36 protein-coding genes, 1 tRNA gene, 1 pseudogene and 1 other annotated feature (2 of these 39 cut by a window edge) are annotated in these 44,487 nt (G+C 42.6%); of the genes and pseudogenes, 30 read left to right on the top strand and 8 right to left on the bottom strand.

Annotated features, from left to right (window positions below; genetic code table 11):
- From ispG to DW152_RS06600, 18 genes are all read left to right on the top strand, one after another.
- A protein-coding gene (ispG, locus tag DW152_RS06515; protein WP_021860795.1) for a flavodoxin-dependent (E)-4-hydroxy-3-methylbut-2-enyl-diphosphate synthase crosses the window boundary here: on the top strand, window positions 1-467 show its final stretch. 589 nt of this gene lie to the left of the window's left edge; only the last 467 of its 1,056 coding nucleotides appear in the window; its start codon lies beyond the left edge, outside the window; its stop codon occupies window positions 465-467.
- Window positions 460-5,007 (top strand): PolC-type DNA polymerase III, encoded by a 4,548-nt coding sequence (locus DW152_RS06520; protein ID WP_117536742.1) that lies wholly within the window; start codon window positions 460-462, stop codon window positions 5,005-5,007. The genes ispG and DW152_RS06520 overlap by 8 nt, the downstream gene beginning before the upstream one ends.
- Before the next feature lie 72 nt (window positions 5,008-5,079).
- Window positions 5,080-5,946, top strand: a complete 867-nt coding sequence (locus DW152_RS06525) for a DMT family transporter (protein WP_117536741.1) — start codon at window positions 5,080-5,082, stop codon at window positions 5,944-5,946.
- A gap of 5 nt (window positions 5,947-5,951) precedes the next feature.
- The gene (locus tag DW152_RS06530) at window positions 5,952-6,515 is read left to right on the top strand and encodes a tRNA (mnm(5)s(2)U34)-methyltransferase (protein ID WP_021860792.1); all 564 of its coding nucleotides are present in this window, start codon (window positions 5,952-5,954) and stop codon (window positions 6,513-6,515) included.
- Window positions 6,516-6,597: 82 nt separating this feature from the next.
- Entirely contained in the window at window positions 6,598-7,074 is a 477-nt protein-coding gene (locus tag DW152_RS06535) for a pyridoxamine 5'-phosphate oxidase family protein (RefSeq protein ID WP_117536740.1), read from the top strand.
- 151 nt (window positions 7,075-7,225) lie between these two features.
- Window positions 7,226-8,536, top strand: a complete 1,311-nt coding sequence (locus DW152_RS06540) for a phenylacetate--CoA ligase family protein (RefSeq protein WP_021860790.1) — start codon at window positions 7,226-7,228, stop codon at window positions 8,534-8,536.
- Between the two features lies 1 nt (window position 8,537).
- Window positions 8,538-10,292 carry an indolepyruvate ferredoxin oxidoreductase subunit alpha gene (gene iorA, locus DW152_RS06545; RefSeq protein WP_118288225.1) on the top strand — a complete coding sequence of 585 codons (1,755 nt, stop codon included), beginning with the start codon at window positions 8,538-8,540 and terminating at the stop codon, window positions 10,290-10,292.
- A complete protein-coding gene (locus DW152_RS06550) occupies window positions 10,292-10,861 on the top strand; it encodes an indolepyruvate oxidoreductase subunit beta (RefSeq protein ID WP_021860788.1) in 570 nt (189 codons plus the stop codon). The genes iorA (DW152_RS06545) and DW152_RS06550 overlap by 1 nt, the downstream gene beginning before the upstream one ends.
- A 10-nt stretch (window positions 10,862-10,871) precedes the next feature.
- Complete coding sequence (locus DW152_RS06555) at window positions 10,872-11,291, top strand: ACT domain-containing protein (RefSeq protein ID WP_021860787.1); 420 nt, start codon at window positions 10,872-10,874, stop codon at window positions 11,289-11,291.
- Window positions 11,292-11,335: 44 nt separating this feature from the next.
- On the top strand, window positions 11,336-12,667 hold the full coding sequence (locus tag DW152_RS06560; protein WP_021860786.1) for a phenylacetate--CoA ligase family protein: 1,332 nt from the start codon (window positions 11,336-11,338) through the stop codon (window positions 12,665-12,667).
- 14 nt (window positions 12,668-12,681) lie between these two features.
- Entirely contained in the window at window positions 12,682-13,128 is a 447-nt protein-coding gene (locus DW152_RS06565) for a hypothetical protein (RefSeq protein WP_021860785.1), read from the top strand.
- 13 nt (window positions 13,129-13,141) lie between these two features.
- On the top strand, window positions 13,142-13,378 hold the full coding sequence (locus tag DW152_RS06570) for a putative signal transducing protein (protein ID WP_021860784.1): 237 nt from the start codon (window positions 13,142-13,144) through the stop codon (window positions 13,376-13,378).
- A 71-nt stretch (window positions 13,379-13,449) separates the two neighbouring features.
- A complete protein-coding gene (gene cobT, locus DW152_RS06575; RefSeq protein ID WP_199537809.1) occupies window positions 13,450-14,613 on the top strand; it encodes a nicotinate-nucleotide--dimethylbenzimidazole phosphoribosyltransferase in 1,164 nt (387 codons plus the stop codon).
- Window positions 14,601-15,161: a bifunctional adenosylcobinamide kinase/adenosylcobinamide-phosphate guanylyltransferase gene (locus DW152_RS06580; protein ID WP_118288226.1), complete on the top strand. Its 561-nt coding sequence runs from the start codon at window positions 14,601-14,603 to the stop codon at window positions 15,159-15,161. Before cobT ends, DW152_RS06580 begins: the two co-directional genes overlap by 13 nt.
- Window positions 15,162-15,938 (top strand): adenosylcobinamide-GDP ribazoletransferase, encoded by a 777-nt coding sequence (locus tag DW152_RS06585; protein ID WP_117536736.1) that lies wholly within the window; start codon window positions 15,162-15,164, stop codon window positions 15,936-15,938.
- 88 nt (window positions 15,939-16,026) lie between these two features.
- Entirely contained in the window at window positions 16,027-16,413 is a 387-nt protein-coding gene (locus tag DW152_RS06590) for a bifunctional adenosylcobinamide kinase/adenosylcobinamide-phosphate guanylyltransferase (RefSeq protein WP_118288227.1), read from the top strand.
- Window positions 16,410-17,006: a histidine phosphatase family protein gene (locus DW152_RS06595; RefSeq protein ID WP_118288228.1), complete on the top strand. Its 597-nt coding sequence runs from the start codon at window positions 16,410-16,412 to the stop codon at window positions 17,004-17,006. The genes DW152_RS06590 and DW152_RS06595 overlap by 4 nt, the downstream gene beginning before the upstream one ends.
- A 122-nt stretch (window positions 17,007-17,128) precedes the next feature.
- A tRNA-Gly gene (locus tag DW152_RS06600) sits at window positions 17,129-17,199 on the top strand.
- 134 nt (window positions 17,200-17,333) lie between these two features.
- On the opposite strand, the gene DW152_RS06605 is transcribed toward DW152_RS06600, so the two are convergent.
- The 5 genes from DW152_RS06605 to DW152_RS06625 all read right to left on the bottom strand — a co-directional run bounded on the left by DW152_RS06605 (window position 17,334) and on the right by DW152_RS06625 (window position 23,783).
- Window positions 17,334-18,569 carry a phenylacetate--CoA ligase family protein gene (locus tag DW152_RS06605; protein WP_118288229.1) on the bottom strand — a complete coding sequence of 412 codons (1,236 nt, stop codon included), beginning with the start codon at window positions 18,567-18,569 and terminating at the stop codon, window positions 17,334-17,336.
- 44 nt (window positions 18,570-18,613) lie between these two features.
- Window positions 18,614-19,186, bottom strand: a complete 573-nt coding sequence (locus DW152_RS06610) for an indolepyruvate oxidoreductase subunit beta (RefSeq protein ID WP_118288230.1) — start codon at window positions 19,184-19,186, stop codon at window positions 18,614-18,616.
- Complete coding sequence (gene iorA, locus DW152_RS06615) at window positions 19,179-21,002, bottom strand: indolepyruvate ferredoxin oxidoreductase subunit alpha (protein ID WP_118288231.1); 1,824 nt, start codon at window positions 21,000-21,002, stop codon at window positions 19,179-19,181. The genes DW152_RS06610 and iorA (DW152_RS06615) overlap by 8 nt, the downstream gene beginning before the upstream one ends.
- A 347-nt stretch (window positions 21,003-21,349) precedes the next feature.
- On the bottom strand, window positions 21,350-22,696 hold the full coding sequence (gene aroA, locus DW152_RS06620; RefSeq protein WP_118288232.1) for a 3-phosphoshikimate 1-carboxyvinyltransferase: 1,347 nt from the start codon (window positions 22,694-22,696) through the stop codon (window positions 21,350-21,352).
- A complete protein-coding gene (locus tag DW152_RS06625; protein ID WP_118288243.1) occupies window positions 22,686-23,783 on the bottom strand; it encodes a prephenate dehydrogenase in 1,098 nt (365 codons plus the stop codon). The genes aroA and DW152_RS06625 overlap by 11 nt, the downstream gene beginning before the upstream one ends.
- A gap of 227 nt (window positions 23,784-24,010) precedes the next feature.
- Between DW152_RS06625 and DW152_RS06630 the strand changes: the two genes are divergently transcribed.
- The 6 genes from DW152_RS06630 to DW152_RS06655 all read left to right on the top strand — a co-directional run bounded on the left by DW152_RS06630 (window position 24,011) and on the right by DW152_RS06655 (window position 33,898).
- Entirely contained in the window at window positions 24,011-26,086 is a 2,076-nt protein-coding gene (locus DW152_RS06630; RefSeq protein ID WP_021859538.1) for an elongation factor G, read from the top strand.
- Between the two features lie 143 nt (window positions 26,087-26,229).
- Window positions 26,230-27,588 (top strand): Trk system potassium transporter TrkA, encoded by a 1,359-nt coding sequence (gene trkA, locus DW152_RS06635; protein ID WP_021859539.1) that lies wholly within the window; start codon window positions 26,230-26,232, stop codon window positions 27,586-27,588.
- Window positions 27,589-27,602: 14 nt separating this feature from the next.
- Entirely contained in the window at window positions 27,603-29,048 is a 1,446-nt protein-coding gene (locus tag DW152_RS06640; protein ID WP_021859540.1) for a TrkH family potassium uptake protein, read from the top strand.
- Window positions 29,049-29,062: 14 nt separating this feature from the next.
- Entirely contained in the window at window positions 29,063-30,715 is a 1,653-nt protein-coding gene (locus tag DW152_RS06645; protein ID WP_118288233.1) for a CvpA family protein, read from the top strand.
- 18 nt (window positions 30,716-30,733) lie between these two features.
- Complete coding sequence (locus DW152_RS06650; RefSeq protein WP_117536728.1) at window positions 30,734-31,666, top strand: AEC family transporter; 933 nt, start codon at window positions 30,734-30,736, stop codon at window positions 31,664-31,666.
- A 312-nt stretch (window positions 31,667-31,978) separates the two neighbouring features.
- Window positions 31,979-33,898, top strand: coding sequence for an Ig-like domain-containing protein (locus DW152_RS06655; protein WP_118288234.1), 1,920 nt, complete (start codon window positions 31,979-31,981; stop codon window positions 33,896-33,898).
- Window positions 33,899-34,051: 153 nt separating this feature from the next.
- Here the strand turns inward: DW152_RS06655 and DW152_RS06660 are convergent, their stop codons facing one another.
- Both DW152_RS06660 and DW152_RS06665 read right to left on the bottom strand, forming a co-directional pair.
- Window positions 34,052-35,431, bottom strand: a complete 1,380-nt coding sequence (locus DW152_RS06660; RefSeq protein ID WP_118288235.1) for a CapA family protein — start codon at window positions 35,429-35,431, stop codon at window positions 34,052-34,054.
- A 152-nt stretch (window positions 35,432-35,583) separates the two neighbouring features.
- On the bottom strand, window positions 35,584-36,006 hold the full coding sequence (locus tag DW152_RS06665; RefSeq protein WP_117536725.1) for a hypothetical protein: 423 nt from the start codon (window positions 36,004-36,006) through the stop codon (window positions 35,584-35,586).
- A gap of 359 nt (window positions 36,007-36,365) precedes the next feature.
- Between DW152_RS06665 and DW152_RS13580 the strand changes: the two are divergent.
- The 4 genes and pseudogenes from DW152_RS13580 to iadA all read left to right on the top strand — a co-directional run.
- A pseudogene (locus DW152_RS13580) lies at window positions 36,366-36,983 on the top strand (P-II family nitrogen regulator); the annotation flags it as partial.
- Between the two features lie 81 nt (window positions 36,984-37,064).
- Window positions 37,065-37,284 (top strand) — a binding site (T-box leader).
- 126 nt (window positions 37,285-37,410) lie between these two features.
- Window positions 37,411-39,840, top strand: a complete 2,430-nt coding sequence (gene leuS, locus DW152_RS06680; protein ID WP_118288236.1) for a leucine--tRNA ligase — start codon at window positions 37,411-37,413, stop codon at window positions 39,838-39,840.
- 203 nt (window positions 39,841-40,043) lie between these two features.
- Window positions 40,044-41,228 (top strand): NAD(P)-dependent malic enzyme, encoded by a 1,185-nt coding sequence (locus DW152_RS06685; RefSeq protein ID WP_118288237.1) that lies wholly within the window; start codon window positions 40,044-40,046, stop codon window positions 41,226-41,228.
- 20 nt (window positions 41,229-41,248) lie between these two features.
- Complete coding sequence (iadA, locus tag DW152_RS06690; protein WP_118288238.1) at window positions 41,249-42,388, top strand: beta-aspartyl-peptidase; 1,140 nt, start codon at window positions 41,249-41,251, stop codon at window positions 42,386-42,388.
- A 66-nt stretch (window positions 42,389-42,454) separates the two neighbouring features.
- Here the strand turns inward: iadA and DW152_RS06695 are convergent, their stop codons facing one another.
- Window positions 42,455-43,297: a MurR/RpiR family transcriptional regulator gene (locus tag DW152_RS06695; RefSeq protein ID WP_117536722.1), complete on the bottom strand. Its 843-nt coding sequence runs from the start codon at window positions 43,295-43,297 to the stop codon at window positions 42,455-42,457.
- Window positions 43,298-43,715: 418 nt separating this feature from the next.
- Between DW152_RS06695 and DW152_RS13455 the strand changes: the two genes are divergently transcribed.
- Together DW152_RS13455 and DW152_RS06705 are read left to right on the top strand one after the other, a co-directional pair.
- Entirely contained in the window at window positions 43,716-43,892 is a 177-nt protein-coding gene (locus DW152_RS13455) for a hypothetical protein (protein WP_242992872.1), read from the top strand.
- A gap of 41 nt (window positions 43,893-43,933) precedes the next feature.
- Window positions 43,934-44,487, top strand: partial view of a sodium:solute symporter family protein gene (locus DW152_RS06705; RefSeq protein ID WP_243059831.1) — the 5' portion only. It continues 247 nt past the right edge of the window; 554 of the gene's 801 nt are visible here — the first part of the coding sequence; the start codon lies at window positions 43,934-43,936; its stop codon lies beyond the right edge, outside the window.

The raw sequence follows: 44,487 nt of genomic DNA on the forward strand, positions 1-44,487 counted from the left end.
TACATGTAGGTATTACAGAGTCCGGTACTTTACTTGCCGGAAATATTAAGTCATCCATTGGGCTCGGTCTGATTCTGCATCAGGGAATCGGAGATACGATCCGTGTATCACTGACCGGAGATCCGACAGAAGAGATCAAGTCTGCAAAATTAATTTTAAAGACACTCGGACTTCGTAAAGGTGGAATCGAAGTTGTGTCCTGTCCGACCTGCGGAAGAACGAAGATCGATCTCATAGGTCTTGCAAATCAGGTAGAGCAGATGGTAGCTGATATTCCGCTTGATATCAAAGTTGCGGTGATGGGCTGTGTCGTAAACGGACCGGGAGAAGCAAAAGAAGCAGATATAGGAATCGCCGGAGGAATCGGAGAAGGACTTCTGATCAAGAAGGGCGAGATTGTGAAGAAAGTAAAAGAAGATGAGTTGTTAGAAACATTAAGATGGGAGCTTTTACACTGGAATGAATAAAAAATTTTTTGAAGTATTTCCAACATTAAAGGTGAAAGATGATATGCGTCTGTTATTACAGGACGTAGAAGTTAGCAAAGTCACGACGAATTCTAATCGTGACTTTGTCCGTATTCATATAGAAAGTGCACATTTGCTTCAGAAGAAGATGATCTACCGTGTGGAATCTATGGTAAAGGAGCAGTTATTCGGAAAAAACAGACTCCAGATAGAGGTAAAAGAGCAGTATCATTTATCGGCACAGTATACGCCGGAGAATCTGCTTAACGAGTATCTGGACAGTATTCTGGAAGAACTGGGGACGGAGAGTGTCGTAGAGCGCAGCATGATGCAGAGCGCTACGTGGTCTTTTGATACGGAAAATGTACTGAGACTCCAGCTTACAGATACAATTGTTGCAAAGGGCAAGAAAGAGCATCTCGTACATTATCTGGAGCGGATATTTGCAGAGCGTTTTTGCTGTCCGATTGAAGTACACGTTACATATAAGAAAGCAAAAGACAGCAAATTAAAATATAATGACCAGAAGATTCAGCAGGAAGTAGAAGCAATTCTGGAACACACAGCGGCAGTGAGAGAAGAAAATGCCACTCAGGAAGCGGAAGCTTCAGACGAAGATAAGAAAAAAGAAACGAAAAAAGAGGAAAAGAAAGCAGCAGCGGTGCAAAAGTCTGCATCAAAACCAATGACTGGTGGAAAGGGTAAGAAATTTTCCGGAAACTTTGGTAAAAAAGAGCGGTTTTCTCCATTTAAGCGGAATCCGGACGATCCGAATCTGCTCTATGGACGTGATTTTGATGATGATCCGATCGAGTTATCCACAGTTGTAGGTGAGATGGGTGAGATTACCTTCCGTGGCAAAGTCATTGAATTTGATACCCGTGAGATCCGTAATGAGAAGACAATTGTCATGTTCGCAGTGACAGATTTTACCGATACGATCATGGTTAAGATGTTTGTAAGAAATGAGCAGCTCCCAGATGTATTAGGTGATATCAAGAAAGGCGCTTTTCTGAAAATCAAGGGTGTAACAACGATCGATAAATTTGACGGAGAACTGACAATCGGTTCGGTAACCGGAATCCGCAAGATCAGTGATTTCACAGAATCCAGAATGGATACTGCGCCGGAGAAACGTGTGGAGCTTCACTGCCATACAAAGATGAGCGATATGGACGGTGTCTCTGAGGTAGTTGATATTCTGAAGCGTGCCCATGAATGGGGACACAAGGCGATCGCAATCACAGACCACGGCGTGGTACAGGCATTCCCAATTGCCAATCATTTTATTGAAGGATTGGATAAAGACGATCCATTTAAGGTGATTTACGGAGTGGAAGGTTATCTGGTTGATGATCTGCAGGATGTTGCAGTGAATGAAAAAGGGCAGAGCCTGAATGACACATATGTAGTATTCGACCTTGAGACGACCGGATTCAGCTCAATCAAGGACAAGATTATCGAGATTGGTGCTGTAAAGGTGGAAAATGGAGTGATTACTGACAAATTCAGTACATTTGTCAATCCGAAAGTGCCGATTCCGTTTGAAATTACGAACCTGACGGGCATTACCGATGACATGGTTATGGAAGCGCCGGATATCGAGACGATCCTGCCTCAGTTTCTCGAATTTGTCGGAGATGCGGTACTGGTGGCACACAATGCAAGCTTTGATGTAAGCTTTATTGAACAGAATTGCAGATATCAGGACATCACACCGGATTTTACATCGGTAGACACGGTAGCGATGGCGAGAATCTTACTGCCGACTTTATCGAAGTTTAAGTTGAATGTTGTGGCGAATGCACTGCACATTTCTCTGGAAAATCATCACCGCGCTGTTGATGATGCGGGAGCGACGGCAGAGATTTTCGTAAAATTTGTGGAAATGCTGCGCGCCAGAAATATTAAGACGTTGACGAAATTAAACCAGTTTGGAGCGCAGAATAAGGATGCGATCAGGAAATTACCGTCCTATCATGTAATTATTCTTGCAAAGAACCAGACCGGTCGTGTGAATCTTTACAAACTGGTGTCGGAGTCACATCTGGACTTTTATGCGAGACGCCCGCGTATTCCGAAGAGTGAGTTGTCAAAATACAGAGAAGGCTTGATTGTAGGAAGCGCCTGCGAAGCGGGAGAGCTGTATCAGGCAATCTTAAATGATAAGTCTGAACAGCGGATTTCCAGAATTGTCAACTTCTATGATTATCTGGAAGTACAGCCGCTTGGAAACAACGAATTCATGATCGACAGCCCGAAGATTACGAAGGTAAACAGTGAGGAAGATTTGCGTGAGATCAACCGGAAGATTATTGCGTTAGGTGAAAAGTTCAATAAGCCGGTTGTGGCAACCTGTGATGTGCATTTTCTGAATCCGGAAGATGAAGTGTACCGCCGGATCATTATGGCGGGTAAGGGATTCCCGGATGCGGATAACCAGCCGCCGCTGTATCTGCACACAACGGATGAGATGTTAGAAGAATTTGAATACCTCGGTTCTGCGAAAGCAAGAGAAATCGTAATAGAGAATCCGAACCGGATTGCCGATATGATCGAACGGATTTCCCCGGTGCGTCCGGATAAGTGTCCGCCGGTTATCCCGGATTCGGATAAGACGTTGCGTGAGATCTGTTATAATAAAGCGCACTCCATGTATGGAGAGGAACTTCCACCGGTTGTTACGGAACGTCTGGAGAGAGAGCTGAACTCTATTATTTCCAACGGATTCGCTGTTATGTATATTATCGCACAGAAGCTGGTATGGAAATCAAATGAGGACGGCTATCTGGTAGGTTCCCGTGGATCCGTAGGATCTTCTTTCGTTGCTACGATGGCGGGAATCACGGAAGTTAATCCGCTAAGCCCCCATTATTACTGCCCGAATTGTCATTACAGTGATTTTGATTCGGATGAAGTGCGTGCGTATGCCGGAGGCTGTGGATGGGATATGCCGGATAAGAACTGCCCGGAATGTGGCACACCGTTGATCAAAGATGGTTTTGACATTCCATTTGAGACTTTCCTTGGATTCAAAGGAAATAAAGAGCCGGATATTGACCTGAACTTCTCCGGTGACTATCAGAGTAATGCGCATAAATATACAGAAGTTATTTTCGGAGCAGGTCAGACTTACCGTGCCGGAACGATCGGTACGCTGGCAGATAAGACAGCGTTCGGTTATGTGAAGAATTATTATGAAGAGCGCGGACAGGGAAAGAGAACCTGTGAGATCAATCGTATTGTAGGTGGATGTACCGGTATCCGCAGAAGTACCGGACAGCATCCGGGTGGTATTATCGTACTTCCACTGGGTGAGGATATTAACTCGTTCACTCCAGTGCAGCATCCGGCAAATGATATGACAACAGATATTATCACAACACATTTTGATTACCATTCCATCGATCACAACTTATTGAAGCTGGACATTCTCGGACATGATGATCCGACAATGATCAAGACGCTGGAGGAATATATCAGCTCACCGGCGATGGACAATGAATACAATGAAACAGATCACAAATTTGTAGCGACGGATATTCCGCTGGATGATCCGGACGTAATGTCACTCTTCCACGATACATCGGCGCTTGGAATCGCACCGGATGATATCGGAGGCTGTCCGGTTGGCTGCCTTGGTATTCCGGAGTTTGGAACGGATTTCGTTATCCAGATGGTTGTCGATACGAAACCAAAGACGTTATCGGATCTGATCCGTATCTCCGGTCTGTCTCACGGAACGGATGTATGGCTGAATAATGCGCAGGATCTTATCAAGAGTGGCAAGGCAACGATTTCCACAGCAATCTGTACGCGAGATGATATTATGACGTATCTGATCAATAAAGGACTGGACAGTGAGGAATCCTTTACGATTATGGAACGTGTGCGAAAGGGAACAGTAGCAAAGGGAAAATGTAAGGAGTGGCCAGACTTTAAGAAAGATATGATCGACCATGATGTACCGGACTGGTATATCGGTTCCTGCGAGAAGATCAAATATATGTTTCCGAAAGCCCATGCGGCTGCATATGTCATGATGGCATACAGAATTGCTTATTGTAAAGTTAATTATCCGCTGGCATATTATGGCGCTTATTTTGGAATCCGTGCTAATGCATTTTCTTATGAAAAAATGTGTCAGGGTAAGGAAAAGCTGCAATATTATATCAATGACTATACAAGAAGATCTTCCTCGCTTACGAATAAAGAGCAGGATGAGATGAAGGATATGCACATCGTGCAGGAAATGTATGCGAGAGGATTTGAATTTATGCCAATCGATATTTATAAAGCGAAAGCGACAAAGTTCCAGATCATTGACGGAAAACTGATGCCGCCGTTCTCTACGATTGATGGAATGGGAGATAAGGCTGCAGAGGCAGTAGAAGTTGCCGCAAAAGATGGTCCATATCTGTCCAGGGATGATTTCAGACAGCGTACAAAAGCAAGTAAGACGGTTATTGATACGATGAATGATCTTGGATTGTTTGGAGAACTGCCGGAATCCAACCAGTTATCATTGTTTGATTTTTAAACGGATATTTTAAATCATCATTACAGAAATATAATGAAAAGAAAGTAAAAAAGATAAAGGAGTCAGTAAGACATGGAAAGTAAGAAACGGTACAAAGGAATTATATGTATTATCATGTCAGCTTTTTGTTTTGCATTGATGAGTTTCTTTGTACGAATGGCAGGAGATCTACCACCGATACAAAAAAGTTTCTTTAGAAATTTTGTGGCGGCCATTTTTGCCGGCATTATATTAATGAAGAATGGAGTACCATTTCACTGTAAAAAAGAAAATTTAGGCTATATGCTTGGAAGATCCATCTGTGGAACGATTGGAATCCTCTGTAATTTCTATGCAGTAGATCATCTAGTGCTGGCAGATGCATCGATGTTAAATAAGATGTCTCCATTTTTTGCAGTAATCTTCAGCTACTTTCTGTTAAAAGAAAAGATTACGGTGCCACAGGGATTATTTGTAATCGGTGCGTTTGTGGGAAGTTTATTTGTGATCAAACCGACATTCAGCAATATGGATCTGCTCCCTTCCCTGATCGGACTGTGTGGAGGAATCGGTGCAGGAGCGGCATATACGATGGTAAGAAAACTTGGAGAGCGGGGAGAAAAAGGACCGTTTATTGTATTTTTCTTCTCTACCTTTTCCTGTGTAGTGACGTTGCCATGGCTGCTTTTTGACTATCATCCGATGAGTCTTGCACAGATCGGGATTCTGCTGTTTGCAGGATTGTCGGCGGCAGGAGGCCAGTTCTCTATTACAGCAGCATATTGCTATGCTCCGGCGAGAGAGATCTCTGTTTATGATTATTCACAGATTATCTTCTCGGCAGGACTTGGATTTTTCTTCTTCGAACAGATTCCGGATCTGTTAAGCTGGATCGGCTATGCAGTCATCTGTCTGATGGCAGTAGCAATGTTTTTATATAACAATCGCAGAACGGAGTAAAAGATATGAGACAGTCACAGATTACACAGTGGTGTCAGGCGATCATAGAATCGCAGGCAGTAAAAGAAGGCCTGTATATCGATGCAACAATGGGAAAAGGTGGAGATACCGCCTTCTTATGCAGACTTGCAGGTGAAAATGGACATGTTCTTGCATTTGATGTGCAGGAAGAAGCGCTCCATCTTACAAAAGAGCGTCTTACAAAAGAAGAACTTGCAGACCGGGCAGAGCTTTGTCTGTGCGGACATGAGCATATGGCAGAATATGCAGGAGAAGAGACTGTGGATGTGATCTGCTTTAATTTTGGATATCTGCCGGGGGGAGATCATAAGGTTGCAACCCATGCTGAAACCAGTATGCAGGCAATCCTGCAAGGATTGAAACTTTTGAAGCATGGAGGGATGATGAGTCTCTGCATATACAGTGGCGGCGATACCGGTTTTGAAGAAAAAGATGCAATTCTGAATCTGCTGCGTACACTGCCGTCAAGAGAATATACAGTGATCGCAAATGAGTATTATAATAGAAAAAATAATCCGCCGATGCCAGTGTTTATTTTTAAATCATGATATACGAGTAGAATTGTGGAAGTGTGAAGTATGGAGCAATTCGTATGGCATAATAATATACAGGAAGAAGGGAGTTCACAAGATGAGAAGAACAGACAGAGAAGTCACAGACAGAGAAAAACAGATGGAAATCCTGCATGTATGTAAAGTAGCAAGAATTGGAATCCAGGATGGAAAGGGCGTATATGTAGTGCCTGTAAACTTTGGGCTTGTAATAGAAACAGATAAATTGACAATGTATGTGCATGGAGCAAAAGAAGGCAAGAAACTGGACTTAATAAAAGAAAATCCATATGTTGGATTTGAGATGGACTGCAAGGATGAACTCGTTGAAGGAAAAGTTGCATGCCAGTACAGCTACTATTATGCAAGTATTATCGGCAGTGGCAAGGCATCTGTCGTAGAAGATCAGGAAGAAAAATGCAAGGCTCTGGCAGCGATCATGAAACATCAGACCGGTAAAGAGTTCAAAGACTTCAGTGAGAATCCGAAGCTTGCAGATGCAGTTGGAGTTTTCAAAATCGAAGTTGATGAATATACATGCAAGCAGCATGCATAAAAAGGTGTCTGTAAAGTGCCTTTTGTTCAATTAATGCTTTAAACTACGAAAGTAATGTGCTATACTATAACAAGTGGCAGGCGTAAAGGTTTTGCGCCTGTTTTCGTAATATTGGGGAGAAGAATCCCGGTAGCATGAAGGAGGATGTAACATGATTTGGGCAAAGGAAGAAACCCTGCCAAGAGCTGAGATTGAGAAGATCCAGCTGGAGCGGTTAAAAGAGACCGTACATTATATTTATGAAAAAGTAGAACCATACCGTGAGAAGATGGATGCAGCAGGTGTGAAACCGGAAGATATTCAGACGCTGGATGATCTGAAGAAGCTGCCATTTACATATAAAGCAGATTTCAGAGATCATTATCCAACAGGACTGTTTGCAGTAGATAAGAAAGAACTGGTACGTTTCCATGCAAGTTCCGGAACAACCGGTAAACCGACCGTTGTAGGATATACAAGAAAGGATCTGGATACATGGCTAAATAACGTGGCACGAATCGCCTGTATGGGCGGTGCGACACCAGACGATATCGCACAGAATGCATTTGGATATGGAACATTTACCGGAGCGCTCGGACTGCAGGGCGGATTGGAGAAGATCGGAGCAGCAGTCATCCCGATGTCATCCGGTAATACAAAGAAGCAGATTATGTTTATGCAGGATGTTGGAACAACACTTCTGATCGCAACACCATCTTATGCATTGCATCTTGGAGAAGAGATTCGTGCAAGAGGACTGGATCCGGAGAAGGATCTGCATGTCCATATCGGTCTGTTCGGCGGTGAGGGTATGACAGAACCTATGCGTGATGAGATGCACAAAGTATGGGGGGAGAATTTCCTCTGCACACAGAATTATGGTATGAGTGAATTATGTGGACCAGGTGTTGCAGGTGAGTGTGAACAGCTCTGCGGTATGCATATTAATGAAGACTGGTTTATCCCTGAGATCATTGATCCGAAGACAGAAGAAGTACTCCCACCGGGAGAAAAAGGAGAACTGGTTGTAACTTGTCTCGGAAAAGAAGCGCTTCCGCTTGTCCGTTACAGAACCGGTGACCTGACCAGATTATTTTACGAACCATGTAAATGTGGAAGAACTACAGTGCGCATGGAGAATTTATCCGGTCGCGCAGATGATATGCTTGTTATCCGTGGTGTCAATGTATTCCCGACACAGATTGAAGAAGTGATGTTACAGATTCCGGAGATCGGACCACATTATGAGATCGTAGTAGAGAGAAAGAACCGTCTGGATGTTATGACGATTACTGTAGAATTAGTAGATGACAGACTGCTTGACAGCTACAGCAAGTTAAGCGAACTGGAGCAGAGAATCAAAAAGGGATTAAAAGCACAGCTTGGACTTGCGACACAGATCAAACTGGTTGCGCCACATTCTCTGAAACGATTCGAAGGAAAAGCAAAACGAGTAACAGATTTACGAAAGGATGGACTGTAAAATGGCAGAAAATAAAAAAGTAATTATGCTCGGCAATGAAGCGATTGCCAGGGGAGCATATGAAGCGGGAGTGAAAGTTTCCGCAGCATATCCGGGAACACCGAGTACAGAGATCAGTGAGAATCTGGTAAAATATAAGGATTCTCTGTACTGTGAGTGGTCACCGAATGAGAAAGTTGCAACGGAGGTTGCAATCGGAGCTTCCGTTGCAGGTGTCCGTGCAATGTCCTGTATGAAGCACGTTGGATTTAACGTGGCGGCAGATCCGGCTTATACTGTTTCCTATATGGGAGTTAACGGCGGACTGGTTATTGTTGTCGCAGACGATCCGGGACTTTACAGTTCCCAGAATGAGCAGGATACAAGAATGGTAGCGCGTGCAGCACAGCTTCCGGTACTGGAGCCTTCTGACAGTTCAGAAGCAAAAGAATTTATGAAAATGGCTTTTGATTTAAGTGAGAAATATGACAGACCATTTGTATTCCGTACAACAACAAGACTCGCACATTCACAGGGACTGGTAGAGTTATGTGATCCGGTAGAAGTGCCGGACAAACCGTATGTAAAAGACATCCGCAAGACGGTTATGATGCCGGGCAATGCGAAGCTTCGCCATGTCGAGATTGAAAAACGCAATCTGGAACTCGCTGAAGTTGCAAATACACTTCCAATCAACCAGGTAGAGATGAACGATACGAAGATCGGTGTGATCACAAGTGGTATCCCGTATCAGTATGTAAGAGAAGCAATGCCGGATGCATCTGTTCTGAAACTGGGAATGGTGAATCCGCTTCCGAGAAAACTGATTGAAGATTTCGCTTCCAAAGTAGAGAAGTTATATATCGTAGAAGAGCTTGATCCGGTGATCGAAGAACAGGTAAAATCCTGGGGAATCAAAGCAACAGGTAAAGAGATCTTCACTGTTCAGGGCGAATACAGTGCCAATATGATCCGTGAAGCAATTCTCGGAGAGAAGCTGGATCTGAAACAGCCGGCGCAGGCACCGGGAAGACCGCCAATCTTATGTCCGGGATGTCCACACAGAAGTGTGTACTATGTACTGAATAAATTAAAAATGCATGCGGCAGGAGATATCGGATGTTATACATTAGGAGCCGTTGCACCGTTAAGTGTAGTAGATACAACAATCTGTATGGGTGCAAGTATTTCCAGCTTACATGGTATGGAGAAAGCAAAAGGTAAAGAATATATCAAAAATTGGGTAGCTGTTATTGGTGATTCTACATTCCTTCATACAGGAGTCAATTCCCTGATGAATATGATGTACAATAAAGCAACAGGAACGGTTATGATTCTTGATAACTCTACAACCGGTATGACCGGACATCAAGATCACGCTGCAACCGGCAAGACACTGCAGGGAGATCCGACTTATGCAATCGATATTCCGGCATTTTGTCGTGCAATCGGTGTGAAGAATGTAATTGAAGTCAATGCATTTGACATTGAAAAATTGGAACAGGTTGTCAAAGAAGAAGTTGCGAAAGATGAAGTTTCCGTTATCATTACAAAGACACCTTGCGTACTGCTCAGCAAGAAGAAAAAACCATTATACGTGGCACATGCAGACAAATGTAAGAAGTGTGGAATGTGTATGAAACCGGGATGTCCTGCAATGACAAAGAATGAGGACGGAACGGTTCATATTGATGATACAATGTGTACCGGATGCGGACTGTGTGATAGCTTATGTAAATTCGGAGCAATAGAATTAGTAAAGGAAGGTGAGAAATAATGGCAGTAAAGAATATTATGATCGTCGGAGTCGGCGGACAGGGAACCCTTCTCACCAGCAGAATCCTTGGCGGACTGGCAATTGCAGGAGGTTATGATGTTAAATTATCCGAGGTACACGGAATGGCACAGCGTGGAGGAAGCGTTGTAACATTTGTCCGTTACGGAGATAAAGTAGCAGAGCCGATCGTGGAAGAAGGACAGGCAGATGTGATCATCGCATTTGAGCGTCTGGAAGCACTGCGCTATGCACATTTCCTCAAAAAAGATGGTGCACTGATCGTCAATGATTGGCGAATCGATCCGATGCCGGTTGTGATCGGAGCAGCTGAATATCCGGAGAATATTCTGGAGAATCTGGAAAAAGATTACCGTGTCTATGCAGTGGATGCTACAGAGGAATCTAAGAAACTTGGCAATCCAAGAGTATTTAACTTAATTGTACTCGGAATTGCAGCACAGCACATGGATTTTTCCAAAGAGCTCTGGTATGATGTGATAGAGAAGACGGTACCGCCGAAAACAATTGAGATTAACAAAAAAGCCTTTGACGTAGGCTATCAGTTATAGGAGGTGTCTTATGATCAGACAGGTATCAGTATTTGTAGAGAATAAACCGGGAAGTCTTATGGATGTAACTTCCAGACTGACAGAAGCAGGAGTGAATATCCGTGCAGTGGCAACATTTGACACACCGGAATTTGGAATTTTGCGAATGGTTGTAGATAAGCCGGATGAAGCAAAAGAATATCTGACAAAACTTGGGTATGTTGTGCGTATCCATGAAGTCATGGGAGTCGCACTGGAAGACAAGAAAGGCAACTTAAATCAGATGCTTGCAATTCTTGCAAAAGGTGAGCTGAACATCAATTATATTTATTCGTTTATTATCCGGGATGGCAAAGAACCGGTTATGGTGTTTAATACAGATGATTTTGCGAAAGCAGAGAAAGTATTAAAAGAAGCAGAGGTTAAGATTGTAGAAGAAGCCGATTTATAATACAAAGGTATTTTACAAGTACGAAGGAGGAGAGTTAACACGACATGGCAGCAGTATCATTAGAAAACTGGAAAGAACAGATCAGAGATCCGAAAATCGAGTGCATGAGCAGAGATGAGATGACAGCACTTCAGAGTGAAAGACTGATAAAACAGGTTGCAAACGTATATGAGCATGTTTCATTTTATCGTAAGAAGATGGATGAGATGGGAGTTTTGCCGGGAGATATCAAAGGAATCGAGGACATTAATAAGCTTCCATTTACAACAAAAGAAGATCTGAGAAATAATTATCCGTTCGGTCTGCTTGCAGTTCCGCAGGATAAGATCGTCAGAGTGCAGGGAACGTCCGGAACAACCGGAAAGCTTACACTTGCATCTTATACACAGAAAGACGTAGACGTCTGGGGTGAATGTGTGGCAAGAGGTCTTACGATGGCTGGACTTACCGCAGAAGACAGACTTCATATCTGTTATGGATACGGACTTTTTACCGGAGGTATGGGACTGGATTTCGGAGCAAGAAAATTAGGCGCTATGGCGATCCCGATGTCAGCAGGTAATACAAAGAGACAGCTCATGTGTATGGAGGATTTCGGAGCAACTGCATTTGCATGTACACCGTCTTATGCATTATATCTTGCAGAAGCAGCAAGAGAAGCAGGAGTTGTGGATCGTTTACAATTAAAGGTCGGAATCAACGGAGCTGAGCCTTGGACAGAAGAGATGCGTCACAAGATCGAAGAACTGCTGAATGTCAACTGTTTTGATATTTATGGATTATGTGAAATCACAGGACCAGGTGTTGCGTTAGAATGTATCCATCATAATGGTATGCATGTTTATGAAGATTACTTCTATCCGGAAGTACTGAATCCGGCAGATAATTCTGCATGTGCAGACGGAGAGACAGGAGAACTTGTATTTACAACACTTGCAAAAGAAGGTATGCCATTACTCCGTTACCGTACAAAAGACCTTACAAGCATTGATCACAGCACTTGTGCATGTGGAAGAACACTTCCTAGAATCCAGAAGTTCAAAGGACGTACCGATGACATGAAAGTTATCCGTGGTGTTAACGTATTCCCGACACAGGTTGAGACCGCGCTTCTGTCCATTGGTGGCGGTGTAGCTCCACACTATATTCTGATCGTAGACCGCGAGAATAATCTGGACGTTCTTACAGTTATGGTAGAAGTAGATGAGAAATACTTCTCTGATGAGATTCGTAAATTGGACGAACTAAAAGCAAAAGTCGGTGCAGTCTTAAAACAGGCACTGGGCGTTGCAGTCAGAGTTAAACTGGTTGAGCCAAAGACCATCCAGAGAAGTGAAGGAAAAGCAAAACGTGTCATTGACAACAGAGAGATGTAAAAGGAGGGGACAATATGGGAATCAGTAATACAATCCAGCAGTTATCAGTATTTCTGGAAAACCGCGAAGGACGTATGGACGAAGTGCTACGTGTCCTTGCAGAAAATGATGTCAATATCGTTGCACTGAGTCTTGCAGATACATCCGATTATGGTATGCTTCGTATGATCACATCGGATCCGCACAAAGGACGTGCAGCTTTAAAAGAAGCAGGAATCACAGCAATGCTTACAGATGTTGTGGCGCTTCGTGTACCGCACGAGACAGGATCACTTGCAAAAGCGATGCACCAGATCGTGGAAGGAGAAGTCAACATCGAATATATGTATGCGTTCGCAAATGGTGTGGATGCGGCAGCAGTATTAAAGAGTGACGATCCGGGACGCGTGATCGATATTCTGAAAGGCAGTGGATTCGACGTATACAGCGCAGATGAAGCTTACCACGCAACTGACAGTTAAGGAGTCGTTGATTATGGAAAATGATTTAGTAAAGATCTATACAGCGTATGATCATATCCAGGCAGAGATGGCAGTTGGTGCGCTGGAGAATCAGCAGATTCCGGCACTCAGAAAAGAACTTGGAAATGCCGGTCTTCTGAATATTTACGGAACCAACTCCATGAGCGGGGAAGAGATCTATGTACCGAAAGAGAGCAAAGAGAAAGCAAGAGAAGTTCTGATCGCGATAGGATTTTTAGAAGAGGAATAAAAGAAAATGGAGGGATGTCTTACGGCAGGACCTCCATTTTCGCGTGTGACAGAGACATTGGAGAAAGAAAAATGAAAGCAGAAAAGGGAAATAATCTTGAGAAAGAATTGCAGAAAATGCTCACAGCAATCCATCCGGCGGATCCATGTGTGGCAGAAACCGCACTGAAACGCTGGAATTCAATTGCAAAGCCGTTGCATAGCCTTGGAAAACTGGAAAAAGACATCATCCAGATTGCAGGGATGACCGGTGATCCGAATGTACATCTGGACAAAAAAGCATTACTTGTGATGTGTGCGGATAATGGTGTAGTTGAAGAAGGTGTCACACAGACGGGACAGGAAGTGACCGCCATTGTTGCTGAAAATTTTCTGACCGGCAATACAAGCGCTGCGATCATGTGCAGACAGGCTGGTGTGGATCTCTTTCCGGTTGACATTGGCATGGTTACAGATACAAAAGTCCCAGATGTTAAGATCCGCTATGGAACAGCAAATTTCGTAAAAGAACCGGCAATGACGAGAGGAGAAGCAGTGCGTGCCATCCTGACCGGAATACAGATTGCCCGGGATAAGAAAAAGGAAGGCTATCAGATCCTCTGTATCGGTGAGATGGGGATTGGCAATACAACGACAAGCAGTGCTGTGGCATCTGTGCTTCTTGGAAAAGAACCGGAAGAACTGACAGGTCGTGGCGCCGGGCTTGACGACAGCGGTCTGCAAAAGAAGATACAGGCAATCTGTACGGGAATTGAAAAACATCATCCGCGGGCAGATGACCCGGTGGATGTACTTGCAAAAGTGGGAGGGCTGGACATTGCAGGAATGGCAGGCATCTGCCTTGGTGGTGCAATTGAGCATATTCCTGTCATGCTGGATGGATTTATTTCGGATGTGGCGGCGCTTCTTGCTGTGCACCTGTGTCCGGCTGTAAAAGACTATCTGTTGATTTCACACGTATCAAAAGAACCGGGGGCCGGGATGGTATTGCGAGAGCTGACAGCGGAAAAAGCCAGTGATGTCCACGGCATGAATCTCGGTATGTGTTTAGGAGAAGGAACCGGAGCAGTCGCATATTTACCGGTTCTGGAACTTGGATTATCCGTGTATCAGGAAATGAGCACATTTGCAGAGAATCAGATTGAGGACTACAAGGATTATACGAAAGAAAATCCGGCAAAGGATTCTCCGGAAAAAACAGAAGCAAATATAGGAGGAACGCCATGTTGCATGTAATTACCGGAGGAAGCGGAAGTGGAAAATCAGCCTATGCAGAAAACTGGCTGCTTGAACAACGCGAGAAAAATCTGTATGATGAAAATAGCGAAAATACGAATCCGTCTGCGCCACTCTATATTGCGACGATGATTCCATATGGAAAAGAAGGGGAAACAAAAGTTATAAAACACAGGAGACTGCGCGCGGGAAAAGGATTCCGGACATTTGAATGTTACCGGGATCTTGCGAAAGCAGACATTCCGGTAAATACGGGGATTCTGTTAGAGTGCATGTCGAATCTGACGGCAAATGAGCTGTATGACGAAGCAGGAAACATGAATAAACCTGAAAAAGTAAAAAGACAGATACTGGAAGGAATCCGGCATGTGATAGAAAAGACGGATTTACTTGTCATCGTTACAAATGAAGTTCAGGGAGATCAGATGGAATACAGCGGAGAGACGAAGATTTACCAGCGAGTACTGGGGGAAGTAAACCAGAGCCTTGCCGGACTTGCAGAGAAAGTAACGGAAGTCGTATATGGGATTCCGGTGGAGATAAAATAGATGAAGAAATTATGGAACAGTTTTAAAATTGCATTTGCAATGTACAGTAAAATACCAATGCCACAAAGCGAGTGGACGGAAGAAAATATGTCCTATGCTATGTGTTTTTTCCCTTGGGTGGGAGCTGTGACAGGCGGCATGTCCTATCTGGTCGTGTTGTTTGCAGATCTGTTAAAAGAAAGAGAAATCTCATTTGGCAGCCTGTTCTTTCCGGCAGTACTGACGGTGTTACCGGTTTTGATCAGTGGTGGCATCCACATGGATGGATTTCTGGATACGCAGGATGCATTAAGCTCCTGGCAATCGGAAGAGAAGCGTCTGGAAATCCTTAAAGATCCCCATGCAGGAGCATTTGCAATCCTGTCCGGCTGCGTTTATTTCATCTTGAGTCTTGGCATATATTCCGGCGTGACAGAGGAGAGCATGCGGCTGATCGGGATGGGATTCATACTATCCCGGACACTAAGCGGCATATCCGTACTTCGGTTTCCTCAGGCAAGGAAAAACGGTCTGGTTGCAGTATTTGCCGAGCGTGCAGATAAGAGAAGAACCTTTCGTGTATTGATCATCTATCTGGTGCTGGAAATTGTAGCATTATTATGGGCAGGAAGAGGAGCAGGGCTTTGCTGCGTGATTGTTGCAGGACTTCTTTTTTTGTATTATCATCATATGGCATGTGCAAAATTTGGCGGAGTTACCGGAGATCTGGCAGGGTATTTTCTGCAGATCTGTGAACTTGGAATTGCAATGGCAGCGGTAATTGTGACGAGTGTGTAGATGATGCCAGCGGCAAAAGCACGCGAAGTCCTATGGGTTGCAATAGTGTTTGGAGCAGATTTTGGTGGGAGAATAACAGGAGAGAAAAATGATATTAATAACAGGCGGAGCCTATCATGGAAAACGAAATTATGCAAAACAGATGTACCCTGGTATAGATTTTGTAGAAGGAATATCATGCGCAGAAGAGACAATCTTTGCATGTCAGGGAATGGATCATTTCCACAGTTATATTGAAAACCGGATGCGTGAGGGGAAAAAGCTTCCGGAACTTTTAAAAATAGTGGAAAAGTTAAAGTATGAAAATTCAGAGATAGTGTTGATCACAGATGAAATTGGATATGGAATCGTTCCGACAGATGCATTTTACAGAGAATATAGAGAGACGCATGGTAGGGTATGCACACAGATTGCGGCAGAAGCAAAAGAAGTGCACAGGGTAATCTGTGGGATAGGAACGGTGATCAAAGGATGAAAATCTATCTGATACGACATGGAAAGACAAAAGGAAATCTGGAAGAGCGCTATATCGGAAGGACAGATGAGCCTTTGTGCGAGGCTGGAAGAGAAAACTTGAAGAAATACCAGTACCCGCAGGTGGAGATGGTGTTTACCAGTCCCATGAAACGCTGTATGCAGACCGCAGAAACGATTTATCCGGGGCAGCAGTATCAATGCATAGAAGAATTAAGAGAGAGCGATTTCGGTGCATTTGAAGGCCACACATATAAAGAATTGTCCGGTGATGTCAGATATCAGGCATGGATTGACAGTGGCGGTACATTGCCATTTCCGGGCGGAGAGAGCAGGAAAGAAGTGCGCGACCGCTGCATCCGTGGAATCGAGACCGCATTGAAAATCGCGGAAAAGGAGCATGCTTCACAGATTGCATTTGTCGTACATGGTGGAACGATCATGAACGTGATGGAGAAATATGCAAGACCGCAGGGGCAGTACTATGATTTCCAGGTGAAAAACGGGGAAGGCTATGTGCTGAATCTGAAAAGCAAGACGGAAAATAACCAGTGTAATTACAGGAAGTGTAGCTTTGATAAAAAAACGGAGTGAAAAAATCTGGCTAAAACTGAAAACTCAATTGAAAAAATAATTTGAAAAATTGAAAAAATAGTTGCAATTTATAAGAATCTATGATATCATAATTTTCGTTGCAGAGAGCAACAAAAATAAATGCGGGTGTAGTTCAATGGTAGAACACCAGCCTTCCAAGCTGGATACGTGGGTTCGATTCCCATCACCCGCTTTTTTATATATGATGAACCAAGCAAAAGAGCAGAATCATTACTTATGTGAATCCTCACTTTGTAATAATTCTGCTCTTCTTTTGAGCTTTCATAGCCTGTTAAAGAGCAGGCTTTTCGTGCTATAAAATATTATTTATTCATAACGTTCGTCAATTACACGTTTTGTTTTCTTCTCACTTCTCGGAAGAAGACCGATTTCCACAACTTTTACAAGCGGAGTAAATCCGATCTTGCTCTTTACACGTGTAGCAATGCGGTCTGCAAGATCAAGGAAATCAACGGTTCCGTTTGTCTCGACGTAGATACGCATCGTGTCTTTGCCGTCCAGATGAGAGATGCGGATCTGATATTCGCTGGATACTTCCTTGAATTCTTTCAGAATCTCTTCAATCTGGCTTGGAAATACATTTACACCTTTGATCTTCATCATGTCGTCAGTACGCCCCATGATCGTATCCAGACGCGGAAATTTGCTTCCACAAGGGCATTCACCCGGAATAATGCGGGAAAGATCATGTGTACGATAACGGATCAGCGGTGCGCCCTCTTTTACAAGAGTAGTGATTACAATCTCACCGAGTTCGCCGTCCGGAAGAACTTCACCTGTTACAGGATCAATGATTTCAATGTAAATATAATCATCCCAGTAATGCATACCGCAGTCATGTGAGCAGCTGATACCGATTCCAGGACCGTAGATTTCTGTCAGTCCGTAAATATCATACAGCTCGATGCCGAGCTCTTCGGAGATACGTTTCCGCATCTTTTCGCCCCATCTTTCAGAACCGATGATACCTTTCTTCAGATGAATCTTATCTTTGATACCGCGACGTTTAATCTCTTCTGCGAGAAGCAATGCATAAGAAGAAGTAGAACCAAGGACTGTCGTTTTCATGTCCATCATCATCTGTAATTGTTTGTCGGTATTACCAGGTCCCATAGGAATGACCATAGAACCTAATTTCTCAGCGCCTGCCTGAAAACCGATTCCGGCAGTCCACAGTCCGTATCCCGGGGTAATCTGGATGCGATCCATATTTGTCATGTCAGTCATTTCGTAGCAACGTTTGAACATAATCGCCCAGTCGTCTACGTCTTTGGCTGTATACGGGATGATGACCGGAAGTCCGGTTGTTCCGGAAGAAGAGTGGATGCGGACGATCTTCTCCTCCGGTGCAGTCATAAGTCCGAGTGGATAGGCATTTCTTAAGTCACTTTTCTCGGAAAATGGAAGCTTCTGGAAATCTTCCGCACTGGAAATGTTTGAAACACCGGCTTCGTCCAGTTTCTTTCCATAGAAACTCTCGGCTTTGATAAGAGCCTGAATCTGTCCGTTTACCTGTGCAATTTGTGTTTCTGTAATTTTCATAGGTCTGTCCTTTCTGTTATGTAAATGAAATGTTTCATATCCGGTTATTTTGTATAATTTAATGCCTGAAGGTTCATGGCGTGGAATTTTTCCGGAAGTGTCCGGAGCATTACATGTTCGATGTCTTCTAAGTTGAAGTCAAGTACACCGGTACGAAGTGCAGTTCCAAGGAGAAGCATGTTCAGGACTTTGGATGAACCGATTTCCGCACAGGCTTTGTCAGCATCGATCAGTGTAAGATTCGGAACGTTTTGTTTTAAATATTCAAGCATTGGTTCGGAATCATAATTGCTTTCTGAAAGTGTTGCAGTTACCGGCTTGATCGCGCGAGTGCTTACAACAACATGACCGCCTTCTTTTAAGTATGGAAGCATACGGACCGTTTCGCCCGGTTCAAATCCAATGATCAGATCGGCAGTTCCGGCGGCGATCATCGGGGAATAGAGCCCTTCACCGATACGCACATGGCTGAATACACTTCCGCCACGCTGCGCCATACCGATCGTTTCGGCACTCATAACCGGAATATTCTGTTTCATAGCTGCGGCAGCAAGAAGTTTGGATGCAAGGACGGTACCCTGTCCGCCAACACCGCAGAGTACAATATTTTTAATCATGCTGTTTACCTCCTTTGATCGCATGAACCGGACAGATCTGACTGCAAAGTCCACAGCCGGTGCACATAGATGAATCAATGGAAACATTTCCGTCTTCTGTAATGATTGCAGGACATCCCAATTCCCGGATGCATTTCTTGCAATGGATGCAGGAGGAAATATCTACATGCATCGAGGTGCCCGGTTTTGTGACAGCAATGCATGGCGATTTGAAAATGATCGCTTTTACACCCGGCTTATCTGCGAGCTCTTTTACGCAGGAGACAGCCGCCTCGTGATCCAGTGGATTTACTGTTTCTACATCCTGCACGCCGATACCGCGAAGAACCTGTTCGATATTGATTTTCTGGACGATTTCGCCCATAACAGTGCGGCCGGTACCGGGATGCGGCTGGTGTCCAGTCATGGCAGTGGTTGAATTATCCAGAACAACGAGTGTCATATTCGCCTGATTATAGACCGCATTGACAACTCCGGTGATCGCAGAAGCGAAAAACGTAGAATCTCCGACAAATGCAAAGCAGGCAGTATCCGGTTCAATTTTTTCCACACCCTGTGCGATATTCAGACCTGCACCCATGCAGAGGCAGGTATCTACCATATCAAGTGGCCTGGCATTGCCGAGTGTATAACAGCCAATATCACCACAGAAAATAGTCTTGCGACCCTGCATTGCTTTTTTTACTGCGTAGAAAGAAGCACGGTGCGGACATCCTGCACACAGAACCGGCGGACGTACCGGAAGTGGAGGGACATCTGTAAGTTTTGGCTGTTCCTTTACCGGAAGATCAAGAAATGTGCGGATATAGGTATCTACGCTGTCTCTTGTATTTTCTCCGGCGTTGGCAGTATTGTGTGTCAGTTTTCCGAGAATTTTTACCGGAAGGTGATATTTTCCACAAATATAAGTAAGCTCCCGCTCAATGACAGGATCTAATTCTTCCAGACAGAGTACTTCGTCGAGTCCGTCTAAGAACTGGGCTGCCAGCTTTTCTGGGAAAGGATGCGGAGTCGAAATCTTCAAATGGCGGACCATACCGGTTTCAATCAGTGTTTCCATCGCATAAGTAAAACTGATACCGCCGGATACGATTCCTTTCCTGCTGTCTGCAAAAGTGTCACAGGCAGGATAGATTTTATTTTTCTCATAGGAAGAAAATATATCCGCTAATTCAACATTTCTGGCTTCTATCTTCTGATGGTTCTGGTAAGAAAGCCGTGGGAAAATAACCCAACGCTTTGAGTCTTTGACAAAGCCTTCCGGCGTATGTACAGTATATTCTTCCGGATCTTTGACAGATACAGAAGCATAGCCGTGACAGACACGGGTAGTCGGGCGCAAAAATACAGGAGTGTTATATTTTTCAGAGTATTCATACGCTTCCTGAATCATCTCATATGCTTCCTGCGCAGAAGACGGATCAAAACAAGGTAGCTTGGAAAATGCTGCGAAATGTCTGGTATCCTGCTCTGTCTGCGAGGAAATCGGTCCTGGATCGTCGGCGACAAGAATTACTATACCGCCCTTAACTCCGATGTATTCCAGACTCATCAGAGGATCGGAAGCAACGTTTAAACCAACCTGTTTCATTGTGACGAGTGTTCTTGCGCCACTGTATGAGGCGCCTGCGGCTAGCTCCATTGCTGCTTTTTCATTAACCGACCATTCGACATAGACATCATCCGGACGGTGTTTGGCAATTGTTTCAAGAACTTCCGTGGATGGAGTTCCGGGATATCCGGCAACAACATTGACACCGGAAGCAACAGCACCAAGTGCAATCGCTGCATTTCCCATTAAAAATTCTTTATGCATGATCTCACCTCAAGTTCGTTAAAAATAGTAATAATTAAAAATAAGTATAGTCTGTTTTGAAGTGAAATTCAATGAAATTCATACAAAGGGTTGTATAAATATTCAAATCATAAGCGAGATCGGACGCTTTTGTAACAATGTATGTGCATCAGAAAAAGCACAGTCATGATGGCTGTGCTTATAGTGTTGTTATAGCATTTTGCTGCAAGATATAATGGATAAGAAGCTGCCGGTGGCATATTCTTTTTTATATAATAGGAAATTGTATTTCCTATTATATAAAAAGCCTCCGGCAGGATGCGCACTGCGGCGTACAATGATGATGTCGCAAGCGACCGCCGCAGGCGCTAGAATGTGCCAAGGCACATTCTTTGTTCTTCCATACAGTTTTCCAGCGACTGGAAGAAGTCAGGATAAGACACATCCACGCACTGGCTGTCCAGGATCTGTGTTGTACCGTCTGCGATTAACCCGGCAACTGCAAATGACATGGCAATCCGGTGATCAAGATAACTGTTAATCTTAGCGCCTTTTAATGGCTGTCCACCGCTTTGCGGGCTGGAACCCTGAATGATCATGCCGTCTTCCGTCGGAGTAATAGTGGCGCCCATCGCACGGAGACCTTCTGTAACAGTATCGATGCGGTTCGTTTCTTTTACTTTCAATTCAGCAGCATCTTTGATGATGGTTGGGCCTTCCGCCTGTGATGCCATAACTGCAAGAATCGGAATCTCATCGATCAGCGTCGGAATCAGATTTCCTTCAATAGTAGTGCCTTTTAAATGGCTGGTGCGGACAAGCACATCAGCACGGCCTTCGCCGCCCTCGTAAGTCTGGTTTAACAGTGTGATATCAGCGCCCATGCCTTTGCAGACTTCTAAAAATCCGGCGCGGGTAAGATTCGTGCCGACATTCTTTACAAGCAGTTCACTGTCTGGAACGAGAAGCCCTGCAGCGATAAAATATGCAGCGGAAGAAATGTCACCCGGCACACAGATCTTCTGTCCGTAAAGCTGTTCACATGGTTCTACGTTGGCAGTTGCACTTCCGTCCGGGTGCATAGTAGAAGCGACTTCAGCGCCGAAACTTTGTAACATCAGTTCTGTGTGGTTTCGGGAAAGCGCCGGTTCTGTCACCGAAGTAGTACCGTTACCGTAAAGCCCGGCAAGAAGAACTGCGGATTTTACCTGCGCAGAGGCAACCGGTGATGTATAGGAGATTGCGTGAATCTTCCCCGGTGTGATGCGAAGCGGAGCACAGTTATTTCCGCCTATACTCGTAACATTTGCCCCCATCAGATTTAACGGAGTCATAATTCTTCCCATTGGTCTGGAATTTAAAGAATCATCACCGGACATAACAGAAGCAAAATTTTGTCCGGCAAGAATACCGGACATCAACCGGGTTGTTGTACCGCTGTTTCCGACGTTCAGAATGTCGGCAGGTGCAGACAGACCGTGAAGTCCTTTGCCGTGGACAAGGATACTCTGTGGTGTTTCTTCTATTTCAATGCCCATCTTCCGGAAACAGTTGATTGTTGACAGACAGTCGGCTCCTTTCAGAAAATGTGTGATCTCTGTTGTGCCAAGAGAGATTGCTCCTAACATGATGGAACGATGGGAAATCGATTTGTCGCCCGGAATCGTAACTTCGCCTCTTAAACCTTTTACTGGATAGATTTCTTTAACGCTCATAAACAATATACCTGAATTTCTGCAAGAGTGCGCCGGCTTTTTCCTGTGAAGCCGCATCGTAGAACTCTATACGCAGAACCCCCTCTTCAAATTCTCTGTTGTGTACAATGCCGATATTTTTAATACTGAGATTATTGGAAGCAAGGATAGTTGCAATTGCTGCGATTCCACCTGCTTCATCAATGATGTCACAGTAAACGGCAAAATTTTTCTTGATCGGACCTGCCGATGTTTCACTGATCGAGTTCCGGTAAGTACGGGAAGAATCAAAAAGATTGTAAACACCTTGTTCGTCTCCGGCGTCTACCAGTTCTTTTGCTTTTGTAAGTGTTTCAATATAGGAGCCAAGGATCTGGCTGATATTCTCCTTGTTCTGTGTGCAGATATTCTGCCACATTGTTGGAGAGGAAGAGGCGATTCTTGTGATATCTTTGAATCCTCCGGCGGCAAGATGCTTCATCAGCTCGTCTTTCGTATCGGTATCTTTTACAAAGTTGACAAGACTTGCTGCAATAATGTGCGGCAGATGACTGATCGTACCGGTTACGTAGTCGTGTTTTTTATAGTCCAGAATTACCGGCAGTGCTTTCAGTGCATTGACAAATGATTCATAGCGCGCTACCTTTTCATCGGAAACTTCTACAGATGGTGTCAGCACATAGTAAGCATTTTCAATGAGCATTGCTTTGGAATTGCTGTAACCGCTCTTCTCGGAACCTGCCATAGGATGTCCTCCGATAAAATATTTACCAAGCCCCAGAGTTTCTGCCTCTTCGTGGATGTTTGTTTTCACACTTCCAACATCTGTAAGAATACAGTCCTCATGCATATAGCAGGTAAGCTGCTTCAGATATGCACTGTTAAAAGAAACCGGTGCACATAAAAATATGTAAGAACAGTGATAGAAATTATCATCAATCGTAGTCGCTGCAACGTCGATCACAGATTCCTGTGTAGCGAGTGCCAGCGCTTCTTTATTTTTGTCGAATGCAACGATCTCGTAATCCGGGAAATACTGGCGTATCGCTTTCGCAATAGAACCACCGATCAGACCAAGACCGATGAATCCGATTTTCTGTTTGTCCATAGTAACTCCTTCCATAGATAAAGCCTGTTATTGGATTGAAAAAACAGGCTTTGAAACTTCTGAAATTTATTATATTTTCTTTTTTTGTGTTTGTCAATGCTATGATGCTTTAAAGCGAAAAAGTAAAGAAAGAAAATTGTAAAAAATGTATAAAAGAGTTGTAATTAGTCAGAAAATTTAGTACAATATACCCATGATAATTTACTATAGTAAGGAGGCAGCTTAATATGAAAGTATACAGGACGGATGAGATTAGAAATGTTGTTCTATTAGGACATGGAGGAAGCGGTAAGACAAGTCTTGTGGAAGCCATGGCCTATGTATCAGGGGCAACTACTCGTATGGGAAAAGTTGCAGACGGTAATATGATCAGTGATTTTGATAAAGAGGAACAGAAGAGACAGTTCTCAATCAGCACATCACTGGTACCGATCGAATGGGAGAAAGCGAAGATCAATGTTCTCGATACACCGGGATATTTTGACTTTGTCGGAGAAGTAGAAGAAGCAGTCAGTGCAGCAGATGCAGCAGTTATCGTTGTTTCTGGAAAAGCAGGTGTTGAGGTTGGAACAGAGAAAGCATGGGAATTATGTGACAAATATAATCTGCCTCGTATGGTATATGTTACAGAGATGGACGTGGATGATGCAAGTTTCCGTCAGGTAGTACAGGATCTGACAGATAAGTATGGTAAAGTGATTGCACCGCATTTCCAGCCAATCCGTGAGAATGAGAAGTTAGTTGGTTACGTTAATATTATTAAGAACGCAGGAAGACGTTATACTGGTATCGGAGAGAGAGAAGAGTGCGAGATCCCGGATTACTGTAAACCAAACTTGGAGATCTACCGTGAGAAACTGTTAGAAGCAGTTGCGGAGACAAGTGATGAGTTTATGGAGCGTTATTTTGCAGGAGAAGAGTTTTCTGTAGAGGAGATTCGTTCTGCAATGAGAACAGAAGTTATGGACGGAGATATCGTTCCGGTTGCTATGGGATCGAATATCCAGGCACAGGGAGTTGCAAACCTCCTTTCAGATATTGTAAGATTCTTCCCAAGCCCGGATAGCAGAAAATGCGCCGGCATTAACCGTAAGACGAACGAGATCTATGAAGCAGATTATGATTTTGCAAAAGCAAAATCCGCATATGTCTTCAAAACTATGGTAGATCCGTTTATCGGAAAATATTCTTTCGTAAAAGTATGCTCCGGTGTATTAAAGGGGGACGATGTGCTCTACAATGCAGAGTCCGAAGCAGAAGCCAAACTTGGCAAGATTTATACAATGTCAGGCAACAAACCGGTAGAAGTCAGCGAATTATTTGCGGGTGATATCGGTGCGATCGCCAAACTTGCCAATACAAAGACCGGTGATACACTTTCAGCAAAGACAACGCCGCTGATGTTTGGAAAAACAGAATATTCCAAACCATATACATATATGAAATATGTTGTTAAGAACAAAGGCGATGAGGATAAAGTATCCCAGGCGCTGCAGAAGATGATGGCAGAAGATGTGACACTTAAGAGTGTTAACGACAGTGAGAACCGTCAGACACTGATCTATGGTATGGGTGACCAGCATCTGGAAGTGACGGCAAGCAAACTTGCTGCAAGATACAAATGTGAGATCACACTGGAGACACCGAAAGTGGCATTCCGTGAGACAATTAAGAAGAAATCAGACGTAGATACGAAGTATAAGAAACAGTCCGGCGGACATGGACAGTATGGACATGTCAAGATGAGATTCGAACCATCCGGAGATCAGGAGACACCTTATGTATTCGAAGAAGAAGTTGTGGGCGGAGCTGTTCCGAAGAACTACTTCCCGGCAGTTGAAAAAGGTCTTCAGGAATCTGTACTTAAAGGGCCTCTGGCAGGATATCCGGTTGTAGGTGTGAAAGCAGTTCTGTATGATGGATCTTACCATCCGGTAGATTCTTCTGAGATGGCATTCAAGACAGCAACGATCCAGGCATTTAAGAAAGGCTTCATGGAAGCCGGGCCGGTTCTTTTAGAGCCAATCGCTTCTGTGAAAGTTACAGTTCCGGATGATTATACCGGAGATATTATGGGTGATCTGAATAAGAGAAGAGGTCGTGTGCTTGGTATGAATCCATTAAGCGGCGGATATCAGGAGATTATCGCTGATGTTCCGATGACAGGTATGTTTGGATACTGCACAACACTTCGTTCCATGACCGGTGGACGTGGCAATTATTCTTATGAATTTGCACGTTATGAGCAGGCTCCTTCAGACATTCAGGAAGCAGAGATTGCAAAGAGAACAGCAGAAGAATAAATCTTTGATAAAAATTTGATTATGAAATAAGAAAAAAAGCTCTGGGAAGGGCTTTTTTTCTTATATTAAAAGTGCTATAATCGTGGTTGCTATTTATATTAGGAAAGAAATTTTGTCAAAGGAATATATGTGAGGAAAGAAAAATGAAAATAGTAATCATTGGTGATGGAAAGGTTGGCCATAAGCTGGCAGTCCAATTATCGGAAGAAGATTACGATATTGTGCTGATTGACCAGAACGAAGGCAAGTTAAAAGCCGCGTTGAACCAGCTTGATATTTTCTGCATTACCGGTAACGGTGCAGATGCAGAGGTTCAGAAACAGGCGGACGTACCACATGCAGATCTGGTAATTGCATGCGCATCAACGGACGAGATGAATATGCTAAGTTGTCTTCTGGCAAAAAGGCTGGGAGCAAAACATACGATAGCCAGAGTACGCAACCCAATTTACTACAGACAGATGGATCTTCTGAAGGAAGACCTGCATCTGAGTATGGCGGTTAATCCGGAGCTGACTGCGGCGAATGAGATTGCCCGTGTGCTTTTGTTCCCGGAGACGAGTAAAGTTGAGACTTTTATGAAGGGAAAAGTAGAACTTGTTGAATATCCGGTACGTGAGAACAGTCCACTGGTGGATATCGCACTTTCAGAGCTGTACCGGAAATTCCAGATCAAAGTACTGGTATGTGCAGTAAAACGCAAAGGAGAAGTTTACATTCCGGATGGTGATTTTGTCTTAAGAGAAGGAGACAAGTTACATATCGCGGCCGCACATCAGGATCTGAAATCATTTTTCAAATCATTAGGAAGAAAGCGTACTCGTGTGAAGAATGTTCTGATCTGCGGAGGAGGGCATTTATGCTTCTATCTTGCAAATCAGCTTCTGCAGGCAGGAATGCAGGTGAAGATCATTGAGATCAAAGAAAAAAAATGTGAGAATCTCTGTGAATTACTTCCAAAGGCAACGATCATTCATGGTGATGCAACAGATCATGATCTGCTGCTGGAAGAAGGAATTGCCGAAGCAGATGCGATGGTTTCACTGACTGGTCTTGATGAAGAGAATATTATTTTATCTCTATTCGCAAAGACGCAGGGCGTGAATAAGATTATTGCAAAAGTAAATGAAGATTCCAGGGCACAGATGGTGGAAGGACTCGGCATTGACAGTATTATTTCGGCGAAGAGTGCAACGGCGGATGCGATCATGCGATATGTTCGTGCCCGTAAGAATTCTTACAGTAATGCCAATGTAGAGACGATGTATCGTCTTGTGAACGGAAAAGTAGAAGCGCAGGAATTTATCATTCGAAAGGAATGTGAATATACATCCGTTCCACTGAAAGAGCTAAGAACAAAGAAAAATACACTGATTGCATGTATCGGCAGACATCGCCAGGTTATCATCCCGAATGGTGATACAACGATGAAAGTTGGTGACAGCGTTATTGTCGTTACGAAGAATCATGTGATCCGCAATCTGAATGAGATACTTTTATAGGAGCCGGTGGAAATATGAATAGAAGAATGATTTTATATATTCTGGCAAAAATGATGGGAGTAGAAGGTGTGCTTTTGCTCCTTCCTGCTTTTGTCGGACTTTTATATGGAGAAAAAAGCGGAGCCTGCTTTTTATTTCCGGCAACAATATTGGCATTGATTTATATTATATTCGGAATCAGAAAGCCGAATAAAACGAAGATTTATGCAAAAGAAGGTATGATCATCGTTGCCAGTGCATGGATTTTATGGTCGATGTTTGGAGCAATTCCGTTTACGCTGGGAGGATATATCCCGAACTATCTGGATGCGTTTTTTGAGACAGTATCCGGATTTACGACAACAGGTTCTACAATTTTAAATGATATTGAATCGCTGTCACACTGTATGCATTTCTGGAGATGCTTCACACACTGGATCGGTGGTATGGGCGTGCTTGTATTTGTACTGGTTCTGACTTCTCTTGATAAGAAGAATACGATGTATCTGATGCGTGCGGAAGTACCGGGACCAGAGAAAGATAAGCTTGTGCCGAAAGCGATGGCAACAGCGAGAATTTTATATGGAATGTATTTTGCACTGACAGCAGTAGAAATTGTATTGCTGCTTTTTGGTGGTATGTCCCCATTTGACAGTATTATCCATGCATTCAGTACTGCAGGAACCGGAGGATTTTCGAACTATGCTAATAGTATCGGACAGCTTGACAGTGCATATATTGACGGTGTGATCACGGTATTTATGATCCTGTTCGGTATCAATTTTAACCTGTTTTATCTGTTGTTGTTAAGACAGTTCAAACCGGTATGGAAAAATGAAGAACTGCGGACGTATCTGGCGATCATAGCAACAGCGATTGCCTTGATCACATGGAACATTACATCGATATATGGCAATCCGTTAAAGGCATTCCGGTATGCGGCATTTCAGGTCGCATCCATTATTACGACAACCGGATTCTCGACGGCCGATTATATGAAATGGCCGACGATGTCACAGACGATCATCATCATACTAATGATCATTGGTGCGTGTGCTTCATCCACAGGCGGTGGTATCAAAGTTTCAAGATTCTTGATTGTTGTTAAGAGTATTAAGAAAGAACTGAAACAGATGGTCCATCCGAAATCTGTCAACCTGATCCGTATAAATGGCAAGAAGATGAATCCGGACATTGTACAGAATGTATTCGTATATCTGGTTGCATATGCGGGAATTGCCGGGTTATCCGTATTATTGGTTTCTATAGATGATTTTGATTTTGCCACAAACCTCGGATCTGTAATGGGAACTTTGAATAATATCGGCCCGGGACTTGGTGTATCTGGTCCGGCAGGAAACTTTGCACAGTTTTCTCCATTTTCAAAACTGGTATTTTGTATGGATATGTTGATTGGACGTCTGGAAATCTTTCCATTCCTGATGCTCTTTACATCAATATCTTGGAGAAAGAAATTTTAGAATGGGAGGGTGTTATGAAAAAGAGAAGTAAATTTGCGATTGTTGTTATTTTGCTGGCGATTGCGGCGATTTATTATTATGTGTCAATTCCGGCAGTCAATATTCATTCGGCGCAGACATGGTTTTTCGTGATGACACTGTTTGTTGTCCTGATCATTTACTATGCGGTCAGAAAGCGTGTAACACGGGTGGAACTTGGGACGAATAAGATTTTACGTTCCATGATTGGACTGTTGGTTGTGTTTGGAATTGTGTATCTGGTAGGTTCTGTACTGTCATCCCCGATCATCAATGCGAAAAAATATCAGAAATTGATGAAAGTGAAGACTGGAGAGTTCAGTAAAGATGTAAAAGAATTGTCTTATGACAGAATTCCGCTTCTGGATAAAGATACTGCAGCACTTCTCGGAGATCGTAAGATGGGAAGTATGGTAGATATGGTATCTCAGTTTGAGGCAGATGACATTTACAGCCAGATCAATTACAAGAATAATCCGGTCCGTGTAACGCCACTGAAATATGCGAATCTGATCAAGTGGTTTACAAACCGCAGAGAAGGAATTCCGGCATATATCCGGATCAATATGGCTACACAGACAACAGAACTTGTGAAATTAAAAGAAGGAATCAAGTATACGACCAGTGAACATCTGAACCGTAATATTTACCGTCACTTAAGATTTGCACATCCGACTTATATATACGGAGAGTTAAGTTTTGAGATTGATGAATCCGGAGTACCATACTGGATTGCACCGGTGAAGAAATATAACATCGGTCTGTTCGGCGGTGAAACAGTCGGAAAAGTCGTACTCTGTAACGCAGTAACCGGTGAAACGAAGACATATGACATCAAGGATGTACCGTCATGGGTAGACCGTGCGTATTCGGCAGATATTCTTGTACAGCTCTTTGACTATTATGGCACATTGAAACATGGATTTTTGAACAGTGTGCTGAGTCAGAAGGACTGTCTGGAGACAACGGATGGATATAATTATCTTGCACTGGATGATGATGTCTGGATGTATACAGGTGTGACATCTGTCAATGGCGACCAGTCTAATGTCGGCTTTGTATTAGCCAACCAGCGAACGATGGAGACGAAGTACTATACGGTAGAAGGCGCAACCGAAGCGTCAGCGATGTCTTCAGCGGAAGGTCAGGTGCAGAACTTAAAGTACGAGGCAACCTTTCCGCTGCTGCTTAACATTTCCAAGGAACCGACTTACTTTATTGCATTAAAAGATGATGCCGGCTTGGTGAAAAAGTATGCTATGGTAAATGTCCATAAATACCAGATTGTAGCGATTGGTGATAGTGTCAGTCAGTGTGAAGAGAATTACCGGAATCTGCTTGGTGAGAATGGTATCAAAAAAGCAGAAAAAGACACACGGGATGTGAAGAAGATTACCGGTAAGATCACGAAGATTGCACAGGCAGTCATAGATGGAACATCACATTACTATGTTATGTTGGAAGGATCCGATGACATTTTTGATACATCGGTTGTAGATTTTATCGATATCGTAAAATGCGAAGTCGGGCAGACGATTTCACTGGAGTACAAAGAAGGCGATAAGGCGAATACAGTAATGTCTCTTAAAACGGAGACTGACAAAGAAAGCAATACACAGGATAAGGATACAGAGAATATAAACAAATAGATAAAAAGGGAGAACAGAATGGAACTAAGCATCTTACTGGCAGAACAAATTTTATCCATGTTTCTGACAATGATTGTTGGATATATCATTGTCAAGATTGGATTATTCAAGGAGACAGACAGCAAGATCATTTCCAATATGGTAGTTTACATCTGTTCTCCCTGCGTAATTATTGATGCGTTTCAGATTGAGTTAACCGATGATAAATTACAAGGATTATTGATTGCTGTTGTGGCAGCAATTTGTGTTCATATTGTTATGATTGGTGGGACGAAGCTAATGGAAAAACCACTGCATTTTAACCGGATTGAGAAGGCATCTGTCATTTATTCAAATTCAGGTTATCTGCTCATCCCGTTGGTAGGGAATGTTCTTGGAAAAGAGTGGGTATTTTATACAACCGCTTATAATCTGGTACAGACTGTACTACTCTGGACGCATGCAGTCGGAATCATCAGCAAAAAAGACGAAAAGAATTATAAAGAGATATTCCTGAATCCGAATATGATTGCTATGTTTCTTGGAATGCTTATGTTCATATCCAGGATTCGGCTTCCACAAGTGATCGGAACATGTGTAAGCAGTTTCGGAGATATGATCAGTTCGGCAAGTATGCTGGTAATCGGAATGGTGATTGGAAATGTTGATTTAAAGTGGGTGTTCCGTCAGAAGCGGCCGTATCTGATCTGTTTTATCCGGTTAATCTTTTATCCGGTGATCGGTGCGGTCGCATTTGGAGTTCTTGGCAGTATGGAAATACACCCGGATGCAGAATATATTCTTATGATCGTATTTCTCGCAACAGCCGCACCAGTTGCAGCAATGGTAACGCAGCTTGCACAGATTTACGACCAGGATGTCAAATACGCAAGTGTCATCAATGTGATGTCAGTGATATTCTGTATTATCACAATGCCATGTATGGTGATGTTGTACGAGAGTTTCTTTTAAATCTATAACATTTAGTGGAGGCTGTCAGTGGCAGATTTTGCAGTAAAAATAGTTTAATAAAATAACAAAGAAGGAAGAGCCGTTGAAAATGATATGTACCCTCTTTACTGGACGAACCAGTAAGGGGGTATTTTTACAAGACGATTTCGAAGTAAAATCAGAGAATGGATTTGGATTGAAGAATTATATGGAAAAACAATTATAGGAAACACGAATATATAGAGTTGATTATCAATAATACCGATTGGTTAAAAAATCAACAAACCACTATAATGAAAGAATACCACTTGTACGAAAAAAGGAGGAAGGATTATGAGAGGAAGAATCCAGAAAGCACTTGCCGTTATGGCTGCTGTGGCAGTAACGGTAACATCCGCAGGAGTTGCATCTGTGGATGCACAGGCAGCAACTGTGAAACCGAAAAAATTGACCGTAACATCGTCGGTTTCCAGCAAAGTTATTGATGTGAAGGGGACAACAAAGATTTCTGTAAAAAGTGTCAGCCCGAAGAATGCAAGCAGAAGCGTTACATACAAGTCAAGTAATACGAAAATTGCTTCTGTATCCAGCAAAGGTACAGTAAAAGGAAAGAAAACCGGAAGTGTAACGATCACAGCAACATCCAAAGTAAACAAGAAAGTAAAAGCTTCTGTAAAACTGAAAGTAAAAGATCTGAAACCAAGTAAGGTATCCATTCCGGCAGCTCTCAGTCTTACAAATGGAAAGAAAGCAATTGTTAAGGCAACAGTAAGTCCGGCGGGAGTATATGCACCTGTAAAATTCAGTAGCAGCAATACAAAAGTTGCAACTGTATCTTCCACAGGAACGGTAACAGCAAAAAGTGCTGGTAAAACGGTAATTACAGCAAAGCTGACTCAGAAAAACAGCAAGGGTAAATATCTGACAGCAAAAACAACTGTAACAGTAAAGAAAGCAGAGACAAAACCGGAAGAAGTTCCAAGCGCAAAGAAAACAGATGTATTTGTATCACCTGCATACATTAAGAGCGTTATGGATGGAAAACAGGAAGAATCCAAGAATTATGTGATTCTTGATACATCTACAGAGGCTGCGCCATATAATGAAGGACATATTCCAGGAGCTTATCACTGCTCTGTGCGTCAGGTAGAGTCAAGTACTTATGCGGCATATGCAAATAATACAATTGACTATACAGATGAGAATCTTGGAAATCTGCATGAGCCTGCAGAACTGGCTGCATTATTGAAAAAATATAATATTACAAAAGATACCATGGTAATCTTATATGGTGCACATCCGGCAACAGAGCGTGTAGCATTCTGTTTCCTGTATTGTGGAGTTGAAAATGTAAAAGTGTTAAATGGTTCGCTTACAAACTGGAAAAATGCAGGATATGAAGTAGAGACAAAAGTTAATACACCTGTAACAGATGAAAATTATGATTTCGGAACAACAGTTCCGGCACATCCGGAATATATTGTTTCCAAAGAAGAACTGAAAGATAAACTTGCAAATGATAAGAATTTCCGTCTTGTAAGTATCCGAAGCCTGGATGAGTTCAAGGGATTATCGGATGGAAACTATCCGATGCTTCAGGAAAAAGGTGAGATTGCCGGAGCAGTATTCGGACGTGCAGGGAATGATGCGAACACAATGGAAGAATATATGAATGCGGACGGAACTTTGATTTCTTATGAGAGATTCAAAGGTTTTATGGCAGATAGCTATGTATATCCGACAAATGAGGTGTGCTTCTTCTGTGGAACAGGATGGAGAGCAACAATGCCTCTTCTGATGGCATATGAAAAAGGCTGGAAAGTAAGTCTGTATGATGGAGGTTGGTGGCAGTGGACCAGAGATCTGGAGCACAATGCGATCCAGATGCTGACACCGGAACAGGCAAGAACATGCAGCAGCTTTGAGTATACAAATATAGATGTAAAACTTCAGGTAGGAGATACTTATAAGAATAGTGATATTCATATCTTCCCTGCAAGTGGAACACTTCCAACTGTACGTTTTAAATCTAACAATACCAATGTTGCAACTGTAGATGCAGATGGAAATGTAACAGCTGTTGGTGCAGGTACAGTGAATATTAAGATGATTGCAACAGATTTCTCAGGAAGAAATACATCTTACACTGTAACTGTCACAGAGAAGCAGGCAGCACAGAGCACAAAAAAAGCAGAGAAGACTGTGAAAACAGAAGAGCCTTCCCAGACAGATGCTCAGGCAGATGACAAATAAAAGAAGATTAGAACTGACTTAGAGATTAACACAAAAAGTGGTAGAAAAAGAACCGGCGCGTGTGTGCCGGTTCTTTTGTGCCATTACAGTCCAAATGAAGATAGTCTTCAATACTTGGGACATCGGTAAGTGTTCTTATAAAAATTTAGGATTCTACAATCCATCTACAGTATCAGTAGAGGAATCCGTTGTACCTGTCGAGTCTGTTGTGCCGCTGCCGGAAGAATCCGATGCGCTGTCCGGCGAACTATCCGTGGAACTGTCTGAGCCGGCATCTGATGAAGCGTCAGATGTGGTATCTGTCGTTCCGGAAGTAGAATCGGAACTGTCGCTTGCAGGTGTTTTAAATTCTCCGTTTGCAATCGCTTCGTTATAGTTTTTAATCAGATCCAGAAGTGCCTGATTCTGATCTCCTTCTAGTGGTGTCGGGCAATAATCGTTGCGTACTGATGTGGAAGAGATTGAGCAAGGAATGATATTTTCTTTCGCATTTTTCTGAACTTTTCCCTTTTTGAAAGAGAATGTCTGCTGATAGATCATCGTATTCTTATCAGCTGGGTTGGAGTTTCCGCCAAAACAAAAGTTTCCAAGACTGTAGACAATGGATTTGCCTTTGTAGTATTCAATACCCTGCAAAACATGTGGATGATGTCCGATAACGAGGTCAGCACCCTGATCTACTGCCAGGTGTGCAAGTGTCTGCTGGTTCGTGTCCGGACTGGTTTCTTTTTCCGTTCCCCAGTGGAAATTTACAATGATCAGATTTGCGCCGTGCTCTTTTAAAGCCTGGATATTCTGTTTTACCTGTTCTTCGCGATCCAGATGATCATTCAGTTCATAAATACCGGTAAGTCCGACTTTGATCTTGCCGATTTTAATGATATCAACGGTATCGTATCCGAATGGAGCGATACCGGCATCGGTCAGGTTTTTGATTGTATCGGTATAACTCTGTTCGCCATAATCAGAGCTGTGATTGTTCGCTGTATTGGCAGCTTCTACCGAACTGTTTGACAGAATCTGTGCATATTCCGGTGGCGCCTTGAAGGCGTAACTTTTATTTTCTCTCGTTGTCTCTGTAGTCAGTGTTCCTTCAAAATTCACAATAGAAAGATCATCCTTTTCCAGAATGGATTTTACATTTTTGAAGAAATAATCAGCGCCGTATTGATTATAGTAAGTCGGCAGGCTGGTCGAAGAATCAAAATGTTCATCTGTACCAAGTGTACAATCTCCCATGGAACTTATAGTCAGGGAAGTTGTGGAAGGATTACTCTTTCCTTTGATCGTAAATTCATTCACGGTTACACCGGAAGTGTCAATTGAAGGTGCCTTCTTTTTCTTTTTTTGAGCTGTCTGTTCCGTCTTCGGACTGGAGCCGGTAATTGCATGTACAATTGCTTTGATTCCGGAAAAGATTCCAAAGCAGATCAGAAGCAGAATCAGAATTACAACAGCGCGTCTGACGTGAAGATAGATTCTTCTAAGCTTCCGTCGGCGGCGCCTCAGTCTTTGTCTTTCGTTCTTGTCCATTGTTTGTTCCTCTTTTTCATTCTTTTAAATAAGCGTTATAATGTGCATCCTGTCGGAGGTTTTTTACATGATGGGGAATGCAATTTCCTATCATATAAAAACAGGCAGCTTCTGAATACAAAAAGCCGCCTGCTGTTGTCCTGATCAGATCATTAATTTAAAAATGTGCAACCGTCAGTATTAACTGCGGATAAATCGTCTTTGGCAGCACTGATGCTTACATAAAAGTCAATGTTGCATTCGCTAGAGAGTTTTTTCAGTCGTTCGATAAATTCCGGAATATTTTCCAGAGAAATGTCAGCATGTTTTAAAATACCATCGATAAAGATACACTCGATATCATGGTTAGAACTGTACATACCATATAAGAATCCGATATATTCATCTGTGTTAGTAATTGTTGGAAAATCATCCATACAGATTGTACGGATATCAAATGCTACACTTGCTGTGTCGCGATGTGTTTTTTTGATAAAAACAACATTTCCGTTGCATCTCTTAGCCTGCGCATTAGCCTGCTCAATCATTGTTTGTGTTTTTCCGCTGCCTTTTGGGCCTGTTAATAAATTTACCATGGCAAACTCTCCTTTATGTATCAGATTTACTGAATAATATCAGTATGAGTACTTGAGCTTATTATACACGAAATGACGAAAAGGAACAACTATTTTTTAGATTTTTATATAAAATTCTGAAAATTGTACATACGACTTGACAACTGAAAAAACGTACACTAAACTAAACCGCATGAAAGCAAAGGCGCTTCGAGATTATTCTCGAAGCGCCTTTGCTTTCTGATAATCATTACAGGGATAAAGAACACAAAGGTGTGTTTTTTTGTATGTCGGCGACAGAAATCCATGCCTTTCTTTATTTCATGATTTTTCAGACAGGTAATGAGAGAAGGAGGACGATTATGACAAAAGAGATAATGACAGCAGTTACAATGACGATCGTGTTTAAAGTGGTCGATAGAACATTGGGACTTCGGGTTTCGGAAGAAGAGGAAATTATCGGTCTGGATGCAACGGAATATGGACTTTCTTCTGCTTATGCAGGATTCAGTTTAATGGATGTTACAGGTGGAGGTATGAATGTAAATGAAAATACAGAACTTGGTGAGAGCGATTATGATGCGGCATCAGAAGTACAGCGTGCAGCGGCAGTGAAGGTAACTACGCCTGTAGATGCAGAGACAGGTATTCATAAAGTTGTAATTATTGCAAAACTTTCCCGTTATGAAAAACTGAAAAATGCATTAAATACACTTGGTGTAACCGGAATGACTGTAACACAGGTTATGGGATGCGGTATCCAGAAAGGCGCCGGAGAAAAATATCGTGGTGTAGAAATGGATGTAACAGTGCTTCCGAAGATAAAAGTTGAAGTAATAATAGGAAGTATTCCGGTTGAAAAAGTAGTAGAAACCGTAAAGAAAACATTGTATACAGGACGTGTCGGAGATGGCAAGATCTTTGTTTACAACGTACAGAAAGTCATTAAAGTCCGTATCGGAGAAGAAGATCTGGATGCGCTGAAAGATGTAGAATAAAAAATATCGTTTTGGAGTGGTGCAATCTTAAGATAGGGGTTGACTTATTTTAACATTCTTCATATAATAGATGGGAATAACGCAGAAACGTTGAAGAGGAATATTAAGAGATCATCGTTTTTCAGAGAGCTGTCGGTTGGTGTAAGACAGCAAGCGTAATCTCCCAACTCGCCTCGGAGTTCTATTATTGAACAGGAGTAGATAATAGCGGGTCTTCCCGTTACAGAAGTGAATGAGTGCATCCGGTATATCCGGGTGAAGAAGAGTGGTACCACGGAAATCAAGCCTTTTCGTCTCTTAGAGATGAGGAGGCTTATATTTTTATATAATAAGAATTTCAGTTTCTATTATACAAAAAGCCTCCGGCAGGCTCTGAAGGTGGAAATCAAACATAAAAAGTTATTTAGAAAACAGGAGGAATGGAAAGATGTCAAAGATCCCTTATAATCATAAGGCAATCGAGAAAAAATGGCGCGAAAACTGGGAAAAGAACCCGGTCAATGTGACAACGAACGATGACGGAAGCAAAAGAGAGAAATATTATTGTCTGGATATGTTCCCATATCCATCAGGAAATGGACTTCATGTAGGACACTGGAGAGGTTATGTAATCTCTGATGTATGGAGCCGTTATAAATTGCAGCAGGGCTATTATATCATTCATCCGATGGGATGGGATGCATTCGGACTTCCGGCTGAGAACTATGCAATTAAGATGGGTGTACATCCGTCTATTTCCACAGAAGCAAATATTAAAAATATCAAGAGACAGATCAACGAGATCGCAGCTTTATATGACTGGGATCGTGAAGTAAATACAACAGATCCGAATTTCTATAAGTGGACACAGTGGATTTTCGTGAAGATGTTCAAAGAGGGCCTTGCATATGAGAAAGAGTTCCCAATCAACTGGTGCCCGTCCTGCAAGACAGGTCTTGCAAACGAAGAAGTTGTAAATGGTAAATGTGAACGCTGTGGAGCAGAAGTTACCAAGAAGAATCTGCGGCAGTGGATGTTAAAAATCACAGCATATGCAGACCGACTTTTAAATGATCTGGACAAATTAGACTGGCCTGAGAAAGTTAAGAAGATGCAGACAGACTGGATTGGTAAATCTTATGGTGCAGAAGTTGACTTTCCGGTAGAAGGAAGAGAAGAAAAGATCACAGTATATACAACCAGACCAGATACATTATATGGAGCAACCTTTATGGTACTGGCTCCGGAGCATGAACTTGCAAAGAGCCTGGCTACAGATGAGACAAGAGAAGAAGTTGAGAAGTACATTTACGATGCATCCATGAAGTCTAATGTAGACCGTATGCAGGATAAGGAAAAGACAGGTGTATTTACAGGAAGTTATGCAATCAACCCGTTAAATGGCGAGAAGACACCAATCTGGTTATCTGATTATGTACTTGCAGATTATGGTACAGGAGTAATCATGTGTGTACCGGCTCACGATGACCGTGACTTTGAATTTGCAACAAAATTCGGCATCCCGATCATCCAGGTTATCGCAAAAGACGGAAAAGAAATTGAAAATATGACAGAAGCATACACAGAAGCTTCCGGAACAATGATTAATTCCGGTGAGTGGAATGGCATGGAATCTTCTGTACTGAAAAAAGAAGCACCACACATTATCGAAGAACGTGGAATTGGTCGAGCTACTGTTAATTACAAACTGCGTGACTGGGTATTCTCACGTCAAAGATACTGGGGAGAACCAATCCCGATCGTACACTGCCCAAAATGTGGCAATGTTCCGGTACCGGAAGAAGAACTGCCGTTACGTCTGCCGGATGTAGAGTCCTACGAGCCGACAGGAACAGGAGAATCTCCGCTTGCTGCAATTGACGAGTGGGTAAATTGTAAATGCCCGCAGTGTGGCGCTGATGCGAAGAGAGAGACAAATACAATGCCACAGTGGGCCGGATCTTCATGGTATTTCTTGAGATATGTAGATAACCATAACGATAAGGAATTAGTATCCAGAGAGAAAGCAGACGCAATGCTTCCGGTAGATATGTATATCGGTGGTGTGGAACATGCGGTACTGCATCTTTTATACTCCCGTTTCTATACCAAATTCCTTTGTGATATTGGAGTGATTGACTTTGATGAGCCATTCCACAAATTGTTCAACCAGGGAATGATCACAGGTAAGAACGGTATCAAGATGAGTAAATCCAAGGGAAATGTTGTATCTCCTGACGATCTTGTAAGAGATTACGGATGCGATTCCCTGAGAATGTATGAACTTTTTGTAGGACCACCGGAGTTAGATGCTGAGTGGGATGACCGTGGTATTGACGGAGTAAACCGTTTCCTGAAGAGATTCTGGAATCTGGTTATGGACAGCAAAGATGCAAACATCGAAGCTACCAAAGAGATGATCAAAGAACGTCATAAGCTTGCAAAAGATATCACAACCCGTCTGGAAAGCTTCAGCCTGAATACAGCGATTTCCGGATTTATGGAGCATAATAACAAACTGATCGAGATTGCGAAAAAAGCAGGTGGAATCGATACAGAGACATTATCTACAATGGCAGTACTGCTTTCACCATTTGCACCTCATATCGCAGAAGAAGTTTGGGAGCAGTTAGGTCATGAAGGCAGTGTATTCAAAGCCGGATGGCCAACATACGATGAAGAAGCCATGAAAGATGATGAAATCCAGGTACCTGTACAGATCAATGGTAAGACAAGAGCAGTTATCTCTATTGCAGCAGAAAGCAGCAAAGAAGAAGCGATTACAGCAGGAAAAGAAGCAATTGCAGACAAACTGACCGGAAATATCATCAAAGAGATCTATGTACCGAAGAAGATCATTAATATTGTAATGAAATAATAATAGAATTGTGGGAGTACGAAGTACGGAACAATTCGTATGGCATTTTTTAACTTTAACATTATATATAAGAGAATTACAGATAAGACAAGGACGGTTATTGTACAAATTGCAGTAGCCGTCCTTCTTTTCCCTTTCTTTTTAGTCTATGAAGTGGTATGCTTGTGGATAGAAAACGGATCGATAAAGGAGATAGCATAAATATGAATTACAATGAGATGGCATTAAAAATGCACGAAGAACACAAAGGAAAAATCAGTGTCACATCAAAAGTAGCGGTAAAGACAAGAGATGATCTTAGTACGGCGTATACTCCGGGTGTTGCAGAACCTTGCCGGAAGATCAGAGATGATAAATCAGAAGTGTACAGATATACAGCAAAAGGAAATCTCGTAGCAGTTGTATCTGATGGGACGGCAGTTCTGGGACTGGGAGATATCGGTCCGGAAGCGGCAATGCCGGTTATGGAAGGAAAATCCATTTTGTTCAAAGAATTTGCAGGAATTGATGCATTTCCGATCTGTCTGGATACGAAGGACACAGATGAGATCGTGGAGACTGTTAAACGTCTTGCTCCTACATTCGGTGGAATCAATCTGGAAGACATTTCTGCACCGAGATGCTTTGAAATCGAGAGAAGATTAAAAGAAGAACTGGATATTCCGGTATTCCATGACGATCAGCACGGAACAGCGATCGTTGTATCCGCAGGTCTTACGAATGCTTTGAAATATGTCGGAAAAGAATTTTCAGAAGCAAAAGTAGTCATCAATGGTGCCGGATCTGCAGGAATTTCTATCTGTAAATTATTATTAGAGCTGGGAGTCGGTGATATTGTCCTTGTTGATAGGAACGGAATCCTTGCAGTCGGTGAAGAATGGATGAATCCTGCACAGAAAGAGATGGCAGAAAAGACAAATAAAGAACAGATCCATGGAGATTTAAAAACTGCAATGCAGGGCAGAGATGTATTTGTTGGTGTATCTGCTCCGAACATTGTGACAGCAGAGATGGTGGGTACAATGGCGAAGGATGCGATTGTTTTTGCAATGGCAAATCCGACACCGGAGATTATGCCAGACGAAGCGAAAAAAGGCGGCGCAAGAGTTGTAGCAACCGGAAGATCTGATTTCCCGAACCAGATTAATAACGTTCTTGTGTTCCCAGGAATTTTCAAAGGGGCGCTGGAGGCAAGAGCAACAGATATTACAGAAGAGATGAAAATCGCAGCAGTAAGAGCAATTGCTGATATTATTAAACCGGAAGAATTGACAGAAGACTATATTATTCCGGGAGCGTTTGATGAAAGAGTTGCTGATAATGTGGCAAGAGAAGTTGCAAAAACAGCAATAGAGACCGGAGTTTCTAAGTTGAAAAAAGCAGAATAATTGCGAAAGAGGAATTGGTTATGTTATTAGTAAAAAATGCAGAGGTATACGCACCAGAATACCTGGGGAAAAAGGATGTTTTGATCTGCGGAGGAAAAATTGAAAAGATTCAGGATGAAATTGGTTCGCTTCCAGTTGAATGTGAAGTGTTAGATGCCGAAGGAAAGATGCTGACGCCAGGGTTTATTGATCAGCATGTACATATTACCGGTGGAGGCGGAGAAGGAAGCTTTCATACGAGAACACCGGAATTACAGCTCTCTGAGTTAGTGGAAAATGGTATAACTACAGTCATAGGGCTTCTGGGAACAGATGGAATTACAAGAAGTGTGGAGAATCTTTATGCAAAAACCAAGGCTCTTTGCGAGGAAGGCGTAAGTGCATATATGCTTACGGGAGCTTATGGCTATCCGAATCCGACAATTACCGGAGAAGTTGATCGAGACATTGTATTCATCGACGAGATACTCGGTGTGAAGCTTGCTATTTCCGATCATCGTGCACCGAATGTGACAGAAGAGGAACTGATCCAGATCGCAAGCAAAGTAAGAGTTGCCGGTATGCTCAGCGGGAAACCGGGGATTGTTGTGTTGCATATGGGAGATGATGAGGCTGGATTACAACCGGTATTCCGTGCGTTGGAGAAAACGTCTATTCCTACTCGCATTTTCAGACCAACACATGTAAATCGAAATGAACATCTGTTGGAGGATGGATATGAATTTTTAAGAAGAGGCGGATATGTAGATTTGACTTGTGGCATGCATTCTTCTCCGGGAAGTTATGTTCTGGAAGCAAGGAAAAGAGGAATTCCTACTGAACATATTACGATGAGTTCGGATGGACATGGAAGCTGGTCTCACTATGCGGAAGATGGAACCCTTTTAGAAATTGGAGTGTCCAGTGTAGATGCACTTTATAAAGAATTAAAATATATGGTGAAAGAGCTTGGAATGAAGCTTGAGGATGCATTACCTTATATGACAAGCCATGTGGCTGAGGGGCTGGATCTGCTTCCGAAAAAGGGATGGATAAAAGAAGGAGCAGATGGAGATGTTCTCCTGTTTGATCAGAATATGGAGCTGAATACTTTTATAGCAGGTGGTCGTATTCTCATGAAAAACAAGGAAATCCTTCAAAAAGGAACTTATGAAAAATAATAGAAATTAATAGCGTAAACAAAAAACAGGAGATATGGATAGGAAAATCCGTATCTCCTGTTTTTACTAGGAAGATAATGTATTTATAAAATTCTGTCGTTCGGACGGAGAAATGCTGTCAATGACGAGACAGGATGCCAGGATATTCAGCATGGCAATTGGAATTGTCATTGAATTATAAAACATTTCTGTGGAAGTAGGGCAAATAAGGAGCAAATCACTGTGGCATGCAGCCGGGGAGGCATCGCTGTCGGTGATCGTTAAAATCGGGACACCGGATTCGGAAGCTTTTTTTGCAATATTTCCTATCGGAAAATAGTAGCGCGGGAAAGAGAATAAAATTACAAGATCTCCCTCTGTAAGTTTTCGTAATGTTTTCTGTGTTTGCTCCAAATCGGACAGGTCAATCAGAATGACGTTGTAATACAAGATTAAGAGTCGCAATTTTAAAAATTCTCCAGGTACTTTCGATATATCATGTGCAAAGATAAAAATACGATTACTGCGTCGAATCTTATCAGAAGCTGCCAGAATGGTATCCATAGGCAAATCAGAGATAAACTCGGAAAAGGCACTCACTTCCTGGCTACAGATTTCTAAGAGCATTCGTTCGCGCTCGGGTGCTTTGCCAGCTTCTAATTCTGGAACGAAATAAGTGGAAGAGGATGCGATTCGAATCATCTTCTGTGTATAATCACGGAATTGTTCTTTCAAGCCAACAAATGTGGAACAGCCCAGTTTCTGGCAAAAACGAAGAAGTGTCAATTCGGAGGATCGTGTCTGCTGACTGAGCTGAGCCAGAGTGATGTAGCTTATTTCTTCTGGGTTGGCAATCAGGTAATCTGCGATTGTTTTTTGTTTTTTTGTAAGTGTCGGATATAATTCCTGAATATGTTCTAAAATGTCCATATAGTTTCCTTTCGCTTTTACAGTAAAATGTTTCGTGATATTTTACAAAATATAAGTGATGACTTTACAAATCTATTATAACATGTATAATGAAAAATAGAAAGTAAAGTATATACTTAACTAAAAGATAATTTATAAGTACCAAAAAGGAAAGAGGAGGACAAGGCTATGAAAAACAGTTTGAAGAGCACTTCGAACGAACCTGGCTGATTATTTTTTTATTTATGTTCGTGATCATTATGATTCCATTTCCATTCTTTTACAGTGAAACATACATCCCTTCATTTGGCGGGGTTCCGTTGTTCCTGTATGGATGGTTTATTCACACTGCGATTACATTTGCATTGATCATCAAGTATTATCGCATGTGTATGAAGCGAAAAGAATATCACACCTATGATGAGGAGGAGAAGTAATTATGAACGGAGCAGCAATTCAGCCTTCACCAGGCCCTTTCTATACGGTGCTGGTACTTTATCTTGGAATTATGGCATTTATTGGTTGGTATGCAGGACGCTATGATGACGGACGTAATCCAGGGTTCCTTGATGATCGCAACAGCAATTGTAACTTTTATTGTTTCTATTGTATGTAATGGGAGGAGGCTTTGGCAATATCAATCATACACTTCAGAGTATGAATGAAGCTTATCTTGCATTTCCGGGTGCCAATGGCTATATGCCTTGGGCATATTATGTATCCAATATTGTATTGTGGTCTTTCTTTACAATGGGACAGCCACATCTATTTACAAAATTCTTTGCAATGAAGGATCATAAGACAATGTTTAAAGCAATACTTCTCGGTACAGCCGGTATGTTCTTCTCTGCAACTTTGATTGAGTGGACCGGTGTAAATGGAATTGCTACGATCCAGAATATCGAGAAAGCAGATCAGATTGTTCCGATGATTTTGCAGAGAGGTCTGAATCCGTTTTTAGCTTCTATTTTCATTGCTGGAATTGTAGCTGCCGGTATGTCTACTATTGATGGTATATTAGTAACGAAAACCGGTGCGGTTACGCGTGACATTTATCAGAAACTCATCAATAAAAAAGCAACAGATGAGAGTGTAATGAAGCTTTCGAAAGTAGTAACTATTCTGATCGATATTATCGTAATTTGTTTCGGCGTATTCCAGCCAGGCAGTATTTTCGAAATTAACCTGTTTGCGTTCTCGGAAATGGCAAT

This window comes from Dorea sp. AM13-35, assembly GCF_003473885.1.
In the GTDB taxonomy this organism is placed as follows: Bacteria; Bacillota; Clostridia; order Lachnospirales; family Lachnospiraceae; genus Dorea_D; species Dorea_D hominis.

Coding starts and splice junctions, on each gene's coding strand:
- DW152_RS06570 (WP_021860784.1), top strand. CDS start 13,142: ATGGAAAATGATTTAGTAAAGATCTATACAGCGTATGATCATATCCAG.
- DW152_RS06660 (WP_118288235.1), bottom strand. CDS start 35,431: ATGGACAAGAACGAAAGACAAAGACTGAGGCGCCGCCGACGGAAGCTT.
- DW152_RS06610 (WP_118288230.1), bottom strand. CDS start 19,186: ATGATTAAAAATATTGTACTCTGCGGTGTTGGCGGACAGGGTACCGTC.
- DW152_RS06540 (WP_021860790.1), top strand. CDS start 7,226: ATGATTTGGGCAAAGGAAGAAACCCTGCCAAGAGCTGAGATTGAGAAG.
- DW152_RS06585 (WP_117536736.1), top strand. CDS start 15,162: ATGAAGAAATTATGGAACAGTTTTAAAATTGCATTTGCAATGTACAGT.
- DW152_RS06520 (WP_117536742.1), top strand. CDS start 460: ATGAATAAAAAATTTTTTGAAGTATTTCCAACATTAAAGGTGAAAGAT.
- leuS (WP_118288236.1), top strand. CDS start 37,411: ATGTCAAAGATCCCTTATAATCATAAGGCAATCGAGAAAAAATGGCGC.
- iorA (WP_118288225.1), top strand. CDS start 8,538: ATGGCAGAAAATAAAAAAGTAATTATGCTCGGCAATGAAGCGATTGCC.
- DW152_RS06595 (WP_118288228.1), top strand. CDS start 16,410: ATGAAAATCTATCTGATACGACATGGAAAGACAAAAGGAAATCTGGAA.
- DW152_RS06550 (WP_021860788.1), top strand. CDS start 10,292: ATGGCAGTAAAGAATATTATGATCGTCGGAGTCGGCGGACAGGGAACC.
- DW152_RS06665 (WP_117536725.1), bottom strand. CDS start 36,006: ATGGTAAATTTATTAACAGGCCCAAAAGGCAGCGGAAAAACACAAACA.
- DW152_RS06645 (WP_118288233.1), top strand. CDS start 29,063: ATGAAAAAGAGAAGTAAATTTGCGATTGTTGTTATTTTGCTGGCGATT.
- DW152_RS06630 (WP_021859538.1), top strand. CDS start 24,011: ATGAAAGTATACAGGACGGATGAGATTAGAAATGTTGTTCTATTAGGA.
- cobT (WP_199537809.1), top strand. CDS start 13,450: ATGAAAGCAGAAAAGGGAAATAATCTTGAGAAAGAATTGCAGAAAATG.
- iorA (WP_118288231.1), bottom strand. CDS start 21,002: ATGCATAAAGAATTTTTAATGGGAAATGCAGCGATTGCACTTGGTGCT.
- DW152_RS06560 (WP_021860786.1), top strand. CDS start 11,336: ATGGCAGCAGTATCATTAGAAAACTGGAAAGAACAGATCAGAGATCCG.
- DW152_RS06625 (WP_118288243.1), bottom strand. CDS start 23,783: ATGGACAAACAGAAAATCGGATTCATCGGTCTTGGTCTGATCGGTGGT.
- DW152_RS06525 (WP_117536741.1), top strand. CDS start 5,080: ATGGAAAGTAAGAAACGGTACAAAGGAATTATATGTATTATCATGTCA.
- DW152_RS06535 (WP_117536740.1), top strand. CDS start 6,598: ATGAGAAGAACAGACAGAGAAGTCACAGACAGAGAAAAACAGATGGAA.
- DW152_RS06695 (WP_117536722.1), bottom strand. CDS start 43,297: ATGGACATTTTAGAACATATTCAGGAATTATATCCGACACTTACAAAA.
- aroA (WP_118288232.1), bottom strand. CDS start 22,696: ATGAGCGTTAAAGAAATCTATCCAGTAAAAGGTTTAAGAGGCGAAGTT.
- DW152_RS06655 (WP_118288234.1), top strand. CDS start 31,979: ATGAGAGGAAGAATCCAGAAAGCACTTGCCGTTATGGCTGCTGTGGCA.
- iadA (WP_118288238.1), top strand. CDS start 41,249: ATGTTATTAGTAAAAAATGCAGAGGTATACGCACCAGAATACCTGGGG.
- DW152_RS06530 (WP_021860792.1), top strand. CDS start 5,952: ATGAGACAGTCACAGATTACACAGTGGTGTCAGGCGATCATAGAATCG.
- DW152_RS06605 (WP_118288229.1), bottom strand. CDS start 18,569: ATGAAAATTACAGAAACACAAATTGCACAGGTAAACGGACAGATTCAG.
- DW152_RS06555 (WP_021860787.1), top strand. CDS start 10,872: ATGATCAGACAGGTATCAGTATTTGTAGAGAATAAACCGGGAAGTCTT.
- DW152_RS06580 (WP_118288226.1), top strand. CDS start 14,601: ATGTTGCATGTAATTACCGGAGGAAGCGGAAGTGGAAAATCAGCCTAT.
- DW152_RS06565 (WP_021860785.1), top strand. CDS start 12,682: ATGGGAATCAGTAATACAATCCAGCAGTTATCAGTATTTCTGGAAAAC.
- DW152_RS06590 (WP_118288227.1), top strand. CDS start 16,027: ATGATATTAATAACAGGCGGAGCCTATCATGGAAAACGAAATTATGCA.
- DW152_RS06685 (WP_118288237.1), top strand. CDS start 40,044: ATGAATTACAATGAGATGGCATTAAAAATGCACGAAGAACACAAAGGA.
- trkA (WP_021859539.1), top strand. CDS start 26,230: ATGAAAATAGTAATCATTGGTGATGGAAAGGTTGGCCATAAGCTGGCA.
- DW152_RS06650 (WP_117536728.1), top strand. CDS start 30,734: ATGGAACTAAGCATCTTACTGGCAGAACAAATTTTATCCATGTTTCTG.
- DW152_RS06640 (WP_021859540.1), top strand. CDS start 27,603: ATGAATAGAAGAATGATTTTATATATTCTGGCAAAAATGATGGGAGTA.
- DW152_RS13455 (WP_242992872.1), top strand. CDS start 43,716: ATGAACGGAGCAGCAATTCAGCCTTCACCAGGCCCTTTCTATACGGTG.